Annotated in this window: 53 protein-coding genes and 5 pseudogenes (1 of these 58 running past the window's edge); 19 read left to right on the forward strand and 39 right to left on the reverse strand. The window is 71.7% G+C overall.

Annotated features, from left to right (window positions below; genetic code table 11):
- On the reverse strand, nucleotides 1-924 hold the 5' portion of the coding sequence (gene metG / locus B277_RS00770) for a methionine--tRNA ligase (protein ID WP_007924032.1). It extends 873 nt beyond the left edge of the window; the window shows 924 of its 1,797 coding nt (coding positions 1-924); it begins with the start codon at nucleotides 922-924; its stop codon lies off the left edge, out of view.
- An 82-nt stretch (nucleotides 925-1,006) separates the two neighbouring features.
- Between metG and B277_RS00775 the strand changes: the two genes are divergently transcribed.
- Entirely contained in the window at nucleotides 1,007-1,603 is a 597-nt protein-coding gene (locus B277_RS00775; RefSeq protein ID WP_007924038.1) for a DUF4126 domain-containing protein, read from the forward strand.
- Nucleotides 1,604-1,647: 44 nt separating this feature from the next.
- Here the strand turns inward: B277_RS00775 and B277_RS15585 are convergent, their stop codons facing one another.
- Nucleotides 1,648-2,235 (reverse strand): TetR/AcrR family transcriptional regulator, encoded by a 588-nt coding sequence (locus B277_RS15585; RefSeq protein ID WP_007924040.1) that lies wholly within the window; start codon nucleotides 2,233-2,235, stop codon nucleotides 1,648-1,650.
- 132 nt (nucleotides 2,236-2,367) lie between these two features.
- Between B277_RS15585 and B277_RS00785 the strand changes: the two genes are divergently transcribed.
- Together B277_RS00785 and B277_RS00790 are read left to right on the forward strand one after the other, a co-directional pair.
- Entirely contained in the window at nucleotides 2,368-2,550 is a 183-nt protein-coding gene (locus B277_RS00785) for a hypothetical protein (protein WP_007924042.1), read from the forward strand.
- A 91-nt stretch (nucleotides 2,551-2,641) separates the two neighbouring features.
- Nucleotides 2,642-3,412, forward strand: a complete 771-nt coding sequence (locus B277_RS00790) for a CPBP family intramembrane glutamic endopeptidase (RefSeq protein WP_007924044.1) — start codon at nucleotides 2,642-2,644, stop codon at nucleotides 3,410-3,412.
- 7 nt (nucleotides 3,413-3,419) lie between these two features.
- On the opposite strand, the gene B277_RS00795 is transcribed toward B277_RS00790, so the two are convergent.
- From B277_RS00795 to B277_RS00810, 4 genes are all read right to left on the reverse strand, one after another.
- Entirely contained in the window at nucleotides 3,420-4,298 is an 879-nt protein-coding gene (locus B277_RS00795) for a hypothetical protein (protein WP_128276933.1), read from the reverse strand.
- A 13-nt stretch (nucleotides 4,299-4,311) separates the two neighbouring features.
- Nucleotides 4,312-5,055: a succinate dehydrogenase/fumarate reductase iron-sulfur subunit gene (locus B277_RS00800; protein WP_007924048.1), complete on the reverse strand. Its 744-nt coding sequence runs from the start codon at nucleotides 5,053-5,055 to the stop codon at nucleotides 4,312-4,314.
- A 2-nt stretch (nucleotides 5,056-5,057) separates the two neighbouring features.
- Nucleotides 5,058-6,968, reverse strand: coding sequence for a fumarate reductase/succinate dehydrogenase flavoprotein subunit (locus B277_RS00805; RefSeq protein WP_007924050.1), 1,911 nt, complete (start codon nucleotides 6,966-6,968; stop codon nucleotides 5,058-5,060).
- 98 nt (nucleotides 6,969-7,066) lie between these two features.
- The gene (locus tag B277_RS00810; protein WP_040880449.1) at nucleotides 7,067-7,780 is read right to left on the reverse strand and encodes a succinate dehydrogenase cytochrome b subunit; all 714 of its coding nucleotides are present in this window, start codon (nucleotides 7,778-7,780) and stop codon (nucleotides 7,067-7,069) included.
- Nucleotides 7,781-7,921: 141 nt separating this feature from the next.
- Here B277_RS00810 and B277_RS00815 point away from each other — a divergent pair, with 141 nt between their 5' ends.
- On the forward strand, nucleotides 7,922-8,602 hold the full coding sequence (locus B277_RS00815) for a spermidine synthase family protein (RefSeq protein ID WP_007924053.1): 681 nt from the start codon (nucleotides 7,922-7,924) through the stop codon (nucleotides 8,600-8,602).
- A 313-nt stretch (nucleotides 8,603-8,915) separates the two neighbouring features.
- Here the strand turns inward: B277_RS00815 and hemL are convergent, their stop codons facing one another.
- The 14 genes and pseudogenes from hemL to B277_RS00875 form a co-directional block, all read right to left on the reverse strand.
- Nucleotides 8,916-10,247, reverse strand: a complete 1,332-nt coding sequence (hemL, locus tag B277_RS00820; RefSeq protein ID WP_007924056.1) for a glutamate-1-semialdehyde 2,1-aminomutase — start codon at nucleotides 10,245-10,247, stop codon at nucleotides 8,916-8,918.
- A 202-nt stretch (nucleotides 10,248-10,449) separates the two neighbouring features.
- Entirely contained in the window at nucleotides 10,450-10,929 is a 480-nt protein-coding gene (locus B277_RS00825) for a MarR family winged helix-turn-helix transcriptional regulator (protein WP_007924059.1), read from the reverse strand.
- On the reverse strand, nucleotides 10,926-11,924 hold the full coding sequence (gene hemB / locus B277_RS00830; protein ID WP_007924060.1) for a porphobilinogen synthase: 999 nt from the start codon (nucleotides 11,922-11,924) through the stop codon (nucleotides 10,926-10,928). The genes B277_RS00825 and hemB overlap by 4 nt, the downstream gene beginning before the upstream one ends.
- Nucleotides 11,921-13,543 (reverse strand): annotated as a pseudogene (locus tag B277_RS00835) (bifunctional uroporphyrinogen-III C-methyltransferase/uroporphyrinogen-III synthase); the annotation flags it as partial. The pseudogene B277_RS00835 and the gene hemB, both read right to left, overlap by 4 nt.
- Before the next feature lie 15 nt (nucleotides 13,544-13,558).
- Nucleotides 13,559-14,518 carry a hydroxymethylbilane synthase gene (gene hemC / locus B277_RS00840; protein WP_007924065.1) on the reverse strand — a complete coding sequence of 320 codons (960 nt, stop codon included), beginning with the start codon at nucleotides 14,516-14,518 and terminating at the stop codon, nucleotides 13,559-13,561.
- The gene (locus B277_RS00845; protein ID WP_007924066.1) at nucleotides 14,515-15,789 is read right to left on the reverse strand and encodes a glutamyl-tRNA reductase; all 1,275 of its coding nucleotides are present in this window, start codon (nucleotides 15,787-15,789) and stop codon (nucleotides 14,515-14,517) included. Before B277_RS00845 ends, hemC begins: the two co-directional genes overlap by 4 nt.
- On the reverse strand, nucleotides 15,789-16,469 hold the full coding sequence (locus tag B277_RS00850; RefSeq protein ID WP_007924069.1) for a redox-sensing transcriptional repressor Rex: 681 nt from the start codon (nucleotides 16,467-16,469) through the stop codon (nucleotides 15,789-15,791). The genes B277_RS00845 and B277_RS00850 overlap by 1 nt, the downstream gene beginning before the upstream one ends.
- Nucleotides 16,470-16,589: 120 nt before the next feature.
- Complete coding sequence (locus B277_RS00855) at nucleotides 16,590-16,838, reverse strand: glutaredoxin family protein (RefSeq protein ID WP_238148059.1); 249 nt, start codon at nucleotides 16,836-16,838, stop codon at nucleotides 16,590-16,592.
- A 10-nt stretch (nucleotides 16,839-16,848) separates the two neighbouring features.
- Nucleotides 16,849-17,271, reverse strand: coding sequence for a lysophospholipid acyltransferase family protein (locus B277_RS18500; protein WP_238539334.1), 423 nt, complete (start codon nucleotides 17,269-17,271; stop codon nucleotides 16,849-16,851).
- A gap of 103 nt (nucleotides 17,272-17,374) precedes the next feature.
- Nucleotides 17,375-17,734, reverse strand: a pseudogene (locus B277_RS18505) (1-acyl-sn-glycerol-3-phosphate acyltransferase); the annotation flags it as partial.
- Nucleotides 17,735-18,397: 663 nt separating this feature from the next.
- Entirely contained in the window at nucleotides 18,398-19,306 is a 909-nt protein-coding gene (locus B277_RS00865; RefSeq protein ID WP_007924075.1) for an NAD-dependent epimerase/dehydratase family protein, read from the reverse strand.
- A 319-nt stretch (nucleotides 19,307-19,625) separates the two neighbouring features.
- On the reverse strand, nucleotides 19,626-19,724 hold the full coding sequence (locus B277_RS16345) for a 30S ribosomal protein bS22 (protein ID WP_003792170.1): 99 nt from the start codon (nucleotides 19,722-19,724) through the stop codon (nucleotides 19,626-19,628).
- A gap of 148 nt (nucleotides 19,725-19,872) precedes the next feature.
- Nucleotides 19,873-20,070, reverse strand: a complete 198-nt coding sequence (locus B277_RS00870; protein ID WP_007924109.1) for a helix-turn-helix domain-containing protein — start codon at nucleotides 20,068-20,070, stop codon at nucleotides 19,873-19,875.
- Between the two features lie 166 nt (nucleotides 20,071-20,236).
- Nucleotides 20,237-21,427 carry an acetoin utilization protein AcuC gene (locus B277_RS00875; RefSeq protein ID WP_007924111.1) on the reverse strand — a complete coding sequence of 397 codons (1,191 nt, stop codon included), beginning with the start codon at nucleotides 21,425-21,427 and terminating at the stop codon, nucleotides 20,237-20,239.
- A 71-nt stretch (nucleotides 21,428-21,498) separates the two neighbouring features.
- Here B277_RS00875 and B277_RS00880 point away from each other — a divergent pair, with 71 nt between their 5' ends.
- Complete coding sequence (locus B277_RS00880) at nucleotides 21,499-22,158, forward strand: potassium channel family protein (RefSeq protein ID WP_051987785.1); 660 nt, start codon at nucleotides 21,499-21,501, stop codon at nucleotides 22,156-22,158.
- Between the two features lie 79 nt (nucleotides 22,159-22,237).
- On the opposite strand, the gene B277_RS00885 is transcribed toward B277_RS00880, so the two are convergent.
- From B277_RS00885 to B277_RS19635, 7 genes and pseudogenes are all read right to left on the reverse strand, one after another.
- Nucleotides 22,238-22,756, reverse strand: coding sequence for a GNAT family N-acetyltransferase (locus B277_RS00885; protein WP_007924116.1), 519 nt, complete (start codon nucleotides 22,754-22,756; stop codon nucleotides 22,238-22,240).
- 53 nt (nucleotides 22,757-22,809) lie between these two features.
- Nucleotides 22,810-24,081 (reverse strand): GNAT family N-acetyltransferase, encoded by a 1,272-nt coding sequence (locus B277_RS20435; RefSeq protein ID WP_007924118.1) that lies wholly within the window; start codon nucleotides 24,079-24,081, stop codon nucleotides 22,810-22,812.
- 29 nt (nucleotides 24,082-24,110) lie between these two features.
- Nucleotides 24,111-24,899: a proline dehydrogenase family protein gene (locus B277_RS00900; RefSeq protein ID WP_007924119.1), complete on the reverse strand. Its 789-nt coding sequence runs from the start codon at nucleotides 24,897-24,899 to the stop codon at nucleotides 24,111-24,113.
- Between the two features lie 154 nt (nucleotides 24,900-25,053).
- A complete protein-coding gene (locus tag B277_RS00905) occupies nucleotides 25,054-25,974 on the reverse strand; it encodes a diacylglycerol/lipid kinase family protein (protein ID WP_007924120.1) in 921 nt (306 codons plus the stop codon).
- A gap of 159 nt (nucleotides 25,975-26,133) precedes the next feature.
- Nucleotides 26,134-26,964 carry a sugar phosphate isomerase/epimerase family protein gene (locus B277_RS00910; RefSeq protein ID WP_007924121.1) on the reverse strand — a complete coding sequence of 277 codons (831 nt, stop codon included), beginning with the start codon at nucleotides 26,962-26,964 and terminating at the stop codon, nucleotides 26,134-26,136.
- A gap of 48 nt (nucleotides 26,965-27,012) precedes the next feature.
- Complete coding sequence (locus B277_RS19630) at nucleotides 27,013-27,303, reverse strand: Ppx/GppA phosphatase family protein (protein ID WP_338009714.1); 291 nt, start codon at nucleotides 27,301-27,303, stop codon at nucleotides 27,013-27,015.
- Between the two features lie 94 nt (nucleotides 27,304-27,397).
- Nucleotides 27,398-28,114, reverse strand: a pseudogene (locus B277_RS19635) (Ppx/GppA phosphatase family protein); the annotation flags it as partial.
- On the opposite strand from B277_RS19635, the gene B277_RS00920 reads away from it, so the two are divergent.
- From B277_RS00920 to B277_RS00945, 6 genes are read left to right on the forward strand one after another with little or no spacing between them, the layout of a single operon-like run.
- Nucleotides 28,002-28,838 carry a DUF3109 family protein gene (locus tag B277_RS00920; RefSeq protein ID WP_007924123.1) on the forward strand — a complete coding sequence of 279 codons (837 nt, stop codon included), beginning with the start codon at nucleotides 28,002-28,004 and terminating at the stop codon, nucleotides 28,836-28,838. The pseudogene B277_RS19635 and the gene B277_RS00920 overlap by 113 nt on opposite strands.
- Entirely contained in the window at nucleotides 28,835-30,244 is a 1,410-nt protein-coding gene (locus B277_RS00925; protein WP_007924124.1) for an FAD-binding oxidoreductase, read from the forward strand. Before B277_RS00920 ends, B277_RS00925 begins: the two co-directional genes overlap by 4 nt.
- A gap of 32 nt (nucleotides 30,245-30,276) precedes the next feature.
- On the forward strand, nucleotides 30,277-31,674 hold the full coding sequence (radA, locus tag B277_RS00930; protein WP_007924125.1) for a DNA repair protein RadA: 1,398 nt from the start codon (nucleotides 30,277-30,279) through the stop codon (nucleotides 31,672-31,674).
- A gap of 9 nt (nucleotides 31,675-31,683) precedes the next feature.
- Nucleotides 31,684-32,760 (forward strand): DNA integrity scanning diadenylate cyclase DisA, encoded by a 1,077-nt coding sequence (gene disA / locus B277_RS00935; protein WP_007924127.1) that lies wholly within the window; start codon nucleotides 31,684-31,686, stop codon nucleotides 32,758-32,760.
- Nucleotides 32,761-32,762: 2 nt separating this feature from the next.
- Nucleotides 32,763-33,956 (forward strand): DUF4185 domain-containing protein, encoded by a 1,194-nt coding sequence (locus B277_RS00940; RefSeq protein ID WP_040880451.1) that lies wholly within the window; start codon nucleotides 32,763-32,765, stop codon nucleotides 33,954-33,956.
- Nucleotides 33,953-34,855 carry an HhH-GPD family protein gene (locus B277_RS00945; protein ID WP_007924131.1) on the forward strand — a complete coding sequence of 301 codons (903 nt, stop codon included), beginning with the start codon at nucleotides 33,953-33,955 and terminating at the stop codon, nucleotides 34,853-34,855. Before B277_RS00940 ends, B277_RS00945 begins: the two co-directional genes overlap by 4 nt.
- Before the next feature lie 27 nt (nucleotides 34,856-34,882).
- Here B277_RS00945 and B277_RS00950 read toward each other — a convergent pair whose 3' ends face one another.
- Together B277_RS00950 and B277_RS00955 are read right to left on the reverse strand one after the other, a co-directional pair.
- Nucleotides 34,883-35,380 carry an amino-acid N-acetyltransferase gene (locus tag B277_RS00950; protein ID WP_007924132.1) on the reverse strand — a complete coding sequence of 166 codons (498 nt, stop codon included), beginning with the start codon at nucleotides 35,378-35,380 and terminating at the stop codon, nucleotides 34,883-34,885.
- Between the two features lie 76 nt (nucleotides 35,381-35,456).
- Nucleotides 35,457-36,881 (reverse strand): LVIVD repeat-containing protein, encoded by a 1,425-nt coding sequence (locus tag B277_RS00955; protein WP_007924134.1) that lies wholly within the window; start codon nucleotides 36,879-36,881, stop codon nucleotides 35,457-35,459.
- Nucleotides 36,882-37,053: 172 nt separating this feature from the next.
- On the opposite strand from B277_RS00955, the gene B277_RS00960 reads away from it, so the two are divergent.
- The 4 genes and pseudogenes from B277_RS00960 to B277_RS00975 all read left to right on the forward strand — a co-directional run bounded on the left by B277_RS00960 (nucleotide 37,054) and on the right by B277_RS00975 (nucleotide 38,837).
- Nucleotides 37,054-37,722: a DUF305 domain-containing protein gene (locus B277_RS00960; protein WP_007924148.1), complete on the forward strand. Its 669-nt coding sequence runs from the start codon at nucleotides 37,054-37,056 to the stop codon at nucleotides 37,720-37,722.
- A 52-nt stretch (nucleotides 37,723-37,774) separates the two neighbouring features.
- A pseudogene (locus tag B277_RS00965) lies at nucleotides 37,775-38,071 on the forward strand (ArsR/SmtB family transcription factor); the annotation flags it as partial.
- Nucleotides 38,068-38,259 (forward strand): hypothetical protein, encoded by a 192-nt coding sequence (locus tag B277_RS00970; protein ID WP_007924152.1) that lies wholly within the window; start codon nucleotides 38,068-38,070, stop codon nucleotides 38,257-38,259. The pseudogene B277_RS00965 and the gene B277_RS00970, both read left to right, overlap by 4 nt.
- Entirely contained in the window at nucleotides 38,256-38,837 is a 582-nt protein-coding gene (locus B277_RS00975) for a TIGR03086 family metal-binding protein (RefSeq protein ID WP_007924153.1), read from the forward strand. The genes B277_RS00970 and B277_RS00975 overlap by 4 nt, the downstream gene beginning before the upstream one ends.
- A gap of 243 nt (nucleotides 38,838-39,080) precedes the next feature.
- Here the strand turns inward: B277_RS00975 and B277_RS00980 are convergent, their stop codons facing one another.
- The 3 genes from B277_RS00980 to B277_RS15595 all read right to left on the reverse strand — a co-directional run bounded on the left by B277_RS00980 (nucleotide 39,081) and on the right by B277_RS15595 (nucleotide 42,746).
- Nucleotides 39,081-41,600: an ATP-dependent Clp protease ATP-binding subunit gene (locus B277_RS00980; protein WP_007924154.1), complete on the reverse strand. Its 2,520-nt coding sequence runs from the start codon at nucleotides 41,598-41,600 to the stop codon at nucleotides 39,081-39,083.
- A gap of 172 nt (nucleotides 41,601-41,772) precedes the next feature.
- Nucleotides 41,773-42,087 carry an antibiotic biosynthesis monooxygenase family protein gene (locus B277_RS00985; protein ID WP_007924155.1) on the reverse strand — a complete coding sequence of 105 codons (315 nt, stop codon included), beginning with the start codon at nucleotides 42,085-42,087 and terminating at the stop codon, nucleotides 41,773-41,775.
- On the reverse strand, nucleotides 42,084-42,746 hold the full coding sequence (locus B277_RS15595; protein WP_128276941.1) for a DUF4328 domain-containing protein: 663 nt from the start codon (nucleotides 42,744-42,746) through the stop codon (nucleotides 42,084-42,086). Before B277_RS15595 ends, B277_RS00985 begins: the two co-directional genes overlap by 4 nt.
- An 88-nt stretch (nucleotides 42,747-42,834) precedes the next feature.
- Here B277_RS15595 and B277_RS19640 point away from each other — a divergent pair.
- Nucleotides 42,835-43,125: pseudogene (locus tag B277_RS19640) on the forward strand (flavin reductase family protein); the annotation flags it as partial.
- Nucleotides 43,043-43,423, forward strand: coding sequence for a flavin reductase (locus B277_RS19645; protein WP_338009715.1), 381 nt, complete (start codon nucleotides 43,043-43,045; stop codon nucleotides 43,421-43,423). The pseudogene B277_RS19640 and the gene B277_RS19645, both read left to right, overlap by 83 nt.
- A gap of 1 nt (nucleotide 43,424) precedes the next feature.
- Here B277_RS19645 and B277_RS01000 read toward each other — a convergent pair whose 3' ends face one another.
- From B277_RS01000 to B277_RS01010, 3 genes are read right to left on the reverse strand one after another with little or no spacing between them, the layout of a single operon-like run.
- Nucleotides 43,425-44,249, reverse strand: a complete 825-nt coding sequence (locus tag B277_RS01000; protein WP_007924159.1) for an Fpg/Nei family DNA glycosylase — start codon at nucleotides 44,247-44,249, stop codon at nucleotides 43,425-43,427.
- A 12-nt stretch (nucleotides 44,250-44,261) separates the two neighbouring features.
- A complete protein-coding gene (ku, locus tag B277_RS01005; RefSeq protein ID WP_007924161.1) occupies nucleotides 44,262-45,224 on the reverse strand; it encodes a non-homologous end joining protein Ku in 963 nt (320 codons plus the stop codon).
- A 33-nt stretch (nucleotides 45,225-45,257) separates the two neighbouring features.
- Nucleotides 45,258-47,078, reverse strand: a complete 1,821-nt coding sequence (locus B277_RS01010; protein WP_007924163.1) for a hypothetical protein — start codon at nucleotides 47,076-47,078, stop codon at nucleotides 45,258-45,260.
- Nucleotides 47,079-47,180: 102 nt separating this feature from the next.
- On the opposite strand from B277_RS01010, the gene ligD (B277_RS01015) reads away from it, so the two are divergent.
- Both ligD (B277_RS01015) and ligD (B277_RS01020) read left to right on the forward strand, forming a co-directional pair.
- Nucleotides 47,181-48,116 (forward strand): non-homologous end-joining DNA ligase, encoded by a 936-nt coding sequence (ligD, locus tag B277_RS01015; RefSeq protein WP_007924165.1) that lies wholly within the window; start codon nucleotides 47,181-47,183, stop codon nucleotides 48,114-48,116.
- On the forward strand, nucleotides 48,109-48,990 hold the full coding sequence (ligD, locus tag B277_RS01020; RefSeq protein ID WP_007924167.1) for a non-homologous end-joining DNA ligase: 882 nt from the start codon (nucleotides 48,109-48,111) through the stop codon (nucleotides 48,988-48,990). The genes ligD (B277_RS01015) and ligD (B277_RS01020) overlap by 8 nt, the downstream gene beginning before the upstream one ends.
- Before the next feature lies 1 nt (nucleotide 48,991).
- Here the strand turns inward: ligD (B277_RS01020) and B277_RS01025 are convergent, their stop codons facing one another.
- The 4 genes from B277_RS01025 to B277_RS17760 all read right to left on the reverse strand — a co-directional run.
- Nucleotides 48,992-49,555, reverse strand: coding sequence for a (2Fe-2S)-binding protein (locus B277_RS01025; RefSeq protein WP_007924169.1), 564 nt, complete (start codon nucleotides 49,553-49,555; stop codon nucleotides 48,992-48,994).
- Nucleotides 49,556-49,617: 62 nt separating this feature from the next.
- The gene (locus tag B277_RS01030) at nucleotides 49,618-49,947 is read right to left on the reverse strand and encodes a histone-like nucleoid-structuring protein Lsr2 (protein WP_007924178.1); all 330 of its coding nucleotides are present in this window, start codon (nucleotides 49,945-49,947) and stop codon (nucleotides 49,618-49,620) included.
- Nucleotides 49,948-50,023: 76 nt separating this feature from the next.
- A complete protein-coding gene (gene lysS, locus B277_RS01035) occupies nucleotides 50,024-51,724 on the reverse strand; it encodes a lysine--tRNA ligase (RefSeq protein ID WP_007924180.1) in 1,701 nt (566 codons plus the stop codon).
- A 7-nt stretch (nucleotides 51,725-51,731) separates the two neighbouring features.
- Nucleotides 51,732-51,990, reverse strand: a 259-nt coding sequence (locus B277_RS17760) for a hypothetical protein (RefSeq protein WP_007924181.1), incomplete at its 5' end; no start/stop codon positions are given.

Below are 51,990 nucleotides of genomic sequence, written 5' to 3' on the forward strand. Positions count from 1 at the left end.
CCAGATCTGGCTGTGGAAGGTGATGTTGTCCTTGCCCATGAAGTAGTAGGACAGCGCCTCCGGGTCGTTCCACCACTCGCGCCAGCGCTCGGGGTGGCCCTGACGTCGGGCCCACTCGATGGAGGCGGAGAGGTAGCCGATGACGGCGTCGAACCACACGTAGAAGCGCTTCGTGGGGTACTTCGTCGCCAGCTCACCCGGCAGCGGGATGCCCCAGTCGATGTCGCGGGTCATGGCGCGTGGCCGGATGTCGTCGAGGATGTTGAGGCTGAAGCGGATGACATTGGGCCGCCACGTGCCGGTCGCCTCGCGACCCTCGAGGTACTCGCGCAGCGCATCGGCGAGCGCGGGCAGGTCGAGGAAGAAGTGCTCGGTCTCGCCGAACTGCGGGGTCGACCCGTCGATCTTGCTCCGCGGGTCCTTGAGGTCGCTCGGCTCGAGCTGGTTGCCGCAGTTGTCGCACTGGTCACCGCGAGCGTCCTCGTAGCCGCAGATCGGGCAGGTGCCCTCGATGTAGCGGTCGGGCAGCGTCCGGCCGGTCCGCGGGTCGAGCGCGACCTGCTGGGTCTGCTCGATGAAGTAGCCGTTCGCCTGGCACTGCTCGAAGAGGTCCTGGACGACCTGGTAGTGGTTGCGGGCCGTCGTGCGCGTGTAGAGGTCGTAGGAGCAGCCGAGGTCGCCGAGCTCGTGGGCGATCGTCGCGTGGTGGGTGTCGACGAGCTCGCGGGCGGTCGTGCCCTGCTTGTCGGCGAGCACGAGGATCGGCGTGCCGTGCTCGTCGGAGCCGCTCACCATGAGCACGTCGTGCCCCGCCATGCGCATGTACCGGCTGAAGACGTCCGAGGGGACCCCGAATCCGGCGACGTGGCCGAGGTGGCGGGGACCGTTGGCGTAGGGCCAGGCGACGGCGGAGAGAACCTTCATGCCCCTCATCCTAGGTTCCCGGGGATAGCCTGCCGGGACCGCGTGCGGGGCCGCCGCACCGATGATGAAGGGAGCCGCACCCGTGATCGCCGCCCTCACCGGGATGGGTCTGAGCGCCGCTGCCGGGCTCAACGCCTACATCCCCTTCCTCGTCGTCGCCCTGCTGGCCCGGTTCACCGACGTCGTCGTCCTGCCGACCGGCTTCGAGTGGATGGAGTCGTGGTGGGCCATCGGCATCGGGGCCGTCCTGCTGCTCACCGAGGTCACTCTCGACAAGGTGCCCGCCGTGGACAGCGTCAACGACGCCGTGCAGACCTTCATCCGCCCGAGCATGGGCGGGCTCATGGGCGCGGCGACCGCCGGTGCGAGCACTCTCGACGAGTCGACGTGGATGCAGGACAACGCCTGGGTGGGCGTCCTGCTCGGCGTGGTCATCTCGGGTCTCGTCCACGCCGGCAAGACCGCGGCCCGCCCGGTGGTCAACGTGGGGACGGCCGGCTTCGGCGCGCCGGTGGTCTCGACCGCCGAGGACGGGGCCTCGATCGGCATCGCCCTCGTCGCGGTCTTCGTGCCGGTGCTCGTGGTCCTCGTGCTCATCGCCCTGACCGCGATGCTCGTCTGGGTCTTCACCGCCTGGCGGCGCCTGCGACGCCGACGGCAGGCGCGCCCGGCCACCTGACCCGCACGCCCGACCCCTCCGGGGGCGGGTGACGGCCGGGTGGGTCAGACGGGCAGGAAGGCCTCGATGATCCGTCGTCCGACGCCACGGACGAAGGGCTCGCGCTCGCCCTCCGGGCGGGTGAGGGCCGCCGTGAGCACGCCCTCCATCGCCGCGATGACCGCCTGGGCGGAGGTCTCGACGTCACGGACCTCGGCCAGGGTGAGGATCTGCCGCACGATGCCGTCGACACGGTCGCGGGCCGGGGCCATGGCGGCCGCGATCTCCGGCTGGCGCGAGGCCTCCTGGGTCAGCTCCGCCTTGGCCATCCAGGCCTCCGGCTCGCGCAGCCACGACGCGAAGAGGTCGAGCGCGCGGTCGATGAGCGTCGCGTCATCCTCGCCGGCCTGCTGCTGCCGGCTCAGCTCCTCGACGCTGTCGATGAGACCCGCCGCGATGTACTCGGTGAGGGCGGTGACCAGGGCCATCCGGGTCCGCAGGTAGCCCGAGGTGCTCCCCTGCGGCAGACCGGCCTCCGCGTCGACCGCCCGGTGGGTCAGGCCACGCATGCCGCCAGCCGCGACGACCCGGGTGGCCGACTCGAGGATCAGCTGCATGCGGGGCGAGAGCTCGGTCGTGGCAGTGGCGCTCATCCGACTCACGGTACCCGCTCGTCGGGCGACCCCGGACGCGTCCGCCCACCTCCGAGGTGGACTTGACGAGACCTTTCTACGGGTGTAGTTTTTCCAGTGTCTTCAACAGACGTAGAAAGGAATTCGATCATCATGAGCATCGCCACCGTCGCCTCCTTCGTCACCGCCGCCCTCGTCCTCGCGGGCATCGCCCTGACCTTCCTCCTCGTCACCGTCGGCGTCGCCGCCTTCCAGTTCTTCTCGGCCAACCGCCCGGTCCGCGTCGCCCGCCACCAGAGCATCCCGACGTACTACCGCCAGCTGGCCTTCAGCTGATCCGGAGGGGGACCAGCGCCGCTCCCCCCTTCCGCCCCCGGCCGGGGTCCACGCCGGCGACGACGCCACGGACCCCGCCTACGCTGAGGCCATGACCTCAGCCCCCGAGCCACTGCCGCCCCGGACGGCGGTCACCGAGACGCTCCTCGTCCTCGGGGTCTCGCTCGGGGCGTCGGCCCTGTGGTCGGCGCTCTCCCTCGCCCGCAAGCTGACCGCCGACGAGGACCTGTCGGGGCAGGTCACCTCGATGAACCAGTCCGTCACCCCCGCCCAGCCGTGGCTGGACCTCACGCACCAGCTCGTCGGCATCGGCCTGGCCCTCGTGCCCGTCGCCCTGGCGCTGCACCTGCTGGCCCGCCAGCACGCAGCCCCCCACCACCTCATCGGCCTCGACCTGCGCGCACCCGGTCGCGACCTCGCGCAGGGGCTGGGCCTCGCCGCGGTCATCGGCATCCCCGGGCTGGGCCTCTACCTGGCCGCCCGCGCCCTGGACCTCAACACGACGGTCGCCGCCTCGGACCTCTCAGCGGCGTGGTGGACCGTCCCCGTGCTCGTGCTGGCCGCCGGGCAGAATGCGCTGCTCGAAGAAGTCGTCATGCTCGGCTACCTCTTCACCCGCTGGCGCGAGGCCGCCTGGTCACCGGTGGCCGTCGTCGTGACGAGCGCACTCGTCCGCGGCAGCTACCACCTCTACCAGGGCTTCGGCGGCTTCGTCGGCAATGTCGCGATGGGTCTGCTGCTCGGCGCGGTCTACCTCAAGGTGCGCCGCGTCGCGCCGATGTTCATCGCGCACTGGCTCATCGACATCGTCGCCTTCGTCGGCTACGCCCTCCTGGCGAGCCGGCTGACCTGGCTCGGCTGAGACCGACTCAGAAGTCGTCCGAGGAGAGGTCCTCCATGACCTTCGCGCCCTTGGGCTTGGCGAAGTCCTCCCGGCTGCGATTCCACTTCGAGTACTCGAGGACGGACTGGCGCTCGCCCTCCCCGTAGCTCAGCCTGATCGGCGCTGGCTCCCCCGGCGCCGTCGAGACCCACAGGATACGCTCCTGCGCGTCGCCCTTCGCCTTGCGGATGGCGACGCGGTAGGTCTCCTCACCGTCGAGCGTCTCGAAGCTCGCCGGGCTCTTCTTCGCGTCGAAGGGGGTGACGGACTCCCCGTAGAAGGTGGCCCGCAGCAGGGTCTGCGGCCGGTACGCGTCGAGCGGCGAGTCGTCGAAGGGCACCTTGACCCAGGCGCCGGTGTTCTTGCGCATGGGGCTGTCATCGGGCGCCTCGAAGACCTCGAGCCACTCCTTGTTGACCCGCACGTAGTGGTCGATGCCGACGATGATCGTCTCCATCGTGCCGCCGCCGGGCACCGACAACGTCGCGCGGGAGATGCCGGCCTTCTTCGACGTGGACAGCAGCCCACCGGTCGAGCCCTCGGAGCGCAAGGTGATCGTCAGGTCGCGGTCGGCGTCGTAGACCGTGCCCGAGATCGTGACGTTGTTGGTCGAGGCCATGTACTCGCGCGACGAGGTGAGCACCGAGCTGCCGCTCGGCGGGTTCTTCGTCGACCCGGTCGCGGTCGTGGAGCTGGACGACGTCGGCGCGGTCGTCGTCGTGGTCGTGAGGGGTGGGGCCGCCGAGGTCGACGACGACTCCGTGTCGTCCCCGCCCAGCGGGCCGCACGCCGTCACGGACACGGCCACGGCGCCGGCCAGCACGAGGCTGGCGCGGCGCCGTGGTGCGCGAGGTCGTCGCGTCATCGTCAGATCAGGCTCACAGTGCGCCCCGCGCCGCCTGGCGCAGGTCGGCGTTAAGCGTGCTGATGACGTCGAGCGGGATTTCCTTGGGGCACGCCGCAGCGCACTCACCGATGTTGGTGCAGCCACCGAAGCCCTCGAGGTCGTGCGTCTCGAGCATCTTGACGACGCGACCGCCACGCTCGGGCTGACCCTGCGGCAGCTCACCCAGGTGGGTGACCTTGGCGCCGAGGAAGAGCATGCCCGAGGCGTTGGGGCAGGCCGCGACGCAGGCGCCGCAGCCGATGCACTTGGCGGAGTCGAAGGCCCGGTCGGCCTTCTCCTTCGGCACCGGCACCGAGTGCGCCTCGGGCGCGGCGCCGGTGTTGACCGAGATGTACCCACCGGACTGGATGATCCGGTCGAAGGCGCTGCGGTCGACGACGAGGTCACGGATCACCGGGAAGGCGTTGGCCCGCCACGGCTCGATCGTGATGGTCTCGCCGCTGCGGAAGGAGCGCATGTGCAGCTGACAGGTGGTCGTCCGCTCGGGGCCGTGGGCCTCTCCGGAGATCATCAGGCCGCACATGCCGCAGATGCCCTCGCGGCAGTCGCTGTCGAAGGCAATCGGCTCGGTGCCCTGGGCGATGAGCTGCTCGTTGAGGACGTCGAGCATCTCGAGGAAGGACATGTCCGGGGAGATGTCCTTGACCTCGTAGGTGACGAGTTCGCCCTTCGCCGTGGGTCCGGCCTGGCGCCAGATCTTGAGGGTCAGTTCCATGCTCACTTGTAGCTCCGCTGCTTCAGCTCGATGAACTTGTAGTTCAGGTCTTCCTTGTGCAGGACGGGCGCGCCGTCGCCGCCGAACTCCCATGCCGCGACATAGGCGAACTCGTCGTCGTGACGCAACGCCTCACCGTCCTCGGTCTGCGACTCCGCGCGGAAGTGACCGCCGCAGGACTCGCGCCGGTGCAGCGCGTCGATGCACATGAGCTCACCGAGCTCGAGGAAGTCGGCGACGCGGCCGGCCTTCTCGAGGCTCTGGTTGAGGGTGTCGGCCTCGCCGAGGACCCGGACATTGGTCCAGAACTCCTGCTTGAGGTCGCGGATGAGGCCGATGGCCTTGCGCAGGCCCTCGTCCGTGCGCTCCATGCCGCAGTACTCCCACATGATGTTGCCGAGCTCGCGGTGGAAGGAGTCGACGCTGCGCTCACCGTTGATCGAGAGGAACTTCTCGATCCGCTCGGTCACCGAGGCCTTGGCCTCGACGACTGCCGGGTGGTCCTCGTCGATCTTCTCGAAGGGCCCCTTGGCGAGGTACGAGCGGATGGTGTTGGGCAGGACGAAGTACCCGTCGGCCAGGCACTGCATGAGCGACGAGGCACCCAGGCGGTTGGCTCCGTGGTCGGAGAAGTTCGCCTCGCCGACCGCGTAGAGGCCGGGGATCGAGGTCTGCAGGTCGTAGTCGACCCAGAGCCCACCCATCGTGTAGTGCACGGCCGGGTAGATGCGCATCGGGACCTTGTAGGGGTCCTCGCCGGTGATCCGGGCGTACATGTCGAAGAGGTTGCCGTACTTCTCCTTGACGGCCGCCTCACCCAGTCGCTCGATGGCCGCGGCGAAGTCGAGGTAGACGCCCCGACGCATCTGGCGCTTGTTGCCATCGGCGTCGACCTCGTCGACGAGCGGGCCGACGCCGCGGCCCTCGTCGCACATGTTCTTCGCCTGGCGGGAGGCGATGTCACGGGGCACGAGGTTGCCGAAGGCGGGGTAGATCCGCTCCAGGTAGTAGTCGCGGTCCTCCTCGGGGATCTCCCGCGGGTCCTTGTCGCAGTCCTCGGCGCGCTTGGGCACCCAGATGCGACCGTCATTGCGCAGCGACTCCGACATCAGGGTCAGCTTCGACTGGTGGTCGCCCGAGACGGGGATGCACGTGGGGTGGATCTGCGTGTAGCAGGGGTTGCCGAAGTAGGCGCCCTTGCGGTGCGCACGCCACGCCGCGGTGACGTTGCAGCCCATGGCATTGGTCGAGAGGAAGAAGACGTTGCCGTAGCCACCCGAGGCGAGCACGACGACGTCGGCGAGGTGGGTCTCGATCTCACCGGTCACCATGTCGCGGGCGATGATGCCCCGCGCGACGCCGTCGACGAGGACGACCTCGAGCATCTCGTGGCGGCTGTACTCGGTGACGGTGCCCTTGGCGACCTGGCGCTCCATGGCCTGGTAGGCGCCGATGAGCAGCTGCTGACCGGTCTGGCCGGCCGCGTAGAAGGTCCGGGCGACCTGGACGCCGCCGAAGGAGCGGTTGTCGAGCAGACCGCCGTACTCGCGGGCGAAGGGGACACCCTGCGCGACGCACTGGTCGATGATGTTGGCGCTCACCTCGGAGAGGCGGTAGACGTTGGTCTCGCGGCTGCGGTAGTCGCCGCCCTTGACCGTGTCGTAGAAGAGGCGGTAGGTCGAGTCGCCGTCGTCGTTGTAGTTCTTCGCGGCGTTGATGCCACCTTGGGCAGCGATCGAGTGGGCCCGTCGCGCGCTGTCCTGGTAGAAGAAGCTCTTGACGTTGTAGCCCGCCTCGCCCATGGTCGCGGCGGCCGAGGCTCCGGCGAGGCCGGTGCCGACGATGATGACGTCGAGCTTGCGGCGATTGGCGGGGTTGACGAGCGCGTTGTCGAACTTGTGCTGCGTCCACATCTGGTCGATCGGGACGTCGGGCGCCTTCGTGTCCGCGATGGGCGCGCCCTCGGTGAAGAACTCGCTGAGAGTCGTCAGTCATGTGTGGGTGCTCCTGCTCAGAGGCTGTCGATGAAGATGTAGACCGGCGGGATGAGGAACCCGACGACGATGACGGCCGCGAGGACCGCACCGATGGCGCGTGCGCGAGCGCGGGCGACCGCGGTGCGGTTCAGGCCCATCGTCTGCGACGCGCTGTAGACGCCGTGGTAGAGGTGCATCCCGAGGGCCACCATCGCCAGCACGTAGATGAGCAGGACCCACCACATGGCGAAGGCCGCGCTGATCATCACGTAGGGCGACTCCTTGATCGCCTCGGACGAGGCCGACCCGTAGAGGTTCGGCTTGACGATCGTGAACTGGATGAGGTGGAAGATGACGAAGGCGAAGAGGGCCAGCCCGCCCCAGCGCATCGTGCGCGAGGCGAGGGTGGACCCCAGGTTCTTCTTCACCTGGTACTTCACCGGACGCGCGGCGTTGTTGCGCGCGATGAGCGTCAGGGCGGCGTAGACGTGGGCCACGAGCGCGAGGATCAGGACGATGCGCACAATCCACAGCAGACCCCCGTACGGGAGCATCGGCTCCCCGAAGGTGCGCAGGTGGTGCGCGTAGGTGTCGAAGGCATCCTGGCCGGCGAGGGCCTTGAGGTTGCCGTACATGTGCAGGAGCACATACAGGATGAAGATGACGCCGGAGCCAGCCATGAGCATTTTCAGCCCGATGGAGGACGACGCCACCCCCTTCTTCTTCGCGGGGAGGGTCGTAGTAGCCACGGGGTCAAGGTACCGCTTTGTGAGCGGGCACACGTCACCGGTCCGCCCCGCCACGGTGTGACATTGGCCCGGTTACCGTGACGTAATAGACAACACAGATGTCGCAAAAATCGCCGGAATCCCGGAGAAGGATGATCACCTTTGGAGCCCACGCCGCCGCACACCCTCGTCTCCGCGACCACCCCGCGCGGCGAGATCGCCCTGCGCGAGCGCGAGACCGGCGACGGTGTCGTGCACGAGCTGGTCGTCGCCGGCGTCTTCGCCATGGACAGCGTCGACACCTCGACGGAGGTCGCGATGGCCCAGGAGTCGCTGGCCCGCACCTCGTCACCCGACCGCGTGCTCGTCGGCGGCCTCGGCCTGGGCTTCACCACCTGGCAGGTGCTCAAGGACAAGCGGGTGCGGCAGGTCGACGTCGTCGAGCTCGAGCCCGACCTCGTCGAGTGGGCCCGTCTCGGGCTGGCCCCCACGCTCGGTCTCGTCGCGCGGCACCCTCGGGTGCGGGTCCACGCCGGCGACATCGCACCGGTGCTGCGGGGCGCGGCCACTCCCTTCGGCCCCTGGGACCTCGTCCTGCTCGACGTCGACAACGGCCCGAGCTTCCTCGTCCACGACGCCAACGCGCGCATCTACTCCCCCGATGCCCTCCGCTCCGCCGTCGACCAGCTCGCCCCCGGCGGCACCCTCGCCATCTGGGCTGCCCAGCGCGAGCCCGACCTCCTCACGACCCTGCAGCCCCTGGGCGCCACCGAGGAGATCCTCCTCGAGGTCGAGCGCGAAGGGCGCACACTCACCTACGCCCTCTACCTCACCCGCCCCTGACCTGACCCCGGCTGGCCGGGTTGGGGACGGAGCGCGGGAAGGAGGCTTCGCTGGGCCGAAATCCTGCGTGCTCGCGTGGTCCGGTTGTCGTGCTCGACTTCGGCTTGATTCGCTCAGCCCCCTCCCCGCACCCCGTCCCCGTCAGCCGGTAGCGGCCACGGCAGGGCCGGACGGGAGGTGGGGTCCGGCGCGAATCAAGGAAAAGTCCGGACTCCCTGCTCCAGGCGACGTCCTCGAGGAGTGGTCCGGACTTTTCCCCAGCGCCGGGCCCGATCTCCCGGCCGGAACCCAGCTCAGCGAGGGTCGTCCGGGCTCAGCCGGCAGCAGCCGCCCTGGCAGCGGCCGGCAGGGCCGCGCGGATGGTCTCCAGGGCGTCCTCGTCGATGGCGTCGGAGACGAACCACACCTCGAAGGCGCTCGGGGGCAGGTGCACGCCGGCTTCGAGCATCGCGTGGAAGAAGCGCCCGTAGGCTGCGGTGTCCTGGGCCTGTGCGTCGGCGAAGGAGGTCACCGCGCCGTCGCGGAAGAAGATCGAGAACATCGATCCGGCCCACTGCACGGTGTGGGCGACGCCCTCGGCCGTGAGGGCGGCGGAGGCGGCGTCGGCGATGGCGCGGGCAGTGCCCTCGAGGCGCGGGTACAGCTCCTCCGTGCAGCCTCGCAGGGTGGCCAGCCCGGCGGCGGTCGCCACGGGGTTCCCGGAGAGCGTGCCTGCCTGGTACACCGGCCCGTCGGGCGCGAGGTGCGCCATGAGGTCGGCCCGGCCGCCGAAGGCCGCAGCCGGGAAGCCGCCGCCCATGACTTTGCCGAAGGTGAAGAGGTCCGGGGCCCCGCCCTCGTAACCGCCCGGGTGAGCACCGGCAGGCCCGGTCTCGTGGCCGTACCAACCGGAGCGGCTGGCGCGGAAGCCGGTCATCACCTCGTCGCTGATGAGCAGCGCACCGTGCGCCGCGGTGATCGACCGCAGCCCCTGGGTGAAGCCGGGCGCGGGCGGGACGACGCCCATGTTGCCGGGCGATGCCTCGGTGATGACCGCAGCGATCTCGCTGCCACGGGCGGCGAAGAGCTCCTCGACCGCGGCGAGGTCGTTGTAGGGCAGCACGATCGTCTCGCCGGCCGCGGACGCCGGGACACCGGCGGAGTCGGGCAGCGCGAAGGTCGCGACGCCGGAGCCGGCCTGGGCCAGCAGCGCGTCGACGTGGCCGTGGTAGCAGCCGGCGAACTTCACGACGACCGAGCGTCCGGTCGCCCCGCGCGCCAGGCGAAGGGCGGACATCGTCGCCTCGGTGCCGGAGGAGACGAGGCGGACCTGCTCGACCGGCTCGACGCGAGCGACGATCTCCTCGGCGAGGGCCACCTCGTTTTCGCTGGGGGTGCCGAAGGAGAAGCCGTGTGCCGCGGCGGACCGGACGGCCTCGAGCACCTCGGGGTGGGCGTGACCGAGGATCATCGGGCCCCACGAGCAGACGAGGTCGACGTAGCGGTTGCCGTCGACGTCGGTGAGCCAGGCGCCCTCGGCGCTGGCGATGAAGCGCGGGACGCCGCCCACACCACGGAAGGCCCGCACCGGCGAGTTGACCCCACCGGGGATCACCTCGCGAGCGCGGTCGAAGAGGGCCTGCGATCCGGTGGTGGAGAGCGTCATGGGCCCAGTCTCCCAAACCGCCTGCCCCGCTCCCGACGGGGACGTACGACCCCCAGGCCACCTTGCGCATTTCCCTAGGGAAATCACCCACCCACAGGTCATTTCCCTAGGGAAATGCGCACCCTCCAGAGAATTTCCCTAGGCAGATGCGCACCCCTTGGAGAATTTCCCTAGGGAAATGCGCAGGAGGGGGGCGGGTGGGCTAGTCGTCGAGACCGATCTCGTGGTGCTGGGGGGCCATCTGGTCACGCAGCGTCGCCATGGCCGCCCCGAGCGCCGCGAACTGCTCGGGCGGCAGTGCGTCGACGAGGTGGCGCCGGACGGACTGGACGTGCGCCAGGGCCAGCTCGGCGAGGGCCTCACGACCGGTGTCGGTGAGCGAGATCTCCACGCCGCGCCCGTCGTCGACGGAGCGGCAACGCTCGACCCAGCCGCGCTTCTCGAGCCGGGCGGCGGTGTGGGTCACCCGTGAGCGGGACTGGATGATGTCGTCGGCGAGCCGGGACATCCGCATCCGCTGGCCGGGCGACTCGGAGAGCATGGACAGCAGCTCGTACTCGGTCAGCTGGATGCCCAAGGGGGCGAGGTCATCGCTGAGGGCGCGCTCGAGCAGCCGCGACCCCCGCAGGTAGGCACGCCAGTGCTGCTGCTCCCCCGCGGAGAGCCACGGGCCGTCGCTCACAGCCGCCCCGCGATCTCGAGGGCGAAATAGGTGAGCACGATCTGGGCCCCGGCCCGCTTGATGTGGACGAGCGACTCGAGCACGGCCGCGTCCCGGTCGATCCAGCCCCGCTCGGCCGCGGCGACGATCTGCGCGTACTCCCCCGAGATCTGGTAGGCCGCGACGGGCACCGGCGAGACCTCTGCGGCAGCCGCCACGACGTCGAGGTGGGGTTGGGCAGGCTTGACCATGATGAAGTCGGCGCCCTCGGCGAGGTCGAGCTCGATCTCGCGCAGCGCCTCCGTCGCATTGGCCGGGTCCTGCTGGTAGGTCGCCCGGTCACCGCTGAGCGACGACTGCACCGCCTCGCGGAAGGGCCCGTAGAGCGCGGAGGTGTACTTCGCGGCGTAGGCCAGCACGAGCGTGTCGGTGTGCCCGGCTGCGTCGAGCGCGGCGCGCACGTGGGCGACCTGGCCGTCCATCATCCCGGACAGCCCGAGCACGTGGGCTCCGGCCTCGGCCTGGGCGAGCGCCATGGACGCGTACCGCTCGAGCGTCGCGTCGTTGTCGACGATGCTGCGCCCGTCGGCGCTCGTGGCCAGCACGCCGCAGTGCCCGTGGTCGGTGAACTCGTCGAGGCACAGGTCGGTCATGACGACGAGTCGGTCACCGACCGCGTCGACGACGGCCCGGGTGGCGACGTTGAGGATCCCCTGGGGGTCGTCCGCACCGGAGCCGCGTGCGTCCTTGGTCGCCGGCACGCCGAAGAGCATGATCCCGCCGATGCCCGCCTCGACGCAGGCGCGCGCCTCGTCGACGAGCGACTCGAGGGTGTGCTGCCGCACGCCCGGCATCGACGAGATCTCGACCGGGGCCTCGATCCCTTCGCGGACGAAGACCGGCAGGACGAGGTCGGCCGGGTGCAGCCGCGTCTGCGCGACGAGCCGACGAAGGGGGGCACTCCCCCGCAGCCGTCGCGGCCGCACGACCGGACCGGTGGCGCCGACCCCGCTCATCCCTTCGCCTTGCGGCGGCTCGTCGACTTCTTGCGGCGCTCGCTGGGTCGGGTGACCTCTTCGCCGGCCTCGAGGGCGGCGGCGGCGAGTTCACGACCGTGGTCGGCCAGCGCCTCGACGAGGCTCTCACCCGTCGCCTCGGCGGCCATGACGTCGACGCGCAGGCCGGCCTCCTCGGCGGTCTTGACCGTCGCCGGACCGATGCACGCGATGATCGTCGAGGCGTGCGGCTTGCCGGCGATGCCGACGAGGTTGCGCACGGTCGAGGACGAGGTGAAGACGACCGCGTCGAAGGCGCCCTGCTTGATCGCGTCGCGCACGGGCGCCGGCGGAGGGGTGGCGCGCACGGTGCGGTAGGCGGTGACGTCGTCGACCTGCCACCCCATGTCCTGCAGGCCGGCCACGAGGGTGTCCGTCGCGATGTCGGCCCGCGGCAGGAAGACCCGGTCGATGGGGTCGAGGACCTCGTCGTAGGGCGGCCACTCCTCGAGCAGCCCGCGCGCGGACAGCTCGCCGCTCGGCACGAGGTCGGGCTCCAGGCCCCACTCCCGCAGGGCGTCGGCAGTGACCCCGCCGACGGCAGCGATCTTCAGCCCGGAGAAGGCACGGGCGTCGAGGCCGAACTCCTGGAACTTCTCGCGGATCGCCTTGACGGCGTTGACCGAGGTGAAGCCGATCCACTGGTAACGCCCGGTGACGAGGCCGCGGACCGCGCGCTCGACGGCCTGCGGCGTGCGCGGCGGCTCGACGCTGATCGTCGGCACGACCTCGCTCGTCGCACCGTGGGCGAGCAACTGCCGGGTCATCGGGCCGGCCTGGTCCTTGGTCCGCGGGACGAGGACCTTCCACCCGTAGAGCGGCTTGGTCTCGAACCACGAGAGGGTCTCGCGCATCGCCACCGTCGGCCCGACGACAGCGAGCGTCGGCTCCTCCAGACCCTCGAGGGCCTCTGCGGCCTCGGCCAGGGTGGTCTCACGGGTCGTCTGCTGCGTCGTCGTCCCGCCCCGGGTCACCGCCACGGGGGTCTCTCCGGCCCGACCGGCGGACAGCAGGCTGGCGAAGGCCGGCTCGAGCTGCTCGGGCAGGCCGAGCAGGACGAGCGTCACGTCGTCACCGACGGAGGCGGACAGGTCGACGCGCTTGCCGCTGCTCAGGCTGACGACGTGGACCGCGCCGGTGCTGCGTGCGGTGAGCGGCACGCCGGCGTAGGTGGGGACGGCGCTCACGGCGGAGACGCCGGGCACGACGTCGAAGTCGATGTCGGCCTTGACCAGGGCCTGCGCCTCCTCGGCCAGGCCGTTGAAGGTCGCCGGGTCGCCGTCCATGAGCCGCACGACGAGTCCACCCCGGTGCGCCTTGGCCGTCTTGACGACGAGCTTGGCGCGCATGGCGTGGGTCAGCTGCTGCCCGTGCTCCCCGTGGCTCGCGTCGACGACGTCGACGTCGTCGGCCGTCAGGGTCGCGAGGACGTCGGCACTGGTCAGCCGGTCGGTGATGACCGCGTCCGCCCGGGCGAGCAGGTCGACCGCGGCCACGGTCATCAGTGAGGCATCACCCGGACCGGCGCCGACGAAGGCGACACGCGCCGGGCGTCGAGGGGCTGCGGTGGAGGGTGCGGCAGAGCGCTGGGGGGGTCACTGGATCTGCTCCGAAGCGGTCGGTGGGTGGGTGGCTTGCAGGTCGGCGAGCGCCGTGGCGCCGTCGGCGACGAGGGTGCGGGCGAGGCGGCGACCGAGGTCCTCCGCCTCCCCGAGGGGGCCGGTGATCGACCGGCGCAGGTCTCCGGAGCCGTCGGTGGCGGCGACGACGGCGCGCAGCGAGATCACCGGTCCGTCCTCGTCGTCGACGACCTCGGCGAGCGCCCCGATGGGCGCGGCGCAGCCCGCCTCGAGCTCCGCGAGGATCGCGCGCTCGGCGGTCACGGCTGCGTGGGTATCGGCGTGGTCCAGAGGACGAAGGGCGGCGAGCACCGCCGCGTCGTCCGCGCGGCACTCGACGGCCAGGGCGCCCTGCCCGGGGGCCGGCAGCATCTGGATCGGGTCGAGCACCTCGGTGACGCGGTCGAGCATCCCGAGACGGGTCAACCCCGCGGCCGCGAGCACGACGGCGTCGAGCTCGTCGTCGCCGGGACCGACCATGGCGAGTCGAGTGCCGAGGTTGCCCCGGATGTCGCGGAAGCGCAGACCGAGGCCGAGCGCCTCGAGCTGGGCCCGGCGGCGCGGCGAGCCGGTGCCGACGAGGGCCCCCTCGCCCAGCTCGCCGAGTGTCAGCCCGTCGCGAGCGCACAGCGCATCGCGCGGGTCGACGCGGGCCGGCACCGCGGCGACGGTCAGCCCGGGGGCCGGCGCGGTCGGCAGGTCCTTGAGCGAGTGCACGGCGAGGTCGACCTCCCCGGCGCGCATGGCGTCGCGCAGCGCGGTGGCGAAGACCCCGGTGCCGCCCATGCTTGCCAACGAGGCGCGGTTGGTGTCGCCCTCGGTGACGATCTCGACGAGCTCGACCTCGTGGCCGGCGGCACGCAGCGCGTCGGCGACGTGGCCGGACTGGGTCGTGGCGAGGGCAGAGCGGCGGGTGCCCAGACGGAGGGTGGTCACAGGCTGCTCCCTTCGGCATGGAGGTCGAAGAGCTGGCGCAGGGCGTCCTCGTACTCACCGAAGCGGCCGTCGATCGCCAGCTCCTTGGCACGCACGGTCGGCTGGTGCAGCAGCTTGTCGACGATGCGGTGGACGGCCCGGTCGACCTCGGCGCGGTCGGCGGCGGACATGCCCGGGGTGCGCTGCTCGAGGCGGGCGAGCTCACGCTCGACGACCTGCTGGGCAGCGCTGCGCAGCGCGCGCACGGTGGGTGCGGCGATGCTCGCCGCCCGCTTGCCGAGGTGCTGGGTCACGGCCTCGGCGACGATGCCCCGGGCCTGCTCCACCTCGGGGACGGCGCCGTCGGCACCGAGCAGGTCGCCGAGCTCGGCGAGGCCCAGGCGGGTGACACCGCTCAGGTCGTCGACCTGGTGGGCGACGTCGTGCGGCAGCGCGAGGTCGATGTAGGCCTGACGCGCGCCGCCCCGCGCCACCTGCGCGTCGGCGGCGTCGGAGAGGGTGACCGCCAGACCGGTCGACCCCGTGCAGGAGATGACCACGTCGGCGTCGGCGAGCGCACCGGCCAGCTCGTGTGCCGGCCGGGCCGAGCCGCCGAGCCGGTCGGCGAGCGCGAGGCCGCGCTCGTGGGTGCGGTTGACGACCGTGAGCTCGCGGACACCGCGCCGCACACAGCTGGTCGCCGCCAGCGCGCTCATCGCACCGGCCCCGACGACGAGCACGTGCGCCTCGGCGAGGTCGCCCACGTGCTCCTCCGCGGCGTCGAGGCCCGCCGTGACGAGCGACCGCGAGACCTCGTCGATGCCGGTCTCGGAGTGCACCCTCTTGCCCGTGCGCAGTGCCTGCTGCACGAGTGCGTTGAGGTGCGGGCCGACGTGGCCGTCGTCCTGCCCCCGGCCGAGCGCGTCACGCAGCTGTCCGAGGATCTGGGACTCGCCGACGGCCATCGAGTCGAGGCCGGCCGCGACGTTGAAGACGTGGGCGACCGCGGCGTCGCCATAGTGCAGGTCGAGGTGGCTCTTGAGGTCGTCGTGGGTGATGCCCGTCGAGGCGGTGAGCGCCTCGGTGAGGTCCGCGACGGCGCCGTGGAAGGCACTGACCTCAGCGTAGATCTCGGTGCGGTTGCACGTCGCGACGACGAGGTGCTCGGTGATGTCGGGGCTGGCCGTGGCCGCCGCGATGATCGACGACAGGCTCGTCTCGTCGAGCGCCGCGCGCTCGAGCACGGAGATCGGGGCTCGTCGGTGGTTGAGGCCGAAGGCAAGGAGACTCATCAGCCGGCTCCTTCCAGGAGGTCGTCGGTCATGCCGCCCGATCGCTGCTGCTCGTGGAAGGCGAGGATCTGCAGCTCGGTCGACAGGTCGACCTTGCGCATGTGGACGCCCTCGGGCACCTGGATCGCCGTGGCGGCGAAGTTGAGGATCGAGCTGACGCCGGCGGCCACGAGCCGGTCCGCGACCTCCTGCGCCGAGCCAGCGGGGGTCGCGATGACACCGATGCACGCCTCCCCCGGCGTGACGAGGGACTCGAGCTCGGTCATCGGCTGGACGCGCAGGTCGTCGAGCTGCTGCCCCACGAGCGTCGGGTCGCGGTCGAGCAGGGCGACGACCTTGAAGCCCTTGGTCGCGAAGCCGCCGTAGGAGGCGAGCGCGCGACCGAGGTTGCCCATGCCCACGATGAGCACCGGCCAGTCGTGGGTGAGGCCGAGGGCGCGCGAGATCTGGTAGGTCAGGTGGGCCACGTCGTAGCCCACGCCGCGCACGCCGTAGGAGCCGAGGTGGCTGAGGTCCTTGCGCAGCTTGGCGGAGCTGACCCCGGCACTGTGGGCGAGCTCCTCGGAGGAGACCGAGAGGACGTCCTGAGCCGTCAGCTGACCGAGGGCCCGGAGGTACCCGGGGAGCCGGGCGACCGTCGCGTCAGGGATCTCACGCTTGGCTGCCTGATCGACGGACACGGCTGGGCTCGGCTCCTCTCCCGGCCGAAGGGCGAGCGGCGCCTGACGACCGAACACCTCGACATTACGCTCTTGTGAACAAATGCACAAAGTCGCGGATCCGGTGGACAGGACCCGGTCTCAGCCCTGCAGGGCCGAGCGGAGCCGCCCTTCGTCCACACGCCAGTAGTCGTGCTGACGGCCGTCGACGAAGGTGACGGGCACCTCGTCGGTGTAGCGCGCGAGGTCCTCGTGGCTGTCGATGTCGACCTCGGCGAAGTCGTCGCCGGTCTCGGCGACGACCCGCTGGATCACCGCCCGCGCCTCGTCGCACAGGTGGCACCCGGCGCGGCCGACCATGACGACGCGGGCTTCGGGCAGGGCGGGCACCACAGCGCCCCTAGAAGAAGACCGAGCGTCGGGTCACGAGTACGGAGTAGAGCGTCTGCTGGATCGTCTCGCGCACCTGGTCGGTGACCTCGAAGACGAGCATCGGGTCCTCCGCGGCCGCGGGCCCGAGCGATGCGGTGTCGATCGGCTCGCCGAACTCGATGATCCACTTGCTCGGCAGCGGGATGAGACCGAGCGGACCGAGGAGCGGGAAGAAGGGCGTGATCGGCGCGTAGGGCGCACCCACGAGACGTGCGACCGTCTTCATGTTGCCGATCATCGGGTAGACCTCCTCGGCCCCGACGACGGAGCACGGGATGATCGGCACCTCCGCCTTGACGGCCGCCGAGACGAAGCCTCCGCGGCCGAAGCGCTGGAGCTTGTAGCGCTCGCGGAAGGGCTTGCCCACGCCCTTGAAGCCCTCCGGCCACACGCCGACGAGCTCGCCCCCCGCGCAGCAGACGCTCGGCGTCGGCGTTGGAGGCCAGGGTGGCGCCGGTCTTGCGGGCGACGTCACCGACGACGGGCAGCTGGAAGACGAGGTCGGCGCCGAGCATGCGCAGGAAGCGTCCCTGCGGGTGCGCGTCGTGGATCGCCAGCTGGGTGATGACCGAGTCGATGGCCACCGTGCCGGAGTGGTTGGAGACGAGCAGTGCCCCGCCGTCGGCCGGGATGTTGTCGATCCCCCGCACCTCGACGCGGAACCACTTGTCCTTGAGCAGCCGCAGCACGGGGAAGACGGTGTGCAGCGTGAAGTCACGGTCGAAGCCGAAGTCGTCGACCGCGTAATCGCCCTTGACCCGGCGCTGGAGGAACTGCAGCGTCTCGCTGAAACGGCGCTCCCATCCTTCGCCGGCGGCCGCACCCGCGGCGTGGCCCAGCGTGCGGGAGGTCATCTGCCCCGCCGACAGCAGCACCGACAGCAGCTCGGCCAGGCCCGGCACGAGGGCCTGCCCGCTGTCGGGGGGTGGCTGCGGGCTGCTCCGACGCGTGCGTGGTGCGGGTCGACGCGGCCGGTCGGGTCGGCGTCGTCGTGCGGGCGGTGCGACGTCGCGCGGCGCTCCGGGTGCCCGAAGGGGGCGACGTCCGCTTCGCCGCGGGCGGCGCGCCGTCGGGGGCCGGGCACGACGGTGAGCGTCGGCTTGCGCGGTGTCGTCGGTCGAGCCGTCGACCGGGAGGCCGGCTTCGCCGCGCGGGTCCGGGGGCGTCTCGGCACCCGGCACCGCAGCGGACGGCCCGGTGAGCAGCGGGGGTGCTGCGGCGGCGGGCGCGCTCGCCGCCGGCGCGGTCGGCCGCCGCCGAGACGGTGCTCGGGCGAGCGGCGGCAGACTTCTTCGCGGGGGTCTTCTTCTCCGGCGCGGCCTTCTTCGCGGCCGTGGACTTCTTCGTCGGCGTCGTGGCCACGGCCTTCCCGGCCGCGGTCTTCTTGGCCGCGACCCTCGTCGCCGTGGACTTCTTCGCCGTGGCCTTGCTGGTGGAGGCCTTCTTCGCGGTGGCCTTCTTCGCGGTGGCCTTCTTCGCCGTGGTCCCACGACGGGCTGCGGGGGTGCTCTCGGCCATCACTTCTCACTCTCCGGGGTGGGCGTCACGGCCCGCATCGCGGCCTCGGCGGCCTGCACGGCCGTCCAGCCGGGTTGGGCGAAGGGGAGCCGGTCCAGAACCCTCCCCTTCGTCGCACGGGCGAAGTCCTCGTAGGCGGCACGGGTGGTGTAGGCCGGCTCGAAGCCGAGGTCCTCACGCATGCGCCGGGTGTCGAGCCCGCGGCCGAAGCTCAGCAGGTCGACCTGGTCGGAGCCGATGTCCATGAGACCGAATCGCTTGGCCAGGTCGGTGATGCTGCCCGTCGCCATGCGGGGGACGAGCACGTAGGGGCGACCGGCGATGTTGGCCGCCTGGCTCACGGTGATGATGCCGTCACCGGCGACGTTGACCGCGCCCAGGCCCGGCAGGCTGACCGCCCGGGCGATCGCCGCGACGCAGTCGTCCTCGTGGACGAACTGGAGCCGCGCGTCGAAGCCGAAGGGGATCGGGATGACCGGCAGGCTGAAGTGGTCGGTGAAGGCGGTGCGGATCCGCGGACCGATGACGTTGGCGAAGCGCAACGTCGTGATCTCGATGTCCTCGCGGCGGCGGGAGAGCCCGCGCACGTAGCCCTCGACCTCGACGCTGTCCCGGGCCCAGCCGGAGCCGGGCATCCGCTTGGCGGACATGTCCTCGGTGAACATCGCCGGGTCGCGGGGGCTCGAGCCGTAGACGCCCGCGGTGGACTTCACGATGAGCTTGGTCACCGACTCAGCCCGCTGGCAGGCCGCCAGGAGCTGCATCGTCCCGATGACGTTGATCTCCTTCTGCGTCGCCCGCCCACCGCCGGCGCGGGGGGTGGCGATGACGCCCATGTGCACGACGGTGTCGACGTCGTTGCCGGAGATGATCCTGCTGATGAGGGGGCTGCGGATGTCGGCCCGCATGAACTCTGCCCGGCCGATGCCGTGGCGCGGGGGGGACGACGTCGACGCCGATGATGCGGCCGACGGACTCGTCGCGGCTGAGTCGGCGGGCGAACGCTTCACCGAGGTGGCGGGAGACGCCGGCCACGAGGACGGTCTCGGGCACCAGAACCCCTTCCTGCGGTTGGGACGTGCGAGGGACGGTCGGCTGCAGCCTAGTCACGCACCGCCGCGCATGGGGCCTGCGCTGCCCCGTCCTGGGCGAGGAGAGACCGGGATCACCCGCGGGCACGACGAAGGGGGCCGCCCCGGTCCCCCGGGTGCGGGCCCCTTCGTGTGGTCACTTCTTGTTGCGACGCTGGTGGCGCGTCTTGCGCAGCAGCTTGCGGTGCTTCTTCTTCGCCATGCGCTTGCGACGCTTCTTGATGACAGAACCCATGCGGATGTCCTTCGTGTCGTGATCAGTGTTTGCGGTGGTGCCTCGAGCGATGCCGATCCTGCGGCCGCAGGCCCCACCGGGTACGAGTCAGAGGACCGAGTCTATCCGCTCTCGCGAGTGGGGCGGACGAGGGCCCTCACGCCACCCGTCAGGCGGTCTCGACGAAGGAGGTCTCGAGGTAGGTGTTGACCGCGTCCTCGGGGACGCGGAAGCTGCGGCCGACGCGCACGGCCGGCAGGTCGCCGTTGTGGACCATGCGGTAGACCGTCATCTTCGACACCCGCATGATCGACGCGACCTCGGCCACGGTGAGGAAACGCACCTCACCCAGTCGGTCGTTGGACATGATCACCTCTGCATCCGCAAGGCAGTGCCGCCGACCGGTGCCGGCGAGCCTGGACATGCCCCGCAGGGGATAACCATAGGGGCAGATGTGACGACTGTGAAGACGAGCGGGGCAGGTTTTGCTCGCACGTCCACCCGACACGCCGCAGGTCGGGCAAAAATCGCGCTCACTCGTACCAGACGTCGAGCCCGTGGAGGGGGAAGACCGCCTCACGCGCCGCCATGATCGCCCGGTCGACGCCGCTGTGCGGGTTGTAGCCCATCGCCCACGGCTGGACCCAGATCGGCAGGTCCTTGTCGTCGAGATCGCCCATCCGCTCCGGCCCGAGCTGCCCGGAGACGAGCTCGACGTGCTCGCGCCAGGCCATGGGGATCTCCGTGGCTGCCGGTACGGGGTGGTGGGCGGCGATGGCCGTGAGGTGCGTCCACGCCCGTGGGACCGCGCCGGCGACGTCATAGCCGCCGCCGCCGACGGCCACCCACCGTCCGTCGCACACCTCGTGCGCGAGCCGGTGCATGTCGACCGCCGCCTGGCGCTGGGCGTCGAGCGAGATCGCCATGTGCGCCAGCGGGTCCTCCCGGTGGGTGTCGCAGCCGTGCTGGGTCACGAGGATCTGGGGCCGGAAGGCCCGTACGACCGGGGCGGCCACGGCGGTGATGGCGCGCAGCCAGGGCCCGTCGGTCACCCCGGGCGGCAGGGCGACGTTGACCGCGGTGCCCTCGGCGCCCGCTCCACCCGTGTCGCCCGGCCAGCCGGTGCCCGGGAAGAGCGTGCGGCCGGACTCGTGGACCGACACGGTGAGCACGCGGGGGTCCTCGTAGAAGATCTCCTGCACCCCGTCGCCGTGGTGCACGTCGACGTCGACGTAGGCGACGCGCTCGACGCCCTGGTCGAGCAGCCAGGCGATCGCGGCCGCGATGTCGTTGTAGACGCAAAATCCGGCGGCCCGGTCGCGCATCGCGTGGTGCATGCCGCCGGTGAAGTTCACCCCGTGCTCGGCCTCGCCGGTCCACACCCGCCGGGCCGCCTCGATCGAGCCTAAGACGATGCGAGCGCTCGACTCGTGGATGCCGGCGAAGGCGGGGACGTCGTCGGTGCCGATACCCCACCGACCGTCGGCGACCGTCGGGTCCTCCGAGATGGCGCGGACGGCAGCGACGTACTCGGGGTCGTGAACCGTGTGGAGGACCTCGTCGGTCGCGGGGGCGACGTCGACGACGTCGACCTGGTCGAAGACACCGAGCTCGCGGCACAGCCGAGCCGTGAGGTCCAGACGCACCGGTGCCATCGGGTGACCGGGGCCGAAGTCGTACCGCGTGAAGTCCTCACCCCAGATGGCGCACGCCTGTGTCGTCATGCGCCCGACGCTACCCCGACTAGGGTCAGGTGCCACGACCACCCGACACATCGGAGGACCACGTGCCGCGCATGCGTCTGCACAACGAGGACGTCCTCGTCCTCGGCCTCGGCCGCTTCGGCGGCGCCGTGGCCACTGAGCTGCACCGACTCGGCAACCGGGTGACGGCTCTCGAGCTGGACCCCTCCCTCGCGGAGACCTACCTGGGCCGCGTGGGTCGCATCGTCCAGGGCGATGCGACGTCGGTGACGACGATCGAGGACCTCAAGCCGCACACCTTCTCGGCGACGGTCCTGGCGATCGGCTCGTCGATCGAGGCCAGCGTGCTCGCCGCGGTCAACGTCATCGACGGCGAGGCGCCGAAGGTGTGGGCCAAGGCGGTCAGCCCCGAGCACGCGCGCATCCTCAACCGCATCGGCGTGCACCACGTCCTCTCCCCCGAGATCGAGTCGGGCAAGCGGCTGGCCCACCTCATCGGCAGCCGGCTCATGGACTACATCGAGTTCGACGACGGCTTCGCGATCGTCAAGATGACCCCGCCGCAGGAGGCGATCGGCTTCACGCTCGAGCAGTCGTCCATCCGCAGCAAGTACGGCGTCACCGTCGTCGGGGTCAAGTCCCCCGGCCAGGACTTCACGTACGCCCGCCCGGACACCAAGGTGCGCAGCGGCGACCTCATCATCGTCAGCGGCCCGACGACCCTCATCGAGCGGATGGCCGCGCGCCCGTAGGCCGGGCCGACCGCACGACGGCGCCCCTCCTCCCTTCGGACGAAGGGGAGGAGGGGCGCCGGTGGTCGTGGAGGCAGCGTCAGCCGCGGTCCTCGCCGAGGGCGAGGACGAGCGCGACCTCTTCCTCCTGGCCGGAGTCGTCGCCGGCGACGCGCATCGGGCGGCGGTCGTCGGTGGGCCGGAAGCCGAAGCTCGAGGCGAAGGCGACCGCGCGGCCGTTGTCGGCCCCGACCCAGTAGTACAGCTGGCCCAGGCCCTTGCCCTCCGCGATGCGGGCGCTCTCGCGCACGAGGCTCGCGGCGACGCTGCGGCCGCGCCAGTCGGGGCGGACCCAGAGGCCGAAGAGCTGGCCGGCGGTCTCGGACTTCGTCTCGCCGGCGGAGCCGATGCTCACGACGCCGACCTGCTCGCCGTCGGCCTCGGCGACGAGGCGGTCACTGCGACCCATGCGGGCCCGCCAGAAGTCCTCGGGCTCGGCGGCCTCGGTGGCGTGGTCGGCGACGAAGGCGTCAGGAGATTCCTGCAACGCTTCCAGCCGAAGGGTGCGGTAGGTCTCCCACTCGTCCTCGGTCAGTGCGCGCACGGTGATCTCACTCATGGCGCGAGTCTCTCATCCCCGCCGGCGAAATGCCCTGCCGGGTCACGGATTGTTCACCCGATCGAAGGCAGATCACGACTCATCCGGTCGCATCGCGGGGCATCTCCGTGGGCTCCGTCGAAGGCAAACCCGGCCCGCTCGTAGAAGGCGACGGCGCGAGGGTTGTCGAGCATGACGTGCAGCCGCACCTCCGTCGCGCCGCCGTCCGCCGCCTCGGTCACGGCGGCCTCGACGAGCGCATCGGCGATCCCCCGACCGCGAGCATGGCCGGCGACCCACATCGCGACGATCTCGGGGACGTCGGCCGGGTCGAGCCGCAGGAGCGTCGCGGCGCCGAGCGGGAGCCCGTCGCGGGCCTCGGCGAGGAAGATGGCCTGCCCGAAGAGCCCGCGCCACCTCTGCTCGTCGTACGCGACCTCCCGGGCGAAGCTGCTGCCGTAGGCCGCCGGCTCGTCGAGGAGCATCGCCAGCCGCATGGCCCGGTAGCGCTGCCAGTCGTCGGCGGTCAGGCGGCGCACCGACCAGTCGGCGACCATCAGCCCGCACGCTCGGCGCAGGCCGCGACGGCGTCGGCGAGCGCGTGCCGCACCCCGTGGGCCTCGAGGCGGGCGAGCGCCGCAGCGGTCGAGCCCCCCCGGCGAGGTGACCTGGGCGCGCAGCAGCGCCGCCTCCTCACCGGTCTCGACGAGCATCGCGCCCGCCCCTCGGGCCGCCTGACCGGCGAGGGCGAGGGCGTCGGCGCGGGTCAGCCCCCGGGCGACACCGGCATCGACCATCGCCTCGACGACGAGGTAGAAGTACGCGGGAGCCGACCCGGAGAGGGCCGTGGCGGCACCCTGCTGCGCCTCGGGCAGCACGAGGGTGGCGCCGGTCGGCGCGAGCACGTCGCGCACGAGCTGCAGCTGCTCGGCGGTGACGTCTGCGGCGGGGCTGAGCACAGTCATCCCCTGGCCGACACGAGCCGGGGTGTTGGGCATGCCCCGGACCGCGGCGACGCCGTCCGGCAGCGCGGCGGCCAGGTCGGCGAGGGAGACCCCCAGCGCGAGGGAGACGACGACCGAGCCGGGACGAAGGGAGTCGCGCACCTGCGCGAGCAGGTCCGCCACGGCGTAGGGCTTGACGACGACGAGGTGGACGTCGGCGCGGGCGGCGGCCGCGAGGGCGTCGACGACCTCGACCCCGGGCCGGTCGGCGTACCGCTCGCGCAGCTCGGCAGCGCGCTCCGGGGTGCGCACGACGGCGAGGACCTCGCCGTCGCCCCCCGTGGTGAGCCCGTCGAGGATGGCGCCGCCCATGGCGCCGACTCCGTAGATCGCGGTGGTCATCTGGGGTCCTCCTGGGTCGGTGGTGCGGGTCAGCCGCGGTCGGTCAGGGTCTCGACGAGGCGTCGGATCCCGGAAGGACGGCGGGCCAGGTCGTGCAGGTGCTCGAGCCACATCGGACCGTAGGGCACGAGGATGCGCACCCGGTGGCCGGCGTCGGCGGTGCGCAGCTGCAGGTCGGGGTCGGCGCCGAGGAAGAACTGGTACTCCAGGCCCTCGGGACCACGACCGGACTGGTCGGCGAGCCCGTCGGCCAGGTCGAGGAGCACCGGCTCGTGGGTTGCGACGACGGTGTGGACGCCGCTGCCCAGCAGGGTCGCCAGGCAACGAGCGAAGGCGAGGTCGACCTCGTGCGGGTCCTGCCAGCTCGACGCCCGCGGCTTGCCGGTGCCGCCGCGCACGAGGCGCACCCGTGCACCGGTCGCGGCGAGCATCGCCGCGTCGGCCTCGGAGCGGTGGCGGCGGGCGACGAGCGAGGTCGTGAGGCGGGGGTGGTCCAGCCGCACCCGCTGGACGAGGTCGAGCAGGGTGTCCATCGCGTGATCGGGACCGGAGCGCAGGGTGACGTCGACGCGGTGCTCGTCGCCGACTGTGCACACCCGACGCAGGGCCTCCTCGGCGCGGGCCGGGTCCTGCCCGAGACCGAGGTGCTCGGGCGCGAGGTAGAGCTCGGAGTGGTAGTCGCCGCCGGCCGTGACGGGCGCGACCCGCTCGATGGCCGTGGTCGCCTCGCTGATCGTCGCCTCGACGGCCGCGGCATCGGTCGCGGCAGGGCAGGAGGGGGTGGAGGCGCGGCCAGCCGGTTGGTCCGACGCAGCCACGCCGCGGTGGCGACGGCGTCATCGATCCCGTCGCCGGCGACGAAGCGCCGCCGGGCGGCCTGCACGATGCGTGAGCGCTCGGTGCGCTGCCGGGCTCCCGGGGCGACGAGCGCGTCGAGCAGGCGGGTGCGCAGGTGGTCGGGGTCAAGGGCACTCACGTCGTCTCCTCCGGGGTGTGCAGACGGTAGGCGCCGGGGACGACCCGCCAGGTCCGCTCCCGGGCCGGCTCGAGCTCCTCGCCGTCGGCGTTGGCGGCGAAGGCGTGGTTGGCCCCGCGGACGGTGACGGTCCCGGCCCGACGGGTCACGACGTCGTCGAGCTCGGTGTGGGTCCCGCGGCTCAGGTGCAGGGCGTAGCGCAGTCGACGCAGCGGGGCGACGGCGAAGGAGACGACGACCTCGGCCCGGCCGTCGCCCGGCCGCGCGTCCGGTGCGATCGTCGAGCCGCCGCCGACGCTCGTCCCGATGGTCGCCGCGACCTGCAGCACGCGACGGCTGCCGTCAGCGACGACCTCGCCGTCGGTGACGACCTCGAGGTGCCGCCCCTGCTGCCCGAGTCCTGCCGAGATGCCGCCGATGGCGTAGCCGAGGATCCCCAGGTGCACCTTGCCCAGGCGCTCCTTCCACGGCGCCGCGATGCGGCCGGCCTCCTCGCCCACGCCGATGTGCACGGCATTGGCCACGAGGTTGTCGTCGTCGTCGATGAGCACGTCGACGGGGCGCACCGGACTGGCCAGGACGATGCGTGCCGCCTCGGCGGGGTCCTTGGGCAGCCCCGTGGCACGGGCGAAGTCGTTGCCGGTCCCCATCGGCAGCAGGCCGACCGTCGGCGGGTCCTCGCCGAGGTCGCCGGTGCGGCAGAGCGCGGTGACAAAGGCGTGGAGCGACCCGTCTCCCCCGGCGATGACGACCTCGCGGCCGTCACGCCGGGCGATGGCGTCGGTGAGCTCGTCGATCGACTCGGTCTCGACGACCTCGACGTCGCCGCCCTCACGCAGCACCGCCAGCGCGGCCTCCTGGGCCTCACGGTCGGAGCTGCCCGCAGAGGCATTGGCGATGAAGAGCAGTCGTCTCACGCCCGTCAGCCTACGGTCCTGCGCTCACCCGGTCCGGCGGCGCAGGGTGAGGCTGACGAGGGCGAGGGCCACGACGATCCAGCCGGCGATGACGAGCAGCGGGGTGACGAGGTCGGCGCCGGGCTCGGGCTGGCCGGCGACGGCGGCCGGGGGCCGACATCACGCCGATCCGGCCGAGGTGCCGCTCGGCTCGGCCGCGAGCTGCCCGAGGTGCCGGCGGGCGAAGTCGAGGGACTCGCGCAGGTCCTCCTCACGCTCCTTGGGTCGCTTGCGGGTGCCGACCTCGAGGACCACCGCCCCGGCGAAACCGCTCGTCGCGACGTGCTGCAGCACCTCCGCGCAGGGCTGGGTGCCGCGACCCGGGACGAGGTGGTCGTCCTTGAGGGTCGTCAACAGCCCGTCCGCGAGGTGGATGTGCGCGAGCCGCTCGTCGAGGTCGAGGACCATCTGCATGGCGTCGCTGCGCGCGGTCGCGGTGTGCGACAGGTCGACCGTCACGTGGTCGTAGGGCTGGGGCACCGGGTCCCAGTGCGGCAGGTAGGCCTGCACCTGCCGGCCACCGGCCGCCCACGGGAACATGTTTTCCACCGCCAGGACGATGCCGGTGTCGTCCTCCCGCTCGGCCACCCCGTCGGCGAAGGTGCGGGCGTACTCCTTCTGCCACCGGAAGGGTGGGTGGAGCACGACGGTCGGCGCCCCGACCTCCTGCGCCAGCTCGATCGACGCGTCGACCTTGCCCCAGGGGTCGGCGCTCATGACCCGCTGGGTGAGCAGCAGCGTCGGCGCGTGGATCGAGACGATGTCGACCCCGTGGTGCTCGGCGAGCGCTAGCAGGGCGCCCGCATTCTGCGAGACGGGGTCCGACCAGACCATGACCTCGACCCCGTCGTAGCCGAGCCGGGCCGCGGTCTCGAAGGCCGCCGCGGCGCCTTCGGGGTAGACCGACGCCGTGGACAGCCCCACCGGGATCGGGCGCGCGTGATCAGGCATGCCGTCGAGCGTAGACCTCGCCGGTGGGACGACCCCGGTCAGCGGGCGTCAGGACATGAGGTCGAGGTAGCGCAGCAGCACTCCCTCGCGCAGCGCCCACGGGCAGATCGTCAGCTCCTCGACCCCGAGCAGGTCCATGGCGGCCTCGGCGACGATGCCGCCGGCGAGGATCTGGTGCGACCGCGATGCCGACACCCCGGGTAGTTCGACCCGCTCGCGGGCGGTCATCGGGGTGATGCGCGCGATCGTCGCGGTGACGTCGGCCAGACGCAGGCGCCGGGTGACGTAGGGCCCGTCGGCGCTCGGCGCGGCACCGGCCAGGCGAGCCAGCGAGCGCATCGTCTTGCTCGTGCCGAGCACGGTGTCGGGGGGCGCTCGCCTTGGCGTAGGGGCGGATCTCCTTGGCGAGGGTCGCGCGCACGTAGCGCCGCGCCTCCTTGATCTGCTGGGCGCTCGGAGGGTCCGCTGGGAGCAGCTCGCGCGTGGTGCGACCGGCCCCGAGGAGCAGGGACTTCGCGATGTCGGGGTCCTCGTCGTCACCGAGGGTCAGCTCGAGCGAGCCACCACCGATGTCGATGACGAGCAGCTTGCCCGCGGACCACCCGGCCCAGCGGCGTGCCGCGAGGAAGGTCAGGCGGGCCTCGTCCTCGCCGCTCAGCACCCGCAGGTCGACTCCGGTCTCCTCGCGCACCCGGGTGAGCACCTGCTCGCCGTTGGGCGCCTCGCGGACGGCGCTCGTCGCGAAGGCGAGGATCTCCTCGGCCCCGTGGTCCTCGGCGACCTCGAGGCACTCGGCGACGAAGCGGGAGAGGTCGGCCGCCCCCGCGTCGTCGATGCAGCCCTCGTCGTCGACGTGCTCCGAGAGCCGGAGCAGGATCTTGTGAGAGGTCGCGGGGATCGGCGCCGCACCGTGGTGGGCGTCGACGATGAGCAGGTGGACGGTGTTGGAACCGACGTCGATGACACCAAGGCGCACGGGGCAACAGTAGACGCACGCGGACCACCTGCCAGACAGGACGCCGCATAGGGTGACGCCCGTGAGCGACGAGACCCCGACCCACCCGGAGGAGACGGACCTGCGGACCGCCCGCACGTGGGTCGAGTTCGACGACCCGGCCGACGACGGGCAGCGCTTCCGCTGCGACCTCACCTGGCTCACGTCGTCGTGGACCTGCGTCTTCGGGTCCGGCTGCCACGGCATCGACGCCGACAAGCCGGACTACGGGTGCTGCGTGCTCGGTGCGCACTTCACCGACAAGGACGACCTGACCCGGGTCAAGGCGATCGTCGACGAGCTCGGCGAGGACGAGTGGGAGCTGCACCCGGGCTCGACGCGCCGCTCCGCGTGGACGGAGAAGGAGGACGGCGACCTCAAGACCAAGGTCGTCGACGGGGCCTGCATCTTCTTGAACCGCCCCGGCTTCCCCGCCGGCGCCGGCTGCGCGCTGCACCAGCACGCGATGCTCACCGGCGTCGAGCCGCACACCGTCAAGCCGGACGTGTGCTGGCAGCTGCCGATCCGGCGCACCTACCGCACCGTCGAGCTGCCGGACGAGAGCAGCTACCTCGAGGTGAGCATCGGCGAGTACGACCGCCGCGGGTGGGGGCCGGGCGGGCACGAGCTCGACTGGTACTGCTCCGGCAGCCCCGACGCCCACGTCGCCCCCGACCCGGTCTACGTCAGCGAGCGCGCCGGGCTCGTCGAGCTCATGGGGCAGGCCGGCTACGACGAGCTGGCGACACGCTGCGAGGCCCACCTCGCGCTGGTCGCGGCCGCCACGACGACGAGGGGAGGGTCCCGCCCTTCGCCCGCCGGCCGGACCCTGCTGCCGCTGCTCGTCCACCCGGCCACGCTGGCGGCGCAGGAGCGGTGACGGTGGCTCCCTTCGACCTCACGGAGCTGGCCGACGAGCTCGGCGACGGCGTGCTCGTCACCGACGCCGACGTCGTGCGGTCCTACTCCGCGGACCAGGCGCTCTTCTGCCCCGCCGACGGCGCGATCGCCCTCGTGCGGGCACGCACGGTCGCCGACGTGCAGGCGACGATGCGCTTCGCGACGCGGCACCGCGTGCCCGTGGTGCCGCAGGGTGCCCGGACCGGGCTGTCCGGAGGGGCCAATGCCGTGCCCGGCTGCCTCCTGCTCTCGCTGGAGCGCATGGACCGGGTGCTCGAGGTCGACGCCGCCGAGCGCACCGTGACCGTCGAGCCGGGGATCATCAACCAGGATCTCAAGGACGCGCTCGCACCGCACGGCCTGTCCTACCCGCCGGACCCTGGGTCGGTCGCCATCTCGTCGATCGGCGGCAACGTCGCGACCAATGCCGGCGGGCTGTGCTGCGTGCGCTACGGCGTGACCCGCGACTACGTGCGGCGGCTGCGCGTCGTCCTTGCCGACGGCACCCTCACGACCCTCGGGACGACGACGGCGAAGGGGGTCGCCGGCCTCGACCTGCGCAGCCTCTTCGTCGGGTCGGAGGGCACGCTCGGGGTCGTCGTCGAGGTGACGCTGCGGCTCGTGCCCACGCTGCCGGAGCCGCTCACCGCGGTGGCGACCTTCGCCGACATACGCTCCGCCGCAGCGACGGTCGCCGACCTCATGGCGTCGGGGGCGCAGCCCAGCCTCGTCGAGTCGATGGACCGGGCGACCCTGCAAGTCCTCGCCGAGTGCGGCTACGGCGACGTCGGCACGGGCGCCGGGGCGATGCTGCTCGTGCAGTCCGACGGTAGCGGCAGCCTCGAGGCCGCGCAGGCGGAGGTCGAGGCGCTGGGGCGCTTCGCGCAGGCGCACGGGGCGCTCGACGTCGCCGTCTCCGACGACCCCGCCGACAGCGCCGCGCTCGTCGCGATGCGGCGGATGGCCCAGCCCTCCTTCGAGCGGTGGGCGCAGGCGCACGGCGGCGGGCAGCTCCTCGACGACGTCTGCCTGCCCCGCACCCGGCTGCCGGAGTTCTACGACCGGCTCGAGACGATCCGGCAGGAGTCGGGCCTGATGATCGCGGTCGTCGCGCACGCCGGCGACGGCAACACGCACCCGTCGGTCTTCTTCGACACGAGCGACCCCGACAGCGTCGCGCGCGCCGACGCCGCCTTCGACGCGATCATGGAGGTCGGTCTCGAGCTCGGGGGCACGATCACCGGTGAGCACGGTGTCGGCCACCTCAAGCGCCGCTGGCTGGCCCGCGAGCTGGACGAGGGCTCCCGGCGGGCGCACCTGGCGGTCAAGGCGGCGCTCGACCCGCTGGGCATCCTCAACCCGGGCAAGATGCTCGCCGAGCTCTGAGGCTGTCGGCCACTGCGCATAGGTTCTCTCCCATGGCTTCCAAGAAGGGCGGACCGACCTACCGCTGCAGCGAGTGTGGGTGGACCACGGTCAAGTGGGTCGGGCGGTGCGGCGAGTGCCAGGCGTGGGGCAGCGTCGACGAGGTCGGCGGCCCGACGACCCGCACACTGGCCGCCGCGCGCGTCCAGCGACCGGCCGTCCCGATCCGCGAGGTCGACGCGGCGCAGGCGAGCCACCGCAGCACCGGCGTCGGTGAGTTCGACCGGGTGCTCGGTGGCGGTCTCGTGCCCGGCTCGGTCGTCCTCGTCGCCGGCGAGCCCGGCATCGGCAAGTCGACCCTGCTCCTCGACGTGGCCGCCCGTGTCGGGGACCGGGGGCGGGTCCTCTACATCAGCGGCGAGGAGTCGGCGGCGCAGGTGCGCGGCCGCGCCGAGCGCATCGACGCCGTCACCGACGGGCTCTACCTCGCCTCCGAGACCGACCTGGCGACGGTGCTCGCGCAGATCGAGCAAGTGCGCCCCGACCTCGTCGTCGTCGACTCCGTCCAGACGATCGCCTCGACCGAGGTCGACGGTGCCGCGGGCAATGTCGGCCAGGTCCGTGAGGTGGCCGGCTCGCTCATCCAGGCCGCCAAGGAGGGCGGCTTCGCCATGCTCCTCGTCGGGCACGTCACCAAGGACGGCTCGATCGCCGGACCGCGTGTCCTCGAGCACCTCGTCGACGTCGTCGTGCAGTTCGACGGCGACCGGCATTCGCGACTGCGTCTGGTGCGGGCGGTGAAGAACCGCTTCGGCCCGACCGACGAGGTCGGGTGCTTCGACCTCACCGAGGGCGGCATCGTCGGGCTGAGCGACCCGAGCGGCCTCTTCCTCTCCAGCCGCCACATCAACGTGCCGGGCACGTGCGCGACCGTGACGCTCGAAGGGCGTCGCCCACTCGTCGTCGAGGTCCAGTCCCTCGTGAGCCCCTCGCAGATCCCCACGCCCCGGCGGGCCAACGTCGGCCTGGACAGCGGTCGGCTCGCGATGATCATCGCGGTGCTCGACAAGCGCGCGGGCGCCCCGATCGGCAACCAGGACACCTACGTCTCGAGCATCGGCGGGGTCCGCATCACGGAGCCGTCGAGCGACCTTGCCGTCGCCGTCGCGATCGCGAGCGCCGTCCTCGACGAGCCGATCGCCCACGACCTGCTGGCCCTCGGCGAGGTCGGCCTGAGCGGCGAGGTGCGGCCGGCGGTCGGCGTTGGGCGCCGCCTGGCCGAGGCCGCCCGTCTCGGCTTCCGCACCGCCCTGGTGCCGAAGGGAGCGCTCGACGACTCCTCCGCGCCGCCCGGGATGGACGTCGTCGAGGTCGTCGACGTCGCGTCGGCGATCGCGCAGGCGCGGCGCCGTCGCCCCCGGCCCCACCTCGTGACCAGCCCGACACCCTAGACTCGGCCCGTGCCCGACCACGACGACGAGCTCTTCCGATCAACCCTTGCCGCGGTAGCGCCAGGGTCCGTCCTGCGCGACGGGCTGGAGCGCATCCTCCGCGGCAACACGGGCGCGCTCGTCGTGCTCGGCCACGACAAGCTCGTCGAGTCCCTGTGCACCGGCGGCTTCGACGTCAACATCGAGTTCTCCGCGACCCGCCTGCGCGAGCTGGCGAAGATGGACGGCGCGGTCGTCGTCGACTCCAGCGTCTCGCGCATCCTCAAGGCCGCCGTCCAGCTCGTGCCCGACCCCTCGATCGAGACCCTCGAGAGCGGCACCCGGCACCGCACCGCCGAGCGGGTGGCCCGGCAGACCGGTCATCCGGTCGTCTCCGTCAGCCAGTCGATGCACATCATCGCCCTCTACGTCGGCGGCCGACGGCACGTGCTGCGCACGACGACCGAGCTGATCTCCCAGGCCAACCAGGCGATGCAGACGCTCGAGCGCTACACCAACCGGCTCAACGAGGTGACCGGCACCCTGTCGGCCCTGGAGATCGAGGACCTCGTCACCGTGCGCGACGTCGCCGTGGTGCTCCAGCGTCTGGAGATGGTGCGTCGGATCCACTCGGAGATCGCCGAGTACGTCCTCGAGCTCGGTGTCGACGGCCGGCTGCTCACCCTCCAGCTCGAGGAGCTGACGGCCGGTCTGGACGACGACCTCAACGCCGTGATCCTCGACTACCTCGACCCTGACGGCGCCGTCGGCTCCAGCGACGAGGTGCTCACCAACCTCTCCGGCCTCGACGCCACCGAGCTGCTCGACCTCGGGCACGTCGCCAAGACGCTCGGCTTCCCGATCGTCGGCGAGTCCCTCGACGCATCGGTCAGCCCGCGCGGGCTGCGCATCCTCGGCAAGATCCCCCGGCTGCCCGGAGCCATCGTCGAGCGCCTCGTCGACCACTTCGGGTCGCTGCAGCGGCTGCTCGCCGCCGGCATCGACGACCTCATGGCCGTCGACGGGGTCGGTGACCTGCGGGCCCGGACCGTGCGCGAGGGCCTCTCGCGACTGGCCGAGAGCTCGATCCTCGAGCGCTACGTGTGACGATGGCCCGCTTCCTGGTGTCGTGGCTGGCCGGTGGGCTGGTCGTTGCCGGCGCCTGGTTCGGGTGGACCCACACCGCCGAGGTGGACGCTGCGGTGGCCGGACCTGCCGGCTTCGTCGAGCTGGGTCCGACGCCGGAGGGTGAGCCGCTGCGCACCGCGGGCACGGAGGTCGGGTTTGCCTGCTCGGGGCCGACTCCGCGCGATGCCGCGGGCATGGACGACCTCATGGGTGAGCTCGACCGGCAGCCGCGGCTCGAGGGGGCCGACCACGGGGCCTCGATCGAGCTGGCCGACGGCCGCCGGATGTACACCTACGGCGACACGATCCGCGCCGACGGGATCCGGCCCTTCATGGTCCGCAACTCCGTGCTCATCTCCAACGGGGACTGCGTGCGGCCGATGCCGACCGAGCACGACGGGCCCGCGATCCCGAGCGACGGCAAGCAGGGCTACTGGCCGATGTCGATGCGCGCCCGCGCCGTCGAGGGCGGCACGGTCGTCGAGGTCATCACCGCCACCGTCAGCGTGCGCGGCACCGACTCCTTCGAGACGAGCGGGTCCAACCTCGCGACCTTCGAGGTGCCCACCGGCCGGATGCCCCGCCTCGTCTCCCACGAGCCCCTCGGGGAGCGCACCTCCGACCCGCGGGTGCCGACCTGGGGCGCCGCGATGTGGGACGACGGCCCGTGGACCTACGTCTTCGGCACGTCGAGCAATGCCGACAAGTCGACGGCCGGGTGGGCCCTGCACGTGGCGCGGACCAGGCCCGAGGAGCTCGGCAGCCTCGACGAGTGGGAGTACTGGGACGGCAGCAGCTGGGTCGAGGGTGACCCCGGGGCCGCCCAGAGCGAGGCCGCGCAGCTCATCGGGAGCTCCAGCGGTGTCTCGCACGTGCTCAGCGTCATCGAGCGTGACGGCAGCTGGTACGCCATCAGCAAGGAGGGCGACTACCATGGCGTCTGGTTGAGCGTCTGGAAGGCCCCCTCGGTCACCGGCCCGTACACCAAGCACCGGGTCCGGCCCCTCGCCAACGACGGCAAGATCCGGCGCTACGCGCCACTGGCCCACCCCGATGTCGAGATCGACTCCGATCGGCTCCTCGTCTCGTGGAGCGAGGCACCGACGACGCACGGCCCCTTCTACACCCACCCCGAGCTCTACCGCCCGAAGTTCGCAGAGATCGACCTCCCGTGACCCGCCCCGCCCCCGAGACCGGGGCAGCCAGCGCGCTGCTGCGCTCGGCCGTGCTCGACTGGTACGACCGCCACGGACGCGACCTGCCCTGGCGCGACCCCGGCTGCTCCCCCTGGGGCGTCTACCTCTCGGAGGTCATGTCGCAGCAGACGCCCGTCGCCCGGGTGCTGCCGGTGTGGGAGCGCTGGCTGGAGCGATGGCCCACCCCTGCAGACCTCGCCGCCGACTCACCCGGGGAGGCGGTGCGCATGTGGGACCGCCTTGGCTACCCGCGCCGCGCACTGCGGCTGTGGGAGTCCGCCGGCGTCATGGTCGAGCGGCACGCCGGCCAGGTCCCCCGCGACCACGACGACCTCCTTGCCCTGCCCGGGGTCGGGCCGTACACCGCGGCCGCCGTCGCCTCCTTCGCCTTCGGCGACCCACGCACGGTCGTCGACACCAATGTCCGTCGGGTGCTCGCGCGGACGGTGACCGGCACCGAGCACGCCGCCCCCGCCCTCACCGCCGCCGAGATGCGTCTGGCCGAGGCCTCCATGCCGGACGACCGCGACGAGGCCAACCGGTGGAATGCCGCGTCGATGGAGCTCGGCGCCCTCGTGTGCACCGCCCGCGCGCCCCGCTGCGACGACTGCCCGGTGAGTCACCTGTGCGCCTGGCAGGTCGCCGGGCGGCCGGCTCACGACGGACCACCCCGTCGCGGTCAGGCCTGGCACGGCACCGACCGACAGGTCCGCGGGCGCATCGTGCAGCTGCTGCGCGAGAGCGCCGACCCGCTCCCCCGTCGGGACCTGGCCACCACCTGGCCCGACGACCCGGCGAAGGTCGAGCGCTGCCTCGCCACCCTCGTCGACGACGGGCTCGTCGAGCCCGTCGAGGGCGGCTACACCCTGCCGAGGTGAGGGCTTCCCTCCCTTCGCCCGGGTCGCTCAGAGCTGGCGGAGCATCCGGGTGTTGCCGAGGGTGTTGGGCTTGACCCGCTCGAGGTCGAGGAACTCGGCCACGCCCTCGTCGTAGGAGCGCAGCAGCTCGACGTAGACGTCGGGGTCGACGGCCTGGCCCTCGATCTCGGCGAAGCCGTGCCGGGTGAAGAAGTCCACCTCGAAGGTCAGGCAGAAGAGCCGCTCTACCCCGAGCTCGACGGCGTCCTGGGCCAGCGTCTCGAGCAGCGCGCCGCCGACACCGTGGCCGAGGTGCTCCTGCGAGACGGCGAGGGTCCGGATCTCGGCGAGGTCGTCCCACATGACGTGCAGCGCGCCGCACCCGACGACCTGCCCATCGATCTCCGCGACGCGGAACTCCTGCAGCCCCTCGAAGTAGGCGACGGTGTCCTTGCTGACGAGCACCCGTCGCTCGGCGAGCGGGGCCACGAGGTCGCGGATCGCCCGCACGTCGGAGGTGCGCGCTCGGCGGATGGTCACGGTCACCGGACAAACCTACGCCCCCGCCGAATGGGCGGGGACGTAGGTCGGTGGTCGCGTCAGGCGGTGACGCGAAGGGGCCTCAGCGCACCTTGTACTTCGGCTGCGACTGGGCGTTGAACTCGTCCATGACGACCTTGTCGGCCTTCTTGGTCGCCTTGTCGTTGAACTTCAGCACGTCGAAGCCGCGGGCGATGTCCGAGGAGAAGAGGTGACCGTTGTAGTAGTAGGTCGACCAGGTCCCGCCGGTGCCCTCGCTCACGGGGAGTGGGCCGCGCTCGAAGTAGCCGAGCTCCTTGGGCTTCTTGGAGTTGGTGAAGTCCCAGACGCTCACACCGCCCTGGTACCAGGACTGGACCATGATGTCGCGGCCGGCGACGGGGATGATCGAGCCGTTGTGGGCCACGCAGTTTTCGGTCTCGCCCTGGTGGCGCGGGATCTTGTAGTACGACGTGAAGGTCAGCTTGCCGAGCGTGGACAGGCTGTAGATCGCGTTGGCGCCGCGGTTGGGCCCGGTGGCCGCGTCGCATGTCGCCGCGCCGCCGCCGCCGAGCTCGTCGGTGAAGACGACCTTGGTCGCGTCGGCGTTGAAGGTGGCCGAGTGCCAGAAGGCGAAGTTCTCGTTGTCCTGCACCCGCTCGATGACCCGCGGCTTCTCCGGGCTGGAGATGTCCATGATGATGCCGTCGCCCATGCACGCACCGGCCGCGAGGTTCTTGTGCGGGAGCGCGGTGATGTCGTGGCAGCCGGTCGTCGCGGAGCGGCCGGCGATCGGCGTCGGTCCGGGGCCACCGGGGTTGCCGCCGTCCGGGAAGAGGTTGGGCGTGGCGATGACCTCGGACTTCGTCGGTGCGTCCTTGTCGACCTTGACGATCGAGATCAGGTCGTGCGGCGTCTGGCAGTCGGGGTACTCGTCACGCGGCGAGTAGCTCGACACGTAGAGGTAGTCGTTGCCCTTCGTCCTGCCCTTGCCCGGCACGAGGGTGTGGGTGTGCGAGCCGCAGGCCGTCTCGACGGACTTGACGTAGCGCGGGTTGCGCACGTCGGAGATGTCGAAGATCTTGATGCCCTCCCAGCTGTCCTTGATCGTGGCGGACTGGGAGGTCGACGCGCAGGAGTCGTCGCTGCGGGAGGAGTCGGTCGACAGGTAGAGCAGGTCGCCGGAGACGGTGATGTCGTTCTGGCTGCCGGGGCACTTGACCTGGACGATCGTCTTCGGCTTCTTGGGGTTGCGGACGTCGATGATCGAAAATCCGTCGTAGTTGCCGACGAAGGCCTTGTCGTCCTGGAAGGCGAGGTCGGTGCCGACCCCCTCGGCGAGCGCGCCGGAGGGCGCGATGTTGGCGAGGTGCTTGACGTTGGCGCTGCGGCCGATCTCGTCGGTGAGCAGGTCGGTCCCGGAGACGCCGACGCGGTCGTCGGGCCCCTTCGCGGTGGCGGTGCCGATACCGGCTCCGGAGACGGCCAGGGCGGCGACTGCCGCGACGGCCAGGGTGGGTCTGCGCATGATTCCTCCACGGTGGCGTCCCTCGGGGCGGGGTGTGCCCCGACGGGGGTGGAGACAGCCTTGCGTGATCGGCCCCTCCCGCGGCCCCGGGCCGGCCCCCGGTTTGGTCAGGAATGGGTCAGGACCGCCGCCGCACGGCGCACCACGCGCGAAGGGGGATACCGTCGGCCCCGTGAAGTCCCGCCGCGTCGCCCCCTTCGTCCTCGCCCTGGCTCTCGGGCTGGGCGCCTGCTCCTCCGACGAGCCAAGCACGCCGACGGCCACCTCCCCCGACGCGCCGGTGCTCCAGCCCGGGACCCCGGGCGAGCCCAACACCTCGCTGAGCGGCACCTCGGCGGTCGCGACGCCGTCGACGTCGCACAACGACGCCGACGTCACCTTCTTGCAGGACATGATCGTCCACCACTCGCAGGCGGTCGTCATGGGTGACCTGGTCAAGGGGCGCCTGACCGACCGCAAGGTCCGCGGCATCGCCAGCCGGATCCGCGACGAGCAGAAGCCGGAGATGAAGGGCATGGCGACGACCCTGAAGTCGTGGGGCGAGAAGGTGCCGGTGGAGGCAACGAACCCGACGCTCGGCTCCCGCACCGGACACGCCCACCACTCGATGCCGGGCATGGCGACCAAGGAGCAGCTCGACGAGCTGGCCACGGCGAAGGGGGCGGACGTCGACCGCCTCTACCTCGACCTGATGATCGCGCACCACGAGGGCGCCCTGAAGATGTGCAGGACCTTGGGAGAGAAGGGCTCCGACGAGCGCACGGGCGAGCTGGGCGACGACATCCACGTCACCCAGACCAAGCAGATCTCCCAGATGAAGGACATGCGTCGGCGCCTGTGACCGCGAGTCACAGGCGCCGGGCCGGTGGGGGCGAGGCGCTCAGCGCGCCGTCGTCACCCGCCTCACGGTCGGTGACGCCACCGTCAACGATCTCGCCGCCCCCTACGACATCAGCCTCCAGGCGGTGAGCAAGCACCTCAAGGTCCTCGAGGAGGCGGGCCTCGTCAGCCGGCGCAAGGAGGCCCAACGCCGCCCGGTCCACCTCGAGAGCGGGGCGCTGGCCACGATGACCGGCTGGATCGAGCGGCACCAACGACGGGCCGAGGAGCGCATGGCACGCCTCGAGGAGGTCCTGGCGGACCTCCCTGCGCCCGATCACGGCAGCACGAGCACAGGAGCAGACCGATGAGCACCACGCCCAGCACCACCGACCACATCACCACCGCGACCATCGAGGCTGACCCCGAGGTGCCGGTCGTGCGGATCACGCGCGACTTCACGGCGACCGCGGAGCAGCTGCACCGCGGGCACACCTCCGGCATGGAGATCGGCATCAACGAGGGCTACGCCGCGCTCGACGCGGGCGAGGTCGCGTGACCTCCCTCGTCGACCTGTCCGTCACCGACCGCTACCGGTCGGCGGCGGACGGCTTCGCCCGACGCGTCGCCGGGACGACCGACTGGGACTCCCCCACCCCCGTCGCGGAGTGGCGGGCGCGTGACGTCGTCGGGCACCTGACCTCCTGGCTGCCGGCCCTGCTCGCCGCCGGCAGCGAGGTGCGCCTGACGCCCGGGCCCTCGCCCGAGGAGGACCCGGCCGGAGCGTGGGCCGCCCTCGACGACCAGCTGCGGAGCCTGCTCGACGACCCGGCGACGGAGGAGGTCGTCTTCGAGCACGAGCACATCGGGCGGCTGCCACTGCCGCAGATGATCGACCAGTACTTCACCAGCGACGTCGTCTTCCACACCTGGGACCTCGCCCGGGCCACCGGCCAGGACGACCGTCTCGACGAGGCCTTCGTCGCCGATGCCCTCGCCGGGATGCAGGCGCAGGCGGAGATGATCCGCGCCTCCGGGCAGTTCGGGCAGCAACAGCCGGTGCCCGACGACGCGAGCGTCCAGGAGCGCTTCCTCGCCTTCATCGGGCGGGACCCGCGGTGGGCACCGCCGGCCTGACCGCCACAGCCCGGGCATGACGAAGGGAGGTGACCAGCGATCTGGTCACCTCCCTTCGTACCCCTCGAGACGGCGCTGGCGCGCCTCCTCGGGGAGCGGTGCAAGTCCCCTCGAGACGGCGCTGGCGCGCCTCCTCGGGAAGCGGTGCAAGTCCCCTCGAGACGGCGCTGGCGCGCCTCCTCGGGAAGCGGTAGGAGTCCCCTCGAGACGGCGCTGGCGCGCCTCCTCGGGGAGCGGTGGGTGTCAGTCGGCGGAGCCGTCGCCCGCCTCGACGAGCGGGATGTCGAGCTCGCCGACCTTGGGCGCACCGTGGAAGGTGAAGACGGCGGCCTTGCCCTCGCCCTCGACGTCCACGGCGACGATCTCGCCGGCCGTGAGCTCGCCGAAGAGGATCTTCTCCGACAGCACGTCCTCGATCTCGCGCTGGATGGTCCGCTTGAGCGGACGCGCACCGAGCACCGGGTCGTAGCCGCGCTTGGCGAGCAGCTCCTTGGCCGCGGGCGTGAGCTCGATGCCCATGTCCTTGTCCTTGAGCCGCTGGTCGAGCTTGGCGACCTCGAGGTCGACGATCTGGACGATCTCCTCCTGGCTCAGCTGCGGGAAGACGATGGTGTCGTCGACGCGGTTGAGGAACTCCGGGCGGAAGTGCTGCTTCAGCTCGTCGGTGACCTTGGCCTTCATCCGCTCGTAGTCGGTGCGCTGGTCGGTCCCCGAGGTGAAGCCCATCGCGCCCTTGGAGATGTCCCGGGTGCCGAGGTTGGTCGTCATGATGATGACCGTGTTCTTGAAGTCGACCATCCGACCCTGCGAGTCGGTGAGGCGGCCGTCCTCGAGCACCTGCAGCAGCGAGTTGAAGATTTCCGGGTGCGCCTTCTCCACCTCGTCGAAGAGGACGACGGAGAAGGGCTTGCGGCGCACCTTCTCGGTGAGCTGGCCACCCTCGTCGTAGCCGACGTAGCCGGGGGGCGAGCCGAAGAGACGGCTGACCGTGTGCTTCTCGGAGTACTCCGACATGTCGAGCGTGATGAGGCTGTCCTCGTCGCCGAAGAGGAACTCCGACAGCGCCTTGGCCAGCTCCGTCTTACCGACACCGGTCGGCCCGGCGAAGATGAAGGAGCCACCGGGACGACGCGGGTCCTTCAGACCGGCCCGAGTGCGTCGGATGGCCTGCGAGAGCGCCTTGATCGCGTCGTCGTTGCCGACGACCCGCTTGTGCAGCTCGGCCTCCATGTTGAGCAGTCGGGTCGACTCCTCCTCCGAGAGCTTGAAGACGGGGATGCCGGTCGAGGCAGCGAGCACCTCGGCGATGAGCTCCTCGTCGACCTCGGCGACGACGTCCATGTCACCGGCCTTCCACTCGGCCTCGCGCTTGGCCTTCTCGGCAAGCAGGTTCTTCTCGTCGTCGCGCAGAGCCGCCGCCTTCTCGAAGTCCTGGCCGTCGATGGCCGACTCCTTCTCGAGGCGGACCTTGGCGATCTTGTCGTCGTACTCCTTCAGCTCCGGCGGCGCCGTCATCCGACGGATGCGCAGCCGCGCGCCCGCCTCGTCGATGAGGTCGATCGCCTTGTCCGGCAGGAAGCGGTCGTTGATGTAGCGGTCGGCCATCGTCACAGCCGCGACGATCGCCGGGTCCGTGATCGTCACCTTGTGGTGGGCCTCGTAGCGGTCCCGCAGACCCTTGAGCATCTCGATGGCGTGCGGCAGCGTCGGCTCCGCGACCTGGATCGGCTGGAAGCGACGCTCCAGGGCCGAGTCCTTCTCGATGTGCTTGCGGTACTCGTCGAGCGTCGTCGCGCCGATGGTCTGCAGCTCGCCGCGGGCGAGCATCGGCTTGAGGATGCTCGCGGCGTCGATCGCGCCCTCGGCCGCACCCGCACCGACGAGGGTGTGGATCTCGTCGATGAAGAGGATGATGTCGCCGCGCGTCTTGATCTCCTTGAGCACCTTCTTCAGGCGCTCCTCGAAGTCACCGCGGTAGCGGCTGCCGGCGACGAGCGAGCCGAGGTCGAGGGTGTAGAGCTGCTTGTCCTTGAGCGGCTCCGGCACGTTGTCGTCGACGATGTCCTGGGCCAGGCCCTCGACGACCGCCGACTTGCCGACACCGGGCTCGCCGATGAGGACGGGGTTGTTCTTGGTCCGGCGCGAGAGCACCTGCATGACGCGCTCGATCTCCTGCCCACGCCCGATGACCGGGTCGAGCTGACCGTCGCGCGCCGCCTGAGTCAGGTTGCGGCCGAACTGGTCGAGGACGAGCGAGCCGGCGGGCTGCCCCTCGGCGGGGCCCGCGCCCGCGCCGACGCCGGCAGCCTGCCCCTCCTTGCCACCCTGGTAGCCGGAGATCAGCTGGATGACCGTCTGGCGCACCCGGCCGAGGTCGGCCCCGAGCTTGACGAGGACCTGCGTCGCGACGCCCTCGCCCTCACGGATCAGGCCGAGCAGGATGTGCTCGGTGCCGATGTAGTTGTGGCCCAGCTGCAGCGCCTCGCGCAGCGAGAGCTCGAGGACCTTCTTGGCGCGAGGGGTAAAGGGGATGTGCCCCGAGGGCGCCTGCTGACCGGGACCGATGATGTCCTGGACCTGCTCACGGACGGCGTCGAGGGAGACGCCGAGGGACTCGAGGGCCTTGCTGGCCACCCCTTCGCCCTCGTGGATCAGGCCGAGCAGGATGTGCTCGGTGCCGATGTAGTTGTGGTTGAGGAGGCGCGCCTCCTCCTGGGCGAGGACGACGACCCGGCGGGCCCGGTCGGTGAACCGTTCGAACATGGGATCTACCCCTTCACGTGGTGCTCTGACCTCGATGCTAACCGTGCTCGCCTCTGAGCCGGGGGCGAACCTCTCACGGGGCACAACGCGGCGTCCTCCCAGCCTGTTCCACGAAGCGACGGGAGTGCCGCGGTGTTCGCTCACAGCGGACTGAGGCGTGCCGGCGGGCGGATCAGCCCTGCGACGGCGCCGGCACATCGATGACGACGTCGAAGCCGAGCAGCTCCGCCCCGGTGGCCACCGGCTTCCTGCCCTCGCCCGCGTGCGCGGCGCGGGCGCCGCCGTCACGCCACGCGGCGAAGGACTCCTCGTCGGCCCAGCGGGTCACGACGAAGTAGCGGTCGCCCCCTTCGGTCGGGCGGAGCAGCTGGAAGCCCTCGAAGCCCGGGGCGTCGTCGACGGTGCCCTGGCGCTCGGCGAAGCGACGCTCGAGCTCCTCGCCGGCCTGCGGGGGGACGCTGATGGCGTTGATCTTGACGATGCTCACGAGGTGACCCTAACCGCCTGCTGTGCGGCGGCGGTGGCCTCCCGGACGATGCGCCACCACAGCACGAGGGCCACGACCGCGACGACGGCGTTGACCTGCAGGGCCGCGACCCAGCCGTCGACGTCACCGGCATCGGCCAGCAGGCCGCCCGAGGTGTCGCGGACCGACCCGACGCCCATGAGCAGCCAGGCGATCCACCACGGCCAGAAGCTGCCGACCCGCGATCCGAGGGCACGGCTCGCGTCGGCCACGACCTGGTACGGGAACCAGAGGTTGACGATCGGCACGACCCAGCCGGCGAAGGCCCACCAGCGGGCCCGTCGCTGCAGATGACCCGGGTCGGCCCACTCGGCCACCCGTCGCACGCCGAGCAACCACCACCCGGTCGTCACGAGGCCGGCCAGGAGGGCGAGACCGCCCAGTCCGATGCAGAGGTTGGCGAGGTCCACCGCCGCAGAGGTCGCCGCCCGTCCCTGCACCCAGGCGTGCACGTCATCGCGACGCACGGTCACGACGGCCGCCGCGGCGACCCACGACACGGTGAGCGTCACGGCGGACACGAGGGCCGCGTGACCGGCGACCGTGGGGGCCGGGGGCGGTGGGCCGACCGGCGTGGTGCGCTCTTCGGCGAAGGGGCTGGTGACGTGAATCCGAGGCATGGCGATCACGCTAGGTCGGGACAGCAGTCGTCGCGCGGCCATCGCGCTGCCCCTGTGGACGACGTCGAGCCCTCCGTAGGCTGACTCCATGCGCACGGTCTTCGACCCCACCGACCCGGGCAGCCACGCGTACGGGCTGCTGACGAGCATCGTCGTGCCACGCCCCATCGCCTGGATCTCCACCCTCGACGCCGACGGGGTCGGCAACCTCGCGCCGCACTCCTTCTTCACCGTCGTCTCCGCGCACCCCGCGATGGTCAGCTTCACCTCCGTCGGCCGCAAGGACACGGTGCGCAATGTCGTCGCGACCGGTCACTTCGTCGTCAACCTCGTCACGGAGGACCTCGCCGAGCTCGCCAACGCGAGCAGCGCTCCCTTCGCCCCCGAGGTCGACGAGGCCCAGACCCTCGGAGTGCGGCTCGAGCCGAGCGCGGTCGTGCCCGTCCCCCCGCGTCGCGGACTCGCCGGCATCGATCGAGTGCACCCTGCACTCGACGCTCGCCCTCGGCGACGCGCACCTCGTCGTCGGCGAGGTGCGTGCCATCACCGTCGACGACGCGACCCTCGTCGACGGGCTCCCGACGATCGAGGCGCTGCGGCCGGTCTCCCGGCTCGGGCGCGACGAGTGGGGGCACTCCCCCGAGGTCTTCCGCCTGCAGCGACCGCGGCGGCCCTGACTCAGCTGCGGCGCTGGCAGTTCCCGCACCAGTAGAGCGTGCGACCGGCGACGTCCTTCGCCCTCACCTTCGACCCGCAGACGACGCAGGCCTCGTCGGTGCGCTTGTAGACATAGCTCGTCCGCTCCGTGAGGTGGACGCCCTCCCCCTGCGCCAGGGCGGCCTCGACCTGCTCGACCTGCTCGTCGACGGTGACGATCCGGCTCGTCGCCACACCGAGCGGCAGCAGCCGGCGCAGGTCGGCCCAGATGAGGTCCCACGAGGCCCGCTTGAGGCGCTCCCCCGGCGTCGCGGGGTTGATCCGGTGCCGGTAGAGGACCTCGCAGCGGTAGACGTTGCCGACCCCGGCGATCACGTCCTGCTCCATGAGCAACGCCGCGATCGACTTGCGCGACCGGTGGACCCGCTCCCAGGCGGGCCCACCATCGGTGTCCCGCAGGGGATCCGGGCCGAGCTTGGCGTGCACGGCGTCCTCCTGCTCGGGGGTGACCACCGCGCACGTCATCGGGCCGCGCAGGTCCGCGACGTGCCTCTGCGAGGCGATGCGGCAGCGGACCTGACCGATGACCGGCCGCTCGCCGACGTAGGCGGCCTCGTCGATGGTGAAGGTCCCGATGAGCCCGAGGTGGACGTGCAGGATGCGGTCGCCGGCGAACTCGACGAAGAGGTGCTTGCCGTGCGCCCGCGCCTCGACGAGCTCGTGGTCGGTGAGCAGCGCCGCGCCCGCGGCGAAGCGCCCCTGCGGGGACGACACCTCGACGACCTGCCCGGCAAAGGTGGCGTGCAGGTCGCGGGCGATGCGGTGGAGGGTGTGGCCTTCAGGCATGACGAAGGGGGCTCAGCTCGCCTTCTTCTTCGGGGCCGTCTTCTTCGCGCTGGTCTTCTTCGCCGTGGACTTCGTGGCGGCGGTCTTCTTGGCTGTCGCCTTCTTCGCGGTCGCCTTCTTCGCGGTCGCCTTCTTGGCCGTCGCCTTTTTCGCGGTCGCCTTCTTCGCGGTCGCCTTCGCCGGCGCGGGGAACGACTCGCCGCGCGCGGCCTTCGCCTTCTCCACCGAGCGGGCCAGCGCGGCGAGCAGGTCGACGACCTCGCCCGACTCCTCCTCGTCGTCCTCGACCTGCTGGACCTGCCCTCCGTCGATCTTCGCGCGCACGAGGGCCTCGACGGCGAGCGCGTAGTCGTCCTCGAACTCGTCGGGGTCGTAGTCGCCGGCGAGCTCGTCGATGAGCATGCGCGCCATCGACATCTCCTTGTCGGAGAGCTCCTGGTCCTCGACGCTCGCGAAGTCGGCCGAGCGGATCTCGTCGGGCCACAACATCGTCTGCATGACGATGACCCCGTCGCGCACGCGCAGGACGGCCATCGTCATCCGCGTGCGGATCGAGACCGTGACGATCGCCATGCGTCCTTGGGCCTCGAGGGCCTCCCGCAGCAGGACGTAGGGCTTGGTCGCGGTCTTGTCCGGCTCGAGGTAGTAGCTCTTGTCGAGGAGCATCGGGTCGATCTGGTCCTCGGGGACGAACTTCTCGACGCTGATCTCCTTGCTGCTGCGCGTCGGGAGCTCGGCCATGTCCTCGTCCGTGAGGACGATCATCTGGCCGTCCTCGGTCTCGTAGCCCTTGGCGATGTCGTCGTAGGCGACCTCCCGGCCGTCCTTGCTGCAAAACCGCTTGTAGCGGATGCGGCCGCCGTCGGTGCGGTGCACCTGACGGAACTGCACGTCGTGGTTCTCCGTCGCCGAGTACAGGCGGACGGGGACGTTGACGAGGCCGAAGGAGACGGCCCCCTTCCAGATCGCTCGCATGGGTCCTCCTGACGACGTGTGGCCGTCGCCAGCCTACGCGTCGGGGTCGGGGCGCAGAGCGTAGATCCGCGAGCGCCCGTCCTCGTCCGCGGCGACGACGAGGCCCAGGCCGGAGCCGGTCACGCCGACCGGCACGCCGTCGGGGTCGGGGACCGCCTCGGGCAGAGGGGTGACCACTCCCCCCTTCGTCGTCGTGTGTCGCGGGGACCAGGCGCGGTCGTCGATGACCCGTAGGGTCTCCCACCCGCTCGCCAACGGCTCGGTCGTGCCCGTGCCGAGGTCGACGGCCACGGAGCCGGCGACCGCCCAGCTGCCGTCGGGCGAAGCCGCGAAGTCGTCCGCTCCCACGCGGCCCGGCACCGTCGTTGTCCAGCTCTCGGCCATGAGGTCGGTGACGTCGTAGCCCACGAGGTGGGTCGTGCGGTTGTTGCGCGTCCAGTTGACGACGAGGTGGGTACCGGCGACCCCGAGGACGCTGCCCGGCAGCGACCCGTAGGCCGGCGGCGCAAGGAGGGTGCCCGTCGAGACCTCCCCGCCGTCACCGGACTGCCACCAGTGGCCGGTCGTCCCGACGGACAGGACCCTCCCTTCGTCATCGGCGCCGACGGGGCTGCCGCCGCTCGGCAGGGTCCGGCGGCGCAGGGCACCGTCGTGGAGCACGAGGGCGGTCAGCGTCTCCTCGTTGGCGAGGAGCGGCACCGGGCTGCCCTCCACGAGCCGCACGTCGGCCTCGGTGAAGGTCCAGGTCTGCACCGTCGGCGCCGTGCCGCCGGACCCGAGGTGGGGCCACAGGTAGAGCTCGTTGCTCGTCGCCGCGATGACGGCCGGCCGGTCCTCCCAGGTGATGAGCTGCGGGGGTCCGGTGAGCGGCCCGTCGACGCGGCTGGACCACAGCTGGCTCCCGTCCGCCCCGCTGAGGGCGGTGATGTCGGGCTGCGCGACGTCACCGGTCGTCGTGATGACGGCGCCCTCACGCAGCAGGACCGTCGGGGCGCGCCCCTCGACGGCGATCGGCGACGAGACCCACTCGGCCTGGCTGGTCCACCCGTGGACGGGCGCGACCGGCGAGATGCGCACGGCCTCGTCCGCCGGGTCACCACCCCACGGCAGGCCACCGCCGATGACGAAGGGGGTGACCACCAGAGCGACGACGGCGACGGCCGCGACCCCGGCGAGCCACCACCGACGACGGCCCGAAGGCCGCGGGTCGTCGCGCCAGGGTCCGGCGGACGCTGCCGGCGCCCCACCGGCGAAGAGGTCACGCACGTCGATCCGCGGCTGCGTGTCCATCTCGTCGGGCGAGAGGTCGTCGGCACCGACGACCTGCTCGACCCGATCCCACGCCTCTCGCGTCGGCGGCGGCAGCGCCGACTGCCGCAGCGGCGCGACCGGGGCGCCGTCCTGATGGGGCACGGTGAGCGTCGCGCGGGCCAGCTCGGCAAACCGACCGGTCACCTCGCTCGGCGCAGGCTGCGCGGCGTGCGCCCGCGAGAGGACGACGACGGCCGAGCTCGCGAGCGCGGCCGCTCGACCACCCCGCGCGTGCATGGCCTGCAGATGGGACACGGCGGTGGCGACGTCGCCGGTCGTCGTCGCGACGACCACCTGGTCGGTGTGCTCGACGGCACCCGGCCAGTCGAGGGGGCGGGTGGCGACGGCGATGTCGAGGTGTCGGGTGCCGCGCGCGAGTCGGTGCACCGGTGCGGGCCCACCGGCCGGCGGGGCCGCGTGCTCGGCGAGCAGGGCGTACCCCTCACGACGCACCGATGCCCCGGCGAGCATCGCAGCGGTCGTGGCCGCCAGCTGCGCTCCACCGACGACGACGACGGTGCGCGTCGCGTTCGCTTCCCCCACGGGTCCCCCTGATGTCCTGCGCTCGTCCCTGCGGGCCCGAGGGGCCACCCAGCGGGGTCAGACTATCGGGGGCCTGCGGGCGCGACCGGGCAGGATGGCCCCATGCGCCCGATGCTCGCCACCCTCACCGAGGCCCTGCCCCAGGGGCCCGGCTGGGTGCACGAGGTCAAGTGGGACGGCATGCGGGTGCTCGCCGACGTGCGCGGCGGCGGCCTGACCCTCACGAGCCGGTCCGGTCGCGACGTCACCGCGTCCTTCCCCGAGCTCGTCGCGCTCGCCGAGCTCTACGACGACATGCTCCTCGACGGCGAGGTCGTCGCTCTCGAGGCCGGCCGGCCCTCCTTCGGCGCCCTCGCCGAGCGCATGCACGTCTCCGACCCGCGTCGAGCGGCCCGCGCCGCGGTGGCACGGCCGGTCACCTTCATCGCCTTCGACCTGCTGCGCCTCCTCGGCCAGGACCTCGTCGACCAACCCTGGTCGACCCGCCGCGCGTTGCTCGAGCAGCTCGACCTCGACGGTCTGCGCTGCCAGGTGCCCCCGACCTACGACGACGGCGAAGGCCTCCTCGCCGCCACCGTCGACCAGGGCCTCGAGGGGGTCGTCTCCAAGCGACGCGATGCGCCCTACGCACCCGGCCGCCGCTCGCCCGACTGGCTCAAGCGGCCCCACCGCGACAGCGTCTCCGTGGTCATCGGTGGCTGGCGACCCGAGGTCGGGGGCACCCGGCTCGGCGCCGTGCTCGTCGGGCTGCCCGACACCGACGGGTGGCGCTTCGTCGGCCGGGTCGGCTCCGGCCTCGCCGGCCGTGCCGGGGCGAGCCTGCTCACGCGGCTGCGACCGCTGGAGCGAGCGGACTCCCCCTTCGCCACGGAGGTGCCGCGTGAGGACGCGACGGGCACGACCTGGGTCGAGCCCGAGATCGTCGTCGACGTCGCCGCCCTCGGGCGCAGCTCGGGCGGCCGGCTGCGGCAGCCCGCCTTCCAGCGGGTGCGGACCGACCTCACCGCCACCGACCTGCTGGAGACGGGCGATGGCTGACCCCCGCGGCACCGTCACGCGCGTCGAGGTGGCCGGCCGGGCCCTGCGGCTCACCTCGCTCGACAAGGTGCTCTACCCCGCGACGGAGACGACGAAGGGAGAGGTGCTCTCGTACTACGCCCGGGCCGGTGAGACGGTCCTCGCCCACCTCGCCGGACGGCCGGTGACCCGCGTGCGCTTCCCCCACGGGGTCGAGGACATGAGCTTCTTCGAAAAGAACCTGCCCTCCGGCGCACCCGACTGGCTGCCGCGGGTGCAGGTCCACGACGTCACCTATCCCCTCGTCGAGGACCTCGCGCAGCTGACCTATCTCGTCAACCTCAACAGCATCGAGCTGCACGTGCCGCAGTGGCGGGTCGCCGACGGCGAGCCGCTCAACCCGGACCGGCTCGTCATCGACCTCGACCCCGGCAAGCCCGCCGGTCTGCACGAGTGCGCCCGGGTGGCGCTCCTGCTGCGGGAGCGACTCGACGCACTCGGCCTCGAGCTCTACCCCGTCACCTCGGGCAGCAAGGGCATGCAGCTCTACGCGACGCTCGGGGGCGACCTCACGAGCGACCAGGTCCGCGACCTGACCCAGCAGCTGGCACAGGAGATGACCCAGCGCCACCCCGACCTCGTGCTGTGGAAGATGACGAAGTCGTTGCGGCCGGGCAAGGTCTTCATCGACTGGAGTCAGAACGTCGCGGCGAAGACGACCGTCTGCCCCTACTCGATGCGCGGTCGGGAGGACCCGTGGGTCGCGGCCCCGCGGACGTGGGAGGAGGTCGAGGCCGGCGCCGAGGACCCCGGCGCGCTGACCCAGCTCGACCACGAGCAGGTGCTCGAGCGGCTCGAGACCGACGGTGACCTGCTCGCCCCGCTGCTCGGGTGACTCAGCCCTGCCGGGGGCAGCCCGCGCACGGCGCGCACCCGGGCAGCGCGTAGAGCAGGCAGCACGACTCCCGCTCCGGCGGCGGCGCACCGTGCAGCCGGGCCAACGCCATCTCCCACATGTCCTCGACCATGCCGAGGCGCTGGCGGCTGCTCATCTTCGTCGGCGTCGGCAGGGCCTGGGCGATCGTCCGGGCCGTCGCGACGTAGCCGGCCCGGGCCGCGTCCAGGCGTGCCACGTCGTCGTCGACGCGGCGGTGGTCACCGGGCCGCACCTGCACGGCGACCGGGTAGAGGTAGACGGGGTCGAGACCGGTCGACCACAGCGCGGGGTCCGCCGACAGCACGAAGGGGGTCCGCGTCGCCGCCGTCGCGATGACCGTGGCGAGCGGGTCGATCAGGTACTGCAGGACGAAGGCCGAGGGCATGCCCGGCGGGGCGACCCCCGACTGTTCGAGCGTCACCTCGGCGTAGCGCTCGATCCACGCGGGGGCCAGCTGCGTGGCCCGGGCCAGCGACACCCCGAGGTCCGGGTCGCCGTCGTCGGCGACCCGGACCCGGAGCACGGCGAGGTGCCGGTCCAGCTGCGCGACGGCCTCACGCAGCTCGGCACCCGTGGGGGCGGCGCTCAGCCGTTGGCCCGGGCGTAGGCGTCGCGCACCTTCTGGCTGATGCGACCGCGGTCGGAGACCTCGTGGCCGTTGGCCCGGGCCCACTCGCGGATCTTGGTCAGCTCGCTGCTGCTCGTGCGCGACGACGAGGCGCCACCCGAGCTCTTGCGACCGGCGACCCGACGACCGGCGCCGACGTAGCCGGCGAGGGCGTCACGCAGGGCGGCGGCATTGCGCTCGTTGAGGTCGATCTCGTAGGTCACGCCGTCGAGGCCGAAGGTGACGGTCTCGGTCGCGTCGCCACCGTCGAGGTCGTCCTCAAGGATGATCTGCACACGCTGTGCCATAGGGGATCCAATCATGAGAATGAATTGACGGATCCAGACTAACCATCACTGGCGCAGATGTCGCATTCGAGAAATGCTATTCCTTGTCCGCCTTTTCGGAAGGCTCGGAATGTGCACTTGAGGACTGCTGCTTCGCCTTCTGCTCGGCATTCCATCGCGCGAGGGCCTGGCGCTCTCGCCGGTCACCTTCGATCATGTACTTGATGATCCAGTAGAAGAGAAATGCGACGCCGACGGTCGGCAGCAGGGCTGCCGCATAGGGCCACCAGGTGTCGATGAATTCCATGGGATCAGCCTCCGGCTTCAGGTGCGGGAAGAGGATGGTCTCCCGGATACCGGCACCGGTGAAGAGCATGATGAGACGGTCGATGCCGAGCCCGAGGCCACCCATGGGCGGCGCACCGAACTCGAGGGCCCGCAGGAAGTCCTCGTCGAGCTGCATCGCCTCGTCGTCACCGGCCGCGGCCCTTCGGGACTGGTCCTCGAGGACCTCCCGCTGGATGACGGGGTCGATGAGCTCGGAAAAGGCGGTCCCGCGCTCCACCCCGCCGATGAAGAGGTCCCAGGCCTCGATCTGGCCCGGCTTGTCGCGGTGCGGGCGCGCGAGGGGCTGGGCGATCGCCGGGTAGTCGCAGATGAAGGTCGGCTGGACGCAGGTCGGCTCGACGAGCTCGGCGACGAGCTCCATGGCGACCTTGCCCGCCTCCCACGACGGGTCGAGGTCGACCCCCTTCGCCGCCGCGATCTCACGCAGCCGCTCGACGGGCGTCGTCACGTCGACGGCCTCGCCGACGGCCTCGCTCAGCCCGTCGTAGAAGGAGAGCCAGCGCCACTCGCCACCGAGGTCGACCTCGCCCGCGGGCGTCGTGACGACGCGGCTGCCGGCGACGTCTGCGGCCGCGAGGTGCAGCTCCTTGATGAGCTCGGCCATCGTGAACTGGTCACCCCAGGCCTCGTAGACCTCGAGCGAGGTGAATTCCGGAGAATGCGTCGAGTCGACACCTTCATTGCGGAAGAGACGACCCATCTCGTAGACCTTGTCGACACCGCCGACAACTGCCTTCTTCAGCGGCAGCTCGAGGGCGATGCGCAAGGACATCTTCTGGTCGAAGGCATTCATGTGCGTGTCAAAGGGGCGCGCTGCCGCGCCGCCGTGCACCAGCTGCAGCACCGGCGTCTCGATCTCGATGAAGCCGCGCGCGTGCAGGGTCTCGCGGATGGCCCGCACGATGCCGGCGCGCAGCCGCACCATGTCCCGTGCCTCCTGGCGCACGACGAGGTCGGCGTAGCGCTGACGCACGCGCGCCTCCTCGGAGAGGTCCTTGTGCAGGACCGGGAGGGGTCGCAGCGCCTTGGAGGCCAACGTCCACGAGGTCGCCATGACCGACAGCTCGCCGCGGCGCGAGCGGATGACCCGGCCGGTGACGGCGACGTGGTCACCGAGGTCGACGTCGGACTTCCACGCCGCGAGGGCCTCCTCGCCCACCTCCGCGAGCGAGAGCATGACCTGCAGGCGGGTCCCGATGCCCTCCTGCAGCGCGGCGAAAGCGAGCTTGCCGGTGTTGCGCACGAACATGACGCGGCCGGCGACCGTGACGACGTCGTCGGTCTCCTCACCGGTCTCGAGGTGCCCCCAGGACTGCGCCACCTCGGCCAGCGAGTGGGTCCGCCCGACGCCCACGGGGTAGGCCTGCCGCCCCTCGGCGAGGATGCGGTCGCGCTTGTCGCGCCGGATGCGCATCTGCTCGGGCAGCTCGTCGTCGGCGGGGGTCTCCATGGGGGCGTCACTCACGGGAGCCACGATATCCGCGCGCCGCGCCGTGCCCGAATCCTCGCCTACTCCCGAGGGCGCAGCAGCTGCCAGCGAGGAGGGCGAGCGTCGCGCCCACCGCGAGCGACCACAGCCCCCGGGCGTCGGCGGCGAGGACGAGCAGCCCGACGCCGACGGCGAGGTCGGGACCGTGGACGACGGCGCGCACGAGGCCCATCGGCAGGGCGCCACCGGGTGTGGCGACGACGAGCCCGAGCCCGGGCGGCGGCGGC

The sequence above is a fragment of the Janibacter hoylei PVAS-1 genome, from assembly GCF_000297495.1.
GTDB classification, from domain to species: Bacteria; Actinomycetota; Actinomycetes; order Actinomycetales; family Dermatophilaceae; genus Janibacter; species Janibacter hoylei.

Bases quoted from the DNA above. Each gene is read 5' to 3' on its own strand.
- B277_RS15585 (WP_007924040.1), bottom strand. From the start codon at position 2,235: ATGAGCGCCACTGCCACGACCGAGCTCTCGCCCCGCATGCAGCTGATC.
- B277_RS00785 (WP_007924042.1), top strand. From the start codon at position 2,368: ATGAGCATCGCCACCGTCGCCTCCTTCGTCACCGCCGCCCTCGTCCTC.
- B277_RS00790 (WP_007924044.1), top strand. From the start codon at position 2,642: ATGACCTCAGCCCCCGAGCCACTGCCGCCCCGGACGGCGGTCACCGAG.
- B277_RS00795 (WP_128276933.1), bottom strand. From the start codon at position 4,298: ATGACGCGACGACCTCGCGCACCACGGCGCCGCGCCAGCCTCGTGCTG.
- B277_RS00800 (WP_007924048.1), bottom strand. From the start codon at position 5,055: ATGGAACTGACCCTCAAGATCTGGCGCCAGGCCGGACCCACGGCGAAG.
- B277_RS00805 (WP_007924050.1), bottom strand. From the start codon at position 6,968: ATGTGGACGCAGCACAAGTTCGACAACGCGCTCGTCAACCCCGCCAAT.
- hemL (WP_007924056.1), bottom strand. From the start codon at position 10,247: ATGACGCTCTCCACCACCGGATCGCAGGCCCTCTTCGACCGCGCTCGC.
- hemB (WP_007924060.1), bottom strand. From the start codon at position 11,924: ATGAGCGGGGTCGGCGCCACCGGTCCGGTCGTGCGGCCGCGACGGCTG.
- B277_RS00845 (WP_007924066.1), bottom strand. From the start codon at position 15,789: ATGAGTCTCCTTGCCTTCGGCCTCAACCACCGACGAGCCCCGATCTCC.
- B277_RS00865 (WP_007924075.1), bottom strand. From the start codon at position 19,306: ATGCGGGCCGACATCCGCAGCCCCCTCATCAGCAGGATCATCTCCGGC.
- B277_RS16345 (WP_003792170.1), bottom strand. From the start codon at position 19,724: ATGGGTTCTGTCATCAAGAAGCGTCGCAAGCGCATGGCGAAGAAGAAG.
- B277_RS00870 (WP_007924109.1), bottom strand. From the start codon at position 20,070: ATGTCCAACGACCGACTGGGTGAGGTGCGTTTCCTCACCGTGGCCGAG.
- B277_RS00875 (WP_007924111.1), bottom strand. From the start codon at position 21,427: ATGACGACACAGGCGTGCGCCATCTGGGGTGAGGACTTCACGCGGTAC.
- B277_RS00880 (WP_051987785.1), top strand. From the start codon at position 21,499: ATGCGTCTGCACAACGAGGACGTCCTCGTCCTCGGCCTCGGCCGCTTC.
- B277_RS00885 (WP_007924116.1), bottom strand. From the start codon at position 22,756: ATGAGTGAGATCACCGTGCGCGCACTGACCGAGGACGAGTGGGAGACC.
- B277_RS20435 (WP_007924118.1), bottom strand. From the start codon at position 24,081: ATGACCACCGCGATCTACGGAGTCGGCGCCATGGGCGGCGCCATCCTC.
- B277_RS00910 (WP_007924121.1), bottom strand. From the start codon at position 26,964: ATGCCTGATCACGCGCGCCCGATCCCGGTGGGGCTGTCCACGGCGTCG.
- B277_RS19630 (WP_338009714.1), bottom strand. From the start codon at position 27,303: ATGCGCTCGCTGGCTCGCCTGGCCGGTGCCGCGCCGAGCGCCGACGGG.
- radA (WP_007924125.1), top strand. From the start codon at position 30,277: ATGGCTTCCAAGAAGGGCGGACCGACCTACCGCTGCAGCGAGTGTGGG.
- B277_RS00940 (WP_040880451.1), top strand. From the start codon at position 32,763: ATGGCCCGCTTCCTGGTGTCGTGGCTGGCCGGTGGGCTGGTCGTTGCC.
- B277_RS00955 (WP_007924134.1), bottom strand. From the start codon at position 36,881: ATGCGCAGACCCACCCTGGCCGTCGCGGCAGTCGCCGCCCTGGCCGTC.
- B277_RS00970 (WP_007924152.1), top strand. From the start codon at position 38,068: ATGAGCACCACGCCCAGCACCACCGACCACATCACCACCGCGACCATC.
- B277_RS00980 (WP_007924154.1), bottom strand. From the start codon at position 41,600: ATGTTCGAACGGTTCACCGACCGGGCCCGCCGGGTCGTCGTCCTCGCC.
- B277_RS15595 (WP_128276941.1), bottom strand. From the start codon at position 42,746: ATGCCTCGGATTCACGTCACCAGCCCCTTCGCCGAAGAGCGCACCACG.
- B277_RS19645 (WP_338009715.1), top strand. From the start codon at position 43,043: ATGTCGTCGCGACCGGTCACTTCGTCGTCAACCTCGTCACGGAGGACC.
- B277_RS01000 (WP_007924159.1), bottom strand. From the start codon at position 44,249: ATGCCTGAAGGCCACACCCTCCACCGCATCGCCCGCGACCTGCACGCC.
- ku (WP_007924161.1), bottom strand. From the start codon at position 45,224: ATGCGAGCGATCTGGAAGGGGGCCGTCTCCTTCGGCCTCGTCAACGTC.
- ligD (WP_007924165.1), top strand. From the start codon at position 47,181: ATGCGCCCGATGCTCGCCACCCTCACCGAGGCCCTGCCCCAGGGGCCC.
- ligD (WP_007924167.1), top strand. From the start codon at position 48,109: ATGGCTGACCCCCGCGGCACCGTCACGCGCGTCGAGGTGGCCGGCCGG.
- B277_RS01030 (WP_007924178.1), bottom strand. From the start codon at position 49,947: ATGGCACAGCGTGTGCAGATCATCCTTGAGGACGACCTCGACGGTGGC.
- lysS (WP_007924180.1), bottom strand. From the start codon at position 51,724: ATGGAGACCCCCGCCGACGACGAGCTGCCCGAGCAGATGCGCATCCGG.